The following is a 56,034-nucleotide window of genomic DNA, read 5'->3' on the forward strand; positions in this document are numbered from 1 at the left end:
CGTTCATGCGTGATGGCGTGCCTTTTGTAGAATGAACCGGCGAGTGACGATGGCGTGCGAGGTTAAGCCGAAGAGGCGGAGCCGCAGCGAAAGCGAGTCTGAACAGGGCGAAAAGTACGTCGTCGTCGACCCGAAACCAGGTGATCTACCCATGTCCAGGGTGAAGGCCGGGTAACACCGGCTGGAGGCCCGAACCCACGCACGTTGAAAAGTGCGGGGATGAGGTGTGGGTAGGGGTGAAATGCCAATCGAACTTGGAGATAGCTGGTTCTCCCCGAAATAGCTTTAGGGCTAGCCTCGGGATGGAGAGTGTTGGAGGTAGAGCACTGATTGGGCTAGGGGCCCTCATCGGGTTACCGAACCCAGTCAAACTCCGAATGCCAACGACTTATGCCCGGGAGTCAGACTGCGAGTGATAAGATCCGTGGTCGAGAGGGAAACAGCCCAGATCGCCAGCTAAGGCCCCAAAGTGCACGTTCAGTGGAAAAGGATGTGGAGTTGCAAAGACAACCAGGATGTTGGCTTAGAAGCAGCCACCATTTAAAGAGTGCGTAATAGCTCACTGGTCGAGTGACTCTGCGCCGAAAATGTACCGGGGCTAAACGTGCCGCCGAAGCTGCGGGATGACCGTTGGTCATCGGTAGGGGAGCGTTCTAAGGGCGTTGAAGCCAGACCGGAAGGACTGGTGGAGCGCTTAGAAGTGAGAATGCCGGTATGAGTAGCGAAAACAGAGGTGAGAATCCTCTGCGCCGAAAGCCTAAGGGTTCCTGAGGAAGGTTCGTCCGCTCAGGGTTAGTCGGGACCTAAGCCGAGGCCGAAAGGCGTAGGTGATGGACAACAGGTTGAGATTCCTGTACCACCTCCTTCCCGTTTGAGCGATGGGGGGACGCAGGAGGATAGGGCGAGCAGGCGGCTGGAAGAGCCTGTCCAAGCCGCAAGGCTGATCCGTAGGCAAATCCGCGGATTGTAAGGCCAAGCGGTGATGGCGACGGATTGATCCGGAAGTCCCCGATTTCACACTGCCAAGAAAAGCCTCTAGCGAGGGAAGAGGTGCCCGTACCGCAAACCGACACAGGTAGGCGAGGAGAGAATCCTAAGGCGCGCGGGAGAACTCTCGTTAAGGAACTCGGCAAAATGACCCCGTAACTTCGGGAGAAGGGGTGCTCGTTTGGGTGAAGAGCCCGAACGAGCCGCAGTGAAAAGGCCCAAGCGACTGTTTATCAAAAACACAGGTCTCTGCGAAGCCGAAAGGCGACGTATAGGGGCTGACACCTGCCCGGTGCTGGAAGGTTAAGGGGAGCGCTTAGCGGAAGCGAAGGTGCGAACCGAAGCCCCAGTAAACGGCGGCCGTAACTATAACGGTCCTAAGGTAGCGAAATTCCTTGTCGGGTAAGTTCCGACCCGCACGAAAGGTGTAACGACTTGGGCGCTGTCTCAACGAGAGACCCGGTGAAATTATACTACCTGTGAAGATGCAGGTTACCCGCGACAGGACGGAAAGACCCCGTGGAGCTTTACTGCAGCCTGATATGGAATTTTGGTATCGCTTGTACAGGATAGGTGGGAGCCTGGGAAGCCGGAGCGCCAGCTTCGGTGGAGGCGGCGGTGGGATACCACCCTGGCGGTATTGAAATTCTAACCCGCACCCCTTAGCGGGGTGGGAGACAGTGTCAGGTGGGCAGTTTGACTGGGGCGGTCGCCTCCCAAAAGGTAACGGAGGCGCCCAAAGGTTCCCTCAGAATGGTTGGAAATCATTCGGAGAGTGCAAAGGCACAAGGGAGCTTGACTGCGAGACGGACAGGTCGAGCAGGGACGAAAGTCGGGCTTAGTGATCCGGTGGTTCCGCATGGAAGGGCCATCGCTCAACGGATAAAAGCTACCCCGGGGATAACAGGCTGATCTCCCCCAAGAGTCCACATCGACGGGGAGGTTTGGCACCTCGATGTCGGCTCATCGCATCCTGGGGCTGTAGTCGGTCCCAAGGGTTGGGCTGTTCGCCCATTAAAGCGGTACGCGAGCTGGGTTCAGAACGTCGTGAGACAGTTCGGTCCCTATCCGTCGCGGGCGCAGGAAATTTGAGAGGAGCTGTCCTTAGTACGAGAGGACCGGGATGGACGCACCGCTGGTGTACCAGTTGTCCCGCCAGGGGCACCGCTGGGTAGCTATGTGCGGACGGGATAAGCGCTGAAAGCATCTAAGCGTGAAGCCCCCCTCAAGATGAGATTTCCCACCGCGTCAGGCGGGTAAGATCCCTCGAAGATGACGAGGTCGATAGGTCCGAGGTGGAAGCGTGGCGACACGTGGAGCTGACGGATACTAATCGATCGAGGGCTTAACCAAGAAAAGCGGAGGCGAGCGGTTCGCCGCGACGGGCAAATGTTCTTCACCCGCAGGGGTGCTAGCACCCCGAGGGGGAAGGTTATTTGACCCCGAGCGGCGGCGAGCCGGAGCTAGACAATGAAAAGTGAAAGCGCCGCGGCTTCTTCCCGAAACGGTTATCTAGTTTTCAGGGAACGAATTCCTGACAACCTCATATGGCCTAGTGGTGATAGCGGAGGGGAAACACCCGTTCCCATCCCGAACACGGAAGTTAAGCCCTCCAGCGCCGATGGTAGTTGGGGCCAGCGCCCCTGCAAGAGTAGGTCGCTGCTAGGCTAAGCAGAAAGCACGCCTTTTTCTTCATTAGGAGAAAAAGCGTGCTTTTTCGTTTATCTGACCGAGAAGCGTTTTACTGGGCGAAAAAACGGATATTCTATAGATAGTCTCCCTTGTTTCGGTAACCCTTGCAATTTTTCGTCATACATTGTATAGTAAAAGTAAGGTCAAATATAGTCAAAGTCAACAAGATGGCGGTGATGCTTCCTCCCAAGGAATGCCCGTTTATTATTGGACAGGGAGCAGCTTGACCGCCAAGCAGCTTGGTTGTGAGGAAGGTGGGAGGTAGAGTGCCAAACATTTCCGACATTATCGAGCAATATTTGAAGCAAGTACTCAATATGAGCGACCAAGACATCGTTGAAATTAAACGAAGTGAAATTGCTAATAAATTCCAATGTGTTCCCTCGCAAATCAACTATGTCATCAACACGAGATTCACGCTCGAGCGCGGATATATTGTTGAAAGCAAGCGCGGTGGCGGCGGCTATATCCGCATTATGAAAGTAAAGACGAAAAGCGAGGCGCAGCTGATTGACCAGTTGCTCGAGCTGATCGGCCACCGCATCAGCCAGTCGAGCGCCGAAGATGTGATAAAACGACTTATGGAAGAAAAGGTGATTTCGGAGCGGGAAGCGAAAATGATGTTGAGCGTGATGGATCGCTCCGTTTTATATATCGATTTGCCCGAGCGGGATGAACTGCGGGCGCGCATGTTAAAGGCGATGCTGACGTCGCTAAAGTATAAGTAGGGGAGGGGGAGGCATTGATTTGCCAAGAATGCAAGCAACGCCCGGCGACGATGCATTTTACGAAAATAGTCAACGGGGAAAAAACGGAATTTCACCTTTGCGAGCAATGCGCCAAAGAACATGGTCATACGTTTATGCTCTATGGCCATGACGACTTTCCGCTCAACAATTTGTTAGCGGGGCTTCTCAACTTTCAAGCTCCGATGAAAGAAGTGACGGCCAATGCGTTCCCGAATCCGGATTTGCTTCAATGCGAGACGTGCCAAATGACATACCACCAGTTTACGCAAATTGGGCGGTTCGGTTGCGCCGACTGCTATCGGACGTTTGCCCGTTACCTTCCGCCGATTTTAAAACGGCTTCATAGCGGAAATACTGCTCATTCAGGGAAAATTCCGAAGCGAAAAGGCGGCGTCCTCCATTTGCGGAAGCAGCTGGCCACGTTGAAACAAAAGCTTCAGGAATTAGTTGCCCGCGAGGAATTTGAGCGGGCGGCCGAGGTGCGCGACCAGATTCGTTCGTTAGAGGACGAACTTCGCCGACGTGGAGAGGGGGAGATGTAGCGGTATGTCATTTGGAAAGTTTTTCAACACAGCGGTCAGCGCTTGGATGAGCCAGGAGGGGCCGAATTCGGACATCGTGTTGAGCAGCCGCATCCGGCTGGCGCGCAATATTGTTGATTTTCGTTTCCCAACGCTGTTTAGCAGCGAAGAGGCGAAACAAATCGTTGCCTTGTTTGAGCGCGCGTTCGTCCATCGTCCGTATGGGGAAGCGGGACGGTTTGAACTGTTGAAAATGTCGGAGCTTCAACCGATTGAAAAACGGGTATTGGTGGAAAAGCACTTAATCAGCCCGCATTTGGCTGAAGATTCGCCGTTTGGCGCCTGCCTGCTTTCGGAAAATGAGGAAATCAGCATTATGATCAACGAGGAAGACCATATCCGCATTCAGTGTCTGTTTCCAGGGCTTCAGCTTGCCGAGGCGCTTGAGGCGGCGAGCGAGTTGGATGATTGGATTGAAGGGCATGTCAACTATGCGTTCGATGAACGGCTTGGTTACTTAACGAGCTGTCCGACGAACGTCGGAACAGGGTTGCGGGCGTCGGTGATGATGCATCTTCCGGCGCTGGTGCTGACGCAGCAGATCAACCGCATCATCCCTGCCATCAACCAGTTGGGACTCGTCGTCCGCGGTACGTATGGGGAAGGAAGTGAGGCTTTAGGGAACATTTTCCAAATTTCGAACCAAATTACGCTCGGAAAATCAGAAGAAGATATTGTCGCTGATTTGCATACGATCGTTGAGCAGCTCATCGCCCAAGAAAGGGCGGCTCGCCAGGCATTAGTGAAAACGTTGGGCATACAATTAGAAGACAAGGTATTCCGTTCATACGGCATATTGGCCAACTGCCGCGTCATCGATTCGAAGGAGGCGGCGCAATGCCTGTCGGATGTGCGTTTAGGGATCGATTTAGGATATATCAAAAACATCCCGCGCAACATTTTAAATGAGCTGATGATTTTGACGCAGCCAGGATTTTTGCAACAATATGCCGGAGGGGTGCTTCGCCCTGAGGAACGGGATGTCCGCCGGGCGGCGTTGATTCGGGAACGCTTAAGGATGGAAACACGAAGAAAGATGGAGGGTGATGAACGATGATGTTTGGCAGATTTACGGAACGGGCGCAAAAAGTGCTGGCGTTGGCGCAAGAGGAAGCCATCCGCCTCGGCCATAACAATATCGGAACCGAACATATTTTGCTTGGGCTGATCCGTGAGGGGGAAGGAATCGCTGCTAAAGCGCTCATGGCGCTTGGACTTGGCCCGGATAAAATCCAAAAAGAAGTTGAATCGCTCATCGGCCGCGGCAATGAAGTGTCCCATACGCTCCATTACACGCCGCGGGCGAAAAAAGTGATCGAGCTGTCAATGGACGAAGCGAGGAAACTTGGCCATTCGTATGTCGGCACGGAGCATATTTTGCTTGGCTTGATCCGCGAGGGGGAAGGCGTGGCCGCTCGCGTGCTGAACAACCTCGGGGTGAGCTTGAACAAGGCGCGCCAACAAGTGTTGCAACTGCTCGGCAGCAATGAATCGGTATCGGGCCACGGCGGTGGGGGAGCTTCGCATGTAAGCACGCCGACGCTTGACAGCCTTGCCCGCGATTTGACGGCGATTGCCCGCGAAGGGCGGCTTGATCCGGTCATCGGCCGCAGCAAAGAAATTCAGCGTGTCATTGAAGTGTTGAGCCGACGGACAAAAAACAACCCGGTGCTCATCGGTGAACCGGGGGTTGGAAAAACAGCGATCGCGGAAGGATTGGCCCAGCAAATCGTCAACAACGAAGTGCCGGAAACGCTGCGCGACAAACGGGTCATGACGCTCGATATGGGGACGGTCGTCGCCGGGACGAAATACCGCGGCGAATTTGAAGACCGGCTGAAAAAAGTGATGGACGAAATTCGCCAGGCGGGCAATATCATTTTGTTCATCGATGAACTCCATACGTTAATCGGCGCTGGCGGAGCCGAAGGGGCCATCGACGCGTCGAACATTTTAAAGCCGGCCTTGGCGCGTGGAGAATTGCAATGTATCGGTGCGACAACGCTTGATGAATACCGCAAATACATTGAGAAAGATGCTGCGCTCGAGCGCCGCTTCCAGCCGATTCACGTCGATGAGCCGACAGTTGAAGAGTCGATTCAAATTTTAAAAGGGCTGCGCGACCGGTATGAAGCGCATCATCGCGTCTCGATTTCCGATGAGGCGATCATTCAGGCAGTCAAACTTTCCGACCGGTATATTACCGACCGGTTCCTGCCGGATAAAGCGATCGACTTGATTGATGAAGCTTGCTCGAAAGTGCGTCTCCGTTCGTTCACGGCGCCGCCGAAACTGAAAGAACTGGAGCAAAAGCTTGAAGAAGTGCGAAAAGAGAAAGATGCGGCCGTGCAAAGCCAAGAATTTGAAAAAGCGGCGTCGCTGCGTGATATGGAGCAGCGGCTGCGTGAAGAGCTTGAAGAAACGAAACGTGCGTGGAAAGAAAAACAAGGCCAAGAAAATTTGGAAGTGACGGTCGAAGACATTGCCGCGGTCGTCTCGAGTTGGACCGGGATTCCGGTATCGAAGCTGGCCGAGACGGAAACCGAGCGGCTGTTGAAACTGGAAGAAATTTTGCATTCGCGCGTCGTCGGCCAAGACGAGGCGGTCAAAGCGGTGGCCAAAGCGGTGCGCCGCGCCCGGGCTGGCCTCAAAGACCCGAAACGCCCGATCGGTTCGTTCATTTTCCTCGGCCCGACCGGCGTCGGGAAAACGGAATTGGCCCGTGCATTGGCCGAGGCAATGTTTGGAGATGAAGATGCCCTCATTCGCATCGATATGTCCGAGTATATGGAAAAACACTCGACATCGCGGCTCATCGGTTCGCCGCCGGGGTATGTCGGCTACGAAGAAGGCGGCCAGCTGACCGAAAAAGTGCGCCGCAAGCCATACTCGGTCGTTCTGTTGGATGAGATGGAAAAAGCGCATCCGGACGTGTTTAACATCTTGCTGCAGGTGCTCGAAGACGGGCGGTTGACTGACTCGAAAGGGCGGACGGTTGACTTCCGCAACACGATCATCATTATGACATCGAACGTCGGCGCGGATGCTTTGAAGCGGAACAAGTATGTCGGCTTTAACATCCAGGATGGAAACCAGCAATACAAAGACATGAAAAGCAAGGTCATGGATGAGCTGAAAAAAGCGTTCCGTCCGGAGTTTTTGAACCGGATCGATGAAATTATCGTCTTCCATTCGCTTGAAAAAGACCATCTAAAACAAATTGTCCGTCTGATGGCTGATACGCTGGTGAAACGGCTGAAAGAGCAAGATATTGACCTTGAATTGACGGAGGCGGCGATTGAGAAAATCGCTGCTGAAGGTTTCGATCCGGAATACGGGGCTCGCCCGTTGCGCCGCGCTTTGCAAAAACATATTGAAGACCGTTTGTCCGAAGAACTGTTAAAAGGCACGATCGCCAAAGGACAAAAAGTCGTCGTTGATGTGAAAGATGGGGAATTTGTCGTATTGGCAAAACAGGCCGTGATGTGATGAAAAAAGGTATGCGGCACGATGCTGCCCATACCTTTTTTCCATATGGAACACAAGAGAGAAAGGGTTAGTTCAATGGCGAAAAAGAAGACGAAATTTGTTTGCCAAGAGTGCGGATACGAATCGGCGAAGTGGCTCGGCCGCTGCCCGGGATGTCAAACGTGGAACTCATTCGTCGAGGAAATCGAGCCGGTCAGAACCGCTGTGCGTGGGGCGTTTCTCCATTCGGAGCCGTCCGGGTCCGCTAAACCGGTTCCGATTACCGCCGTTGCCGCGGTGCAAGAGCCGCGCATCGAAACGAACAGTGCAGAGTTCAATCGCGTGCTCGGTGGGGGGATCGTCAAAGGGTCGCTCGTCTTAATCGGCGGCGACCCCGGCATCGGCAAGTCGACGCTGTTGCTGCAGGCCTCAGCGCAACTGGCGGCGGCTAGGCATACAGTGTTGTATGTATCGGGCGAGGAATCCGTCAAACAGGTAAAACTGCGCGCTGGGCGCCTTCGCGCCGAGTCCGATCATCTGTATGTGTTAGCGGAGGCGAATTTGGAATATATTGTATCAGCGATTGAAACGATTCAGCCCGCCTGTGTCGTGATTGATTCAATCCAGACGGTGTACCGGACGGATATTACGTCAGCGCCGGGCAGTGTCGCCCAAGTGCGCGAGTGCACCGCTGAGTTGATGAAAATCGCCAAAACAAAAGGCGTCGCCATTTTTATCGTCGGCCATGTGACGAAAGAAGGGGCGATCGCCGGGCCGCGCATTCTCGAGCATATGGTCGATACCGTCCTTTATTTTGAGGGGGAGCGGCATCATACGTACCGCATTTTGCGGGCGGTGAAAAACCGCTTCGGTTCGACGAATGAAATCGGTATTTTTGAAATGCGCGACATCGGGCTGCGGGAAGTGGAAAATCCGTCCGAAGTGTTTTTGGAAGAGCGATCGCACGGGGCGGCGGGTTCGACGGTGGTGGCGGCCATGGAAGGGACGCGCCCGGTTCTGGTGGAAATTCAAGCGCTCGTTTCGCCGACAAGCTTCGGCAACCCGAGGCGGATGGCGACCGGCCTCGATCATAACCGTGTGTCGTTGCTTATGGCCGTATTGGAAAAGCGGGTCGGGCTGCTGTTGCAAAACCAAGATGCCTATTTGAAGGTGGCGGGCGGAGTGAAGCTTGATGAGCCGGCCATTGACCTAGCCATCGCCGTCAGCATCGCCTCAAGCTTTCGCGATCGGCCGACCAATCCGACCGACGTCATTATCGGTGAAGTCGGGTTGACCGGGGAAGTGCGGCGTGTCTCCCGCATTGAACAGCGTGTGCAAGAGGCTGTCAAACTAGGTTTTTCCCGTGTCATTGTACCGAAAAACAATTTGGCAGGTTGGCAGCCGCCGGCAAGCGTTCAGGTGATCGGCGTTTCCCATGTGGCCGAGGCGCTCGAGCACACGATGATTTGAATGCTTTCTTCGGGGGAACGGGCAAATAGGAAACGGCTGGGGGCGCTCGCTAAAGCATCCTCTTGCTCCGCCCCGATCATGTTTTGCATGAAATGACCGAACTTTTTGTTTCGAACAACGTAAATATATATAGGGGGGCAACGTCCTTCCGCTGTGCACGGGCGTCCAGCGCGAATTGTTACAAGCGGATGTCGAATGTTCAAAAATGGTTAAAAATTGGGTTTCGGTTGGTTTCAAACATTGGAAACTGTTTATAATGTTAGATAGGGAGGTGAAGATGAGCCGATGGTCAAACGTGTCGTACAACTATTTTTTTTCGCCGTAGGCGGAACGCTGGGCGCCATGTTTTTGCCTGATTTGCTTGCGCTGTTGAATGTAAGCGACATGCCGCTCATCCATAATTCCTATACGTTGGCGGTGTTGGGCGCTGTTCTTTTCTTTTTGTTGACGTTTTGGCTTGTGGATTATGTTGTGGACATGGTGCGCTGGGTCGAGGAAACATTGGTAAGGGCGCCTGCTGCTGACGTGCTGTTTGGCAGCCTCGGGCTGATTTTTGGTCTTATTATTGCGTTTTTGGTCGTCATGCCGCTGCAATCGTTTCGAATTCAAGTGTTGAACACGGTGCTGCCGATTTTTTTGACGATCTTGCTTGGCTATTTAGGGTTTCGTGTCGGCTTAAAGAAACGGAATGAGCTGATGAACTTATTTTCTCTTTCCAATCGAATGACAAAGAAAAAAGGCGGAGAAACCGAGAACGAGGCGCCGAAAGGTGCAGCGGTGAAAATTTTGGACACAAGCGTCATCATCGATGGGCGGATTGCGGACATTTGCCAAACCGGGTTTTTGGAAGGCCCGCTTGTCATTCCCCGTTTTGTGTTAGAGGAGCTCCAGCATATCGCCGACTCCTCCGATGTGCTGAAGCGAAACCGCGGCCGCCGCGGCTTGGATATTTTAAACCGCATTCAAAAAGAGATGGCGATGAAGGTGGAAATTCATGAGGCCGACTTCAGCGATGTGCAAGAAGTCGACAGCAAGCTCGTCAAACTAGCCAAACAGCTTCAAGGCGTCGTCGTCACAAACGATTTCAACTTGAACAAAGTGTGTGAGCTGCAAAACGTGCGCGTCCTTAATATCAACGATTTGGCTAATGCCGTCAAGCCGATCGTCCTGCCGGGCGAGGAGCTGAATGTGCATGTCATTAAGGACGGAAAGGAACATAACCAGGGCGTTGCTTACTTGGATGACGGAACGATGATTGTTGTCGAAGACGGCAAAGAATATATCGGCAAACGGGTTGACGTCCTAGTCACCAGCGTGTTACAAACATCTGCGGGGAGAATGATTTTTGCCAAGCTGAAGTTGTTGCAAAAAGCGCTGTAAACAGAACAGGGGAAACGTCCAATGAACTACGAAGCGATTGTCTTGGCGGCCGGACAAGGAAAGCGGATGAACGCCGGTATGAATAAGCAGTTTATTGAACTAGGCGGCGAACCGCTCATCGTCCGGACGCTGAAGGTGTTCGACCGCGATGAACGGTGCGCCCGCGTCGTGCTTGTCGTGAATCCGGCGGAGCGAAGCCGCTTTGAGCAACTTGTCGTTCGTTTTCGTATCAAAAAAGTGGCAGCGTTCGCTGAGGGCGGCGAGGAGCGGCAACATAGCGTCTATAACGGGCTGCAGGCGTTAGAGGGACGGGGCATTGTCCTGATCCACGACGGCGCCCGCCCGTTTATTCACGTCCGCCATTTGCATGAGCTGGCGGATGCAGCCGCCCGATACGGGGCAGCGGTCCCGGCTGTGCGGGTGAAAGACACGATCAAAAAAGTGGACGGTTTGTTTGTCGAACAGACGATTGATCGTTCCAGCTTGTGGGCGGTGCAGACGCCACAAGCTTTTCGTCTGTCTTTGATCGCCGAGGCGCATGAGGCTGCGAAACGGGAAGGCTATCTTGGCACGGACGACGCCAGCCTCGTCGAGCGGCTCGGCAAGCCGGTGAAAATTGTAGAAGGGGACTACCGCAACATTAAACTGACGACTCCGGAAGACATTTTGTTTGCCGAGGCGATTTTAGCGAGCCGCGTCGCGGAGTAAACGGAGGTGAAGACATGTTTCGCATCGGACAAGGGTTTGACGTTCACCAGCTCGTTGAAGGGCGTCCGCTTATCATTGGCGGCGTACATATTCCGCATGAGAAAGGGCTGCTCGGCCATTCGGATGCCGATGTGCTGCTCCACGCGGTGGCGGACGCGTGCCTTGGAGCGATTGGCGCCGGCGATATCGGACGGCATTTTCCTGATGATGACCTGCGCTATAAAGACGCGGACTCAACCGAATTGTTGGCGCACGTATGGACGCTCGTCCGGAAGGAAGGGTATGCATTGGTGAACGCCGACTGTACGATTATCGCCCAAAAGCCGAAAATGGCTCCGTACATTGAGGAGATGAAAGCCGTGATCGCCCGCTTGCTTGAAGCCGAGCGCACACAAGTGAACGTCAAGGCGACGACAACGGAAAAACTCGGGTTCACCGGGCGCGGGGAAGGCATTGCCGCCCAAGCGGTCGTGTTGCTTAAAAAGAGCGGGGAGTAAGGCGCAGCCGTTAGGCGCCGAATGGGGCGAGCCGTCCGTTTTGAACTTTGCTGCGATAAACGGTACAATAAGGGTACAAGTTTGGGTGAAAGTGGAGGGTTGGACGATGGCAAAAGATGTGCGCGTGCGTTATGCGCCGAGCCCGACCGGCCATTTGCATATCGGAGGGGCGCGGACCGCGCTGTTTAACTATTTGTTTGCTCGCCATCACGGCGGAAAAATGATCGTCCGCATCGAGGATACGGATATCGAACGGAACGTAGAAGGCGGCGAACAGTCGCAGCTCGAAAACTTACAATGGCTCGGCATCGATTATGACGAGTCCGTTGATAAAGATGGCGGCTATGGGCCGTACCGCCAGACGGAGCGGCTTGATATATACCGGAAGTATGTGGACGAACTGCTCGAGCAAGGACATGCGTACAAATGTTTTTGCACGCCGGAAGAGCTTGAGCGGGAGCGGGAGGAGCAACGTGCGGCCGGCATCGCCGCTCCGCAATACAGCGGCAAGTGCCGCCGTTTGACGCCGGAGCAGGTCGCGGAACTTGAGGCGCAAGGCAAGCCATATACGATCCGCCTCAAGGTGCCGGAAGGGAAAACATACGAAGTCGACGATCTGGTGCGCGGAAAAGTGACGTTTGAATCGAAAGATATCGGCGATTGGGTCATTGTGAAGGCGAACGGTATTCCGACGTACAACTTTGCCGTCGTCATCGACGACCACCTTATGGAGATCAGCCATGTGTTCCGCGGTGAGGAGCATTTGTCCAATACGCCGAAGCAGCTGATGGTGTATGAATATTTTGGCTGGGAGCCGCCGCAGTTTGCCCATTTGACGTTGATTGTCAACGAACAGCGGAAAAAGTTGTCCAAGCGCGATGAGTCAATCATTCAGTTCGTGTCGCAATACAAAGAGCTCGGCTATTTGCCGGAAGCGATGTTCAACTTTTTCGCCCTCTTAGGCTGGTCGCCGGAAGGGGAGGAAGAAATTTTTTCGAAAGACGAGCTCATCCGCATCTTCGACGTTTCGCGGCTGTCAAAGTCGCCGTCGATGTTTGACACGAAAAAGCTGACATGGATGAACAATCAATACATCAAAAAACTCGATTTGGACCGGCTCGTCGAATTGGCTTTGCCGCATTTGGTGAAAGCCGGGCGCTTGCCGGCGGACATGAGCGACGAACAGCGGCAGTGGGCGCGCGATTTAATCGCACTGTATCAAGAGCAAATGAGCTACGGGGCGGAGATTGTTCCGTTGTCCGAGCTGTTCTTTAAGGAAGAAGTCGAATACGAAGATGAGGCGCGCCAAGTGCTCGCCGAAGAACAAGTGCCCGACGTGCTTTCGGCCTTTTTGGCCCATGTGCGGGACCTCGACCCGTTTACAGCCGACGAAATTAAAGCGGCGATTAAGGCGGTGCAAAAGGCGACCGGACAAAAAGGGAAAAAGCTGTTTATGCCAATTCGCGCCGCGGTGACCGGGCAAACGCACGGGCCGGAGCTGCCGTTTGCCATTCAGCTGCTCGGCAAACAAAAAGTAATCGAGCGGCTCGAGCGGGCGCTGCAAGAAAAATTTTAGCGGAATAGGTATGCACGTTTTCGTAGTGCGTGTGGTATAATAGTTGAACAAGCGCATAGTGAAAAAGCGTTGACGAGGAGAAGTAGGAAACGCCGTCATCCCAGAGAGAGTCGCCTTGGCTGGAAGCGGCTTATGCCCGGCGTTATCCGAAATGCGCCTCGGAGTCTCCTTTCGAACCGGAACAGGGACGTTCTGCAGTAGAGAGGAGCGGAGCCTCTCCGTTATCGGACTCGAGCGAGTGAAACGGCGTTTTCCCGTTTCGCTAAACAGAGTGGAACCGCGCCAAAAGCGTCTCTGTGTCTTCGGCACAGGGACGCTTTTTTATTCAAAACAACTTAGAGGGATGGAGGGAGGACATGATGTTTAAAACGTTAAAAGAGGATATTGAGGTCATTTTTGAACAAGACCCGGCGGCAAGAAGCTACCTGGAAGTCATTTTAACGTACTCCGGCCTGCATGCCATTTGGGCGCATCGGATCGCTCATGCGCTTTACAAACGGAAATTTTACTTTCTTGCCCGGTTGATTTCGCAAATCAGCCGCTTTTTCACCGGCATTGAAATTCATCCGGGCGCCAAAATCGGCCGCCGCTTTTTCATCGACCACGGCATGGGTGTGGTGATCGGCGAAACGTGCGAAATCGGCGACAATGTCACGGTCTATCAAGGGGTCACATTAGGAGGGACGGGGAAAGAAAAAGGGAAGCGGCACCCGACGATCAAAGACAACTGTTTGATCGCTGCCGGCGCGAAAGTGCTCGGGTCGATTACGATCGGCGAAAACTCGAAAATTGGCGCCGGGTCGGTCGTGTTAAAAGACGTGCCGCCCAACTCAACCGTCGTTGGCATTCCGGGCCGCGTGGTTGTGCGTGATGGAGTGAAAGTGAAAAAAGATTTGAACCACACCGACCTGCCAGATCCGATCGCCGACCGGTTCCGGGAGCTTGAAGAGGAGATCGTCCGGCTGAAAAGCGAGTTGGAGGCATTGAAACAGCAAGAAAGATTGAAACAGCAAGAAAGGAAGAGCGAGTATGAGCAGCATCCGGCTTTATAATACGTTGACGCGAAAAAAGGAACCGTTTGAGCCGCTTGAGCCCAACAAGGTCAAAATGTATGTATGCGGTCCGACCGTTTACAACTATATCCATATCGGGAACGCCCGGGCCGCCATCGTCTTTGACACGATCCGCCGCTATTTGGAGTTCCGCGGCTACGACGTGACGTACGTATCCAATTTTACCGATGTCGACGACAAACTGATTAAGGCGGCCCGCGAGCTTGGCGAAAGCGTTCCGGCGATTGCCGAGCGGTTTATCGAGGCGTATTTTGAAGACATTCAGGCGCTTGGCTGCAAAAAGGCGGACATCCACCCGCGCGTGACAGAAAATATCGGGACGATTATCGAATTCATCCAAGCGCTCATCGACAAGGGGTATGCGTACGAGGTGGATGGCGACGTCTACTACCGGACGCGCAAGTTTCCCGGTTACGGCAAGCTGTCGCACCAATCGATCGATGAATTGCAGGCTGGAGCGCGCATCGAAGTCGGCGAGAAAAAAGACGACCCGCTCGATTTCGCCCTTTGGAAAGCGGCGAAAGAAGGAGAGATTTGTTGGGACAGTCCATGGGGGAAAGGGCGGCCGGGTTGGCATATCGAATGCTCGGCGATGGCGCGCAAATATTTAGGCGATACGATCGATATCCACGCCGGCGGCCAAGATTTGACGTTCCCGCACCATGAAAACGAAATCGCCCAGTCAGAGGCTTTGACCGGCAAACCGTTTGCGAAATATTGGCTGCACAACGGGTATTTAAATATTAACAACGAAAAAATGTCGAAGTCGCTCGGCAACTTCGTGCTCGTCCACGATATCATCCGGCAGATTGACCCGCAAGTGCTGCGCTTCTTTATGTTGTCGGTGCACTATCGCCATCCGATCAACTACAGCGAAGAGCTGCTCGAGAGCGCCCGGCGCGGGCTCGAACGCTTAAGGACGGCATATGGCAACTTGCAGCACCGGCTCGGAGCGAGCACGAATTTAACCGACGACGATGACAAATGGCTGTCGCGCATCGCTGCGGTCCGCGAATCGTTCATCCGCGAAATGGACGACGATTTCAACACGGCGAACGGCATTGCGGTTCTATTTGAGCTGGCGAAACAAGCGAACTTGTATTTGCAGGAAAAGACGACATCGGAAACCGTTATTGGCGCCTTTTTGCGTGAATTTGAACAGTTGATGGACGTGCTTGGCCTCGATCCAAAGCCAAAGCAAGAAGAGCTGCTTGATGAGGAAATCGAGGCGCTGATCCAACAGCGCAACGAAGCGCGGAAAAACCGCGATTTCGCGCTGGCTGACCGCATTCGCGACGAGTTGAAGGCCAAAAACATTATTTTGGAAGATACGCCGCAAGGGACAAGATGGAAACGGGGATCATAAGCAATGGCGCAGTTTGAGACCGTTCATGATGTCAAACAATTAAATGGCTTGGCGCTCGCCTATATTGGCGATGCGGTTTATGAAGTGTACGTGCGCCGCCACTTGCTGGCGATGGGCAGCGTACGGCCGCACGAGCTGCATCGGCGGGCGATCCGCTACGTGTCGGCCCGGGCGCAAGCAAGAGTCATTTTAACCTTGCTTGATGAAGGCGCGTTGACGGAAGAGGAGCAAGCCATCGTCCGCCGCGGCCGCAACGCGAAATCAGGCACGATTCCGAAAAATACGGATGTGCAGACATACCGGCACAGCACCGCGTTCGAAGCGTTGATCGGCTATCATTTTTTACAGGACAACGGACGGCGGGTCGATGAGTTAATCGGCCGTTCATTTGCGATTATTGAAAGGGAAGAAAGGGCGTTGGAATGATGGATTACATTATCGGCAGAAACCCGGTCATCGAGGCGCTCAAATCCGGGCGCGACATCAATAAAATCTGGATCGCGGAAGGAGCGCAGCGCCACGCCGTCGAGCCTGTCCTCGAATGGGCGAAGCGGCGGGGCGTGCTCGTCCAATATGTTCCGAAGCGCAAGCTTGACCAAATGGTTGACGGGGTGCACCAAGGGGTGATCGCCCAGGCGGCCGCATACCGCTATTACGAGGTCGACGATTTGTTTGCCCGCGCCGCCCGACGGGAAGAAGCGCCGTTTTTCCTCATTTTGGACGAAATCGAAGACCCGCATAACTTGGGCGCCATTATGCGCACCGCAGATGCGGTCGGAGCGCACGGGCTCATCATCCCGAAACGGCGGTCGGTGGGGTTGACGCCGACCGTAGCGAAGGCGTCAACCGGAGCGATCGAGCACGTTCCGGTCGCGCGCGTGACGAACTTGGCGCGGACGATCGACGAGCTGAAAGAGCGGGGCGTTTGGGTGGCTGGCACCGATGCAGACGCCAAAGATGACTACCGCTTCCTTGACGGCACGATGCCGTTGGCGCTGGTCATCGGCAGCGAGGGAAAAGGCATCAGCCGGTTAGTGCGGGAAAAGTGTGATTTCTTGTTTCGGCTGCCGATGCGGGGGCACGTCACTTCGCTCAACGCTTCTGTCGCCGCCAGTTTGCTCATGTACGAGGTGTACCGAAAGCGGTATCCGCTAGGGGAATAGCCGATGAACGTTTTAATTGTCGACGGTTACAACATCATCGGGGCATGGCCGGCGCTGCGCCGGCTGAAAGAGGAAGGCGATCTGGCAGCGGCAAGGGATTTGTTGATTGACAAACTGGCCGATTACAAAGGGTTCACCGGGGATCACGTCGTGGTCGTGTTTGACGCCCATCTCGTGCAGGGAAACGAGAAAAAGTATAAAAACTACGATATCGATGTCATTTTTACAAAGGAAAATGAGACGGCGGACGAACGGATTGAGCGGTTGGCGAAAACACTCATCAACGCGCGCACCAAAGTGTATGTCGCGACATCGGATTATACGGAACAATGGACGGTGTTCGGTCAAGGCGCCTTGCGCAAATCGGCGCGCGAACTTCTGCACGAAATCGAAGAGGTGGAGCGGGATATTTCAAAGAAGTTGCAGTCAATGAAGCAGCATACCCCGACCTTGAAAGTGCCGCTCAATGACCAAGTTGCCGAAATTTTTGAAAAATGGCGGAGAGGGCAAAAATGAGCGGTTGACGCTGTAAAAATTTGTACTGTATAATAAATGTTAGCGATTGATGCGGTCGGGGGGATCAGCGTGGGGGAATGCTTAAAAGTAGACAAGCCAAAGGATTATAAACATTTAGAGGATGAACAGCTTGTTACACTTGTTCACGAAGGGGATGGAGAAGCGCTTGATTTTTTGATCCACAAATACCAAAACTTTGTGCGCGCCAAAGCCCGCTCATACTTTTTAGTCGGGGCTGACCGCGAGGACATCGTGCAGGAAGGGATGATCGGGCTGTACAAGGCAGTCCGCGATTTTAAGGGGGACAAGCTTTCTTCATTTAAAGCGTTCGCAGAACTATGCATCACGAGGCAAATGATTACCGCGATTAAAACCGCGACCCGCCAAAAGCACATTCCGCTCAACTCTTACGTTTCCTTGGACAAGCCGATTTACGACGACGAGTCGGACCGGACGCTGATGGACGTGTTGTCCGGCACGCAGGTGACCGACCCGGAAGAGCTGATTGTCAACCGCGAGGAAGTTGACGATATTGAGCTGAAAATGGCGGAATTGCTCAGCGATTTGGAGCGAAAAGTGCTCGCGTTGTATTTGGACGGGCGCTCGTACCAAGAAATTTCCGAAGAGTTAAACCGCCATGTCAAATCGATCGACAACGCCTTGCAGCGCGTCAAACGGAAGTTGGAGAAATATTTGGAATATCGAGAAATCAGTTTGTAGGCGGCGCATCGGCCGATGGCCGAACGGAGGCCAAAAGATGGCATTGACAGCGGAAATGCTGATATGATAAATTTTTATGGACATCTCGCGGGAACGGTCAAACGTTTATGTTAACGAGCAACGTTGGCTCGCGCGCAATGCGGGAGCCGAAACTGCACGGCTGCAAAACAGGCCGGTTGCCTTGGTGCAGGCGCTTGGCGGCCAACAAGTTTTGCCCGATGAGCAACAATCATACCGTCCATCGCGAGACGAAGCAGGCGGTGGGGACAGTTTTGAGCAATCGTGGAGGTACGAGGGATGCAGCGAGTAACCAACTTTTTCAAAGAAGTCGTGCGGGAGTTGAAAAAAGTAAGCTGGCCGAGCCGGAAAGAACTAGTGAACTATACGGGAATCGTATTGGCTACGGTGGCGTTTTTCACCATCTTTTTCGCCGTTGTCGACCTCGGCATTTCGCAGTTGATTCGCCTTGTATTTGAATAAGCGGGCGGATGATATGCTATAATGAAATATAATCGTGCGAACATGGAACCCGGAAACGGGTTTTTGTTTTGCGCAGAAAACAAAATGAAAACCGCCCTAGGGAGGCTCGCTGATGGAGAAAAACTGGTATGTCGTCCATACATATTCGGGATACGAAAATAAGGTGAAAGCCAATTTGGAGAAACGCGTTGAATCAATGGGAATGCAAGACAAGATTTTCCGTGTTGTCGTCCCGGAAGAAACGGAAACGGACATCAAAAACGGCAAACGGAAAACGACGAAAAAGAAAGTGTTCCCCGGTTATGTGCTTGTCGAAATGATCATGACCGACGATTCGTGGTACGTCGTGCGCAACACGCCGGGCGTGACCGGATTTGTCGGTTCGAGCGGGGCTGGTTCGAAACCGACGCCGCTCATGGAGGAAGAAGTCAAAATGATTTTGAAGCGGATGGGCATGCCGCTTACTGAGATTGATGTCGACTACGAGGTGAATGAAACGGTCCGGATTAAAGAAGGGCCGTTTGCCAACTTCACTGGAAAAATTGAGGCGATTGACCTCGACAAACATAAGGTGAAGCTGCTTGTCGATATGTTTGGCCGCGAAACACGGGTGGAATTGGAGTTTTCGCAAATAGAAAAAATCTAATGGAAAAGAACTTGCAATCGTTATTGAAAAGTGATACTATTTTAAAGTCAGTATGTCTTGAATCTTAGACAAGGCATGCAGCGATGAACTTATACGTGCTGTATAAGGGAGCGAACGTGCTTGATGCGCTAATCCTCCCGGCCGAAACGGGAGATATGAAAGCGGCTCGTCAGATTGGAGCCGGATGGAGTGGGAGGGGCAATCCCTAATACCACATCACGGACTTAAGGAGGTGTGTCTCGTGGCGAAAAAAGTAATCAAGATCGTCAAACTGCAAATTCCTGCAGGGAAAGCAAATCCGGCGCCGCCAGTAGGTCCTGCGTTAGGTCAAGCCGGTGTTAATATTATGGCGTTTTGCAAAGAGTTTAATGCCCGTACCGCTGACCAGGCAGGCTTGATCATTCCGGTTGAAATTACGGTTTTTGAAGACCGTTCGTTTACATTCATCACGAAAACGCCGCCGGCCGCTGTACTGTTGAAAAAAGCGGCGGGCATCGAATCGGGCTCCGGCGAACCGAACCGCAACAAAGTAGCGACGATCAAACGTGACAAAGTGCGCGAGATTGCTGAATTGAAAATGCCGGATTTGAATGCAGCGAGCATTGAAGCAGCCATGCGTATGGTTGAAGGCACGGCTCGCAGCATGGGCATCGTGATCGAAGACTAAGGCTGGTGTGTTGTCCGGGGGGTTGCGTATTCCGCAACCTCTCTCTCCATGGGCAAAAAAGTCTTTTATGAATGAAGGACAGTCCTTTTCAGAAGGTCGCTGTCTGCTGAATGGTTCGCCTTCGAAAGAAGCGAAGGTTGTTTGATCGTGGGAGGTTTTTTCCGCTAAAACCACAATTGAGGAGGATTTTACATGCCGAAAAGAGGAAAAAAATACTTAGAAGCGTTGAAGCTCGTTGATCGCTTCAAGGCTTATCCGGTTGCAGAAGCGATCGAGCTCGTGAAAAAAACGAACGTCGCGAAATTTGATGCGACGGTGGAAGTTGCGTTCCGGTTGGGCGTTGACCCGAAAAAAGCGGACCAACAAATTCGCGGCGCTGTCGTCCTGCCGCACGGCACGGGGAAAGTAGCGCGCGTGTTAGTGTTCGCAAAAGGGGAAAAAGCGAAAGAAGCAGAAGCAGCTGGCGCTGACTATGTCGGCGATACAGAATACATCAATAAAATCCAGCAAGGCTGGTTTGACTTTGACGTCGTTGTTGCCACGCCGGATATGATGGGCGAGGTCGGGAAACTCGGTCGTATTTTGGGTCCGAAAGGGTTAATGCCAAACCCGAAAACCGGCACGGTCACGTTTGACGTTGCGAAAGCTGTGCAGGAGATCAAAGCTGGTAAAGTGGAATACCGCGTTGATAAAGCCGGCAACATTCATGTGCCGATCGGCAAAGTATCGTTCGACAACGAGAAACTGGTCGAAAACTTCGCCGCCGTCTACGAGGCGATTTTGAAAGCCAAACCGGCGGCAGCGAAAGGGACATACGTCAAAAACGTGACGATTACGTCAACGATGGGTCCTGGCATTAAAGTGGACCCGACGACGGTGGCTGTTGCACAATAACGGTTGACTTTCTGCGTCGAGTCTGATAAAATGCCATTTGGCTGAACAAACGAATATCATTTATACCGTAGACAGTAGGTGCCGTTCCCGGCTTAATTTCCTACCGAGGTATGTGGACGATAAGCAGCGCGCCATAGGCCGGCAGCAGCCGGCGGTCGTGCGTTGAACGCTACCTCCATGTCTACGCGGCATGGAGGTTTTTTATTGAGCCGCCAAACGGTATAACTGGTATTCCACCATTTTCTTTGCAGGAGGTGCAGGACGTGTCGAGCGCGATTGAACTGAAAAAACAAGTGGTTGCCGAGATTGCGGACAAATTCCGCGCCAGCAAGGCAACCGTCATCGTCGATTACCGCGGCCTGAACGTGGCGGAAATGACCGAGCTGCGCAAACAGTTGCGCGAAGCAGGCATTGAGTTCAAAGTGTATAAAAACACGATGACCCGTCGGGCGCTCGCGGAAGTCGGCCTGGAAGGATTGGATGAGATGTTTACCGGCCCGAACGCCATCGCGTTCAGCAATGAAGATGTTGTGGCGCCGGCAAAAATTTTAAGCGAGTTTGCGAAAACGCATGAGGCGTTGGAGATCAAAGGCGGCGTCATCGAAGGGAACATCGTCAGCAAAGAAGAAATCGATGCGTTGGCGAAGCTCCCGTCCCGCGAAGGGTTGCTTTCGATGCTGCTTAGCGTTCTCCAAGCCCCGATCCGCAACTTTGCGCTTGCGGTTAAAGCGGTGGCTGACAAGCAAGAAGAACAAGGCGCGTAATCGTGCATACCGATGTGCATAACACACCATCAACCAAACAAGGAGGAAATGATGATGACGAAAGAACAAATCATTGAAGCTGTGAAAAATATGACGGTATTGGAATTAAACGAACTGGTAAAAGCAATCGAGGAAGAATTCGGCGTAACGGCGGCAGCTCCGGTTGTTGTCGCTGGCGGTGCGGCAGCCGGCGCTGAAGCAGCAGCTGAGAAAACAGAATTTGATGTCATTCTCGCTGATGCTGGCGCGCAAAAAATCAAAGTTATTAAAGTTGTCCGCGAACTCACTGGTCTCGGCTTGAAAGAAGCGAAAGACTTGGTTGACAACACGCCGAAACCGATCAAAGAAGCCGTTTCGAAGGAAGAAGCAGAAGAAATTAAAGCCAAACTTGAAGAAGTTGGCGCAAAAGTTGAAGTGAAGTAATGGCGTCATTGCAAAAAAAGAGGCTGACCCAAGCAAGGGAAAGCCTCTTTTTTGTTACACTATATATCGGGAGCCGAAGCGGCTTGCCGACAGAGGAGGGATGATGGTGAGCGAACATTATTATTCAGCTGCTCCCACGTCGGAGCGAAACCCGCAAACGTGGACGTTTACGCTCCGGGGGCATGAATTTCGCTTTACAACCGACAGCGGAGTGTTTTCCAAACGCGGTGTCGATTTTGGCACGCAGCTGCTGATCGAAACGTTTGAGGAGCCGGAAGTGGCCGGCGACCTATTGGATGTCGGCTGCGGATATGGGCCGATCGGGCTTGCCTTGGCTCGATCGTTTCCAAACCGGCATGTTCACATGATTGATATCAACGAGCGGGCGCTGGAGCTGGCGCGGGAAAACAAGCAGGCAAACGGGATTGACAATGCGGTGATTTACAAAAGCGATCTTTTTTCAGAAGTCGGAGAACGGCGATTTGCAGCCGTTGTCACCAATCCGCCGATCCGGGCCGGCAAGCGGGTTGTCCACGCGATTTTTGAACAAAGCCGGGACCACTTGCTTGACGGCGGGGAGCTATGGGTCGTCATTCAAAAAAAACAAGGGGCGCCATCAGCGCTTGAAAAGCTGAAAGAACTGTTTCCGTTTGTTGAGGTGGCTTCCAAGAAAAAAGGATATTATATCATAAAGGCAAAAAAATGTTGACACTCTTTTTTGGTTGTGGTAACATTATAAAATGCTAAATATGCACATTTCCCACATAAGGGGATGACGTATATTTTTGGACATGATGGAAAAAATGATAAAATCAATATACAGCTAAACATATGGTTTTCTACTGGATAGAAACCATTTTCTTTTTTTCTCCATCCAACGCCTGGTTTCCTCGCACCGGGAGCGTGTGAAATCCCCTTACCGAAACGGCGGCGTCATAGCTGAACCGTTTCCGTCCGGATGGCGGGGGCCAGCCGCATGCATGCCTAGCGCTTTGCCCCGGAATGGCGGAGCGGCCGACGGCCTTGGCGGCATATGCCGCCAAGGCGGCTGGATCAATGCGATGTTCCGCTTCCGGTTTTCACTAATGTCTACATTTGAGGGGTGAATCACTCTTGACAGGCCGACTAGTTCAATACGGGCGACACCGCCAACGCAGAAGCTATGCACGCATCAGCGAAGTGCTGGAATTGCCGAACTTGATCGAAATTCAAACGTCCTCCTACCAATGGTTTCTCGATGAAGGGCTGCGGGAAATGTTTAGGGAAATTTCCCCGATTGAAGACTTTTCCGGCAATCTCTCGCTTGAATTTATCGACTATAGTTTAGGAGAACCGAAATATACGGTCGAAGAGGCGAAAGAACGCGACGTTACATATGCGGCGCCGCTTCGCGTCAAAGTTCGCTTGATTAATAAAGAAACGGGCGAAGTGAAAGAACAAGACGTGTTTATGGGCGATTTTCCGCTCATGACGGAAACCGGAACGTTTATTATCAATGGGGCGGAACGCGTCATTGTTTCCCAGCTCGTCCGTTCGCCAAGCGTCTATTACAGCGACAAAGTTGATAAAAACGGCAAACGCGGCTATTCGGCAACCGTGATTCCGAACCGCGGCGCATGGCTTGAATATGAAACGGACGCGAAAGATGTCGTTTACGTCCGCATCGACCGCACCCGCAAGCTGCCGGTGACGGTGCTTCTTCGTGCGCTCGGATTCAGCTCCGATCAAGAAATCATCGACCTGCTCGGCGATAACGAATATTTGCGCAATACGCTCGAAAAAGATAATACCGACAGCACGGAAAAGGCATTGATTGAAATATATGAGCGCCTCCGTCCGGGCGAGCCGCCGACGCTTGAGAACGCGAAAAGCTTGCTTGCGTCCCGCTTTTTTGACCCGAAACGCTACGATTTGGCGAGCGTCGGGCGCTATAAAATCAACAAAAAGCTTCATATTAAAAACCGTTTGTTCAACCAGCGGCTGGCGGAAACGATCGTCGATCCGGAAACGGGAGAAGTTATCGCTGAAGCTGGAGCGATGATCGACCGCCGGACGCTGAACCGCCTGCTGCCGTATTTGGAAAAAGGAGTCGGGCTGCGGACGTACCGTCCGGCTGAGGGAGTGGCGGATGGTCCGATTGAGGTGCAGACCGTGAAAATTTATGCACCGAATGATCCGGACAACGAAAAGGTAATCAACATCATCGGCAACGGCTTTATTGCGGAAGATGTCAAACATATTACGCCGGCGGACATCATTGCATCGATCAGCTATTTCTTCAACTTGCTCCACGGCGTCGGCGATACGGATGACATCGACCATTTGGGCAACCGCCGTCTCCGTTCGGTCGGCGAATTGCTGCAAAACCAATTCCGCATCGGCTTGTCGCGCATGGAACGTGTCGTGCGCGAGCGCATGTCGATTCAAGATACAAACACGATCACGCCGCAGCAGCTGATCAACATCCGCCCGGTGATCGCAGCGATTAAAGAGTTTTTCGGCAGCTCGCAGCTGTCGCAGTTTATGGATCAGACGAACCCGCTCGCTGAACTGACGCATAAGCGCCGCCTTTCTGCGCTTGGCCCCGGTGGATTGACGCGCGAGCGCGCCGGGTTTGAAGTGCGCGACGTTCACTATTCGCACTATGGGCGGATGTGTCCGATTGAAACGCCGGAAGGTCCGAACATCGGGCTCATCAACTCGCTGTCCACTTACGCGAAAGTGAACAAGTTTGGTTTTATTGAAACGCCATACCGGCGCGTCGATCCGGAAACAGGGCGGGTAACGGACCAAATCGATTATTTGACAGCCGATGAAGAGGACAATTACGTTGTAGCGCAGGCGAACGTGCCGCTTGCGGAAGACGGGACGTTCCTTGAGGAAAACGTCATCGCCCGTTTCCGCGGCGAGAACATCGTCGTCAAGCGCGACCGCGTCGACTATATGGACGTGTCGCCGAAGCAAGTCGTCTCGGCGGCGACGGCGTGCATCCCGTTTTTGGAAAATGACGACTCGAACCGCGCCTTGATGGGGGCGAACATGCAGCGGCAAGCGGTGCCGCTGTTGGAACCCGAAGCACCGATCGTCGGCACAGGCATGGAGTATGTTTCGGCGAAAGACTCGGGCGCGGCGGTGATTTGCAAGCATCGCGGCATCGTCGAACGCGTAGAAGCAAAAGAAATTTGGGTGCGCCGGCTCATTGAAGTCGACGGCAAAGAAGTCAAGGGTGATCTAGATAAATATCGGTTGCTGAAATTCGTCCGGTCGAACCAAGGCACGTGCTACAACCAGCGGCCGATCGTGAAAAAAGGCGATATCGTGGAGCAGGGCGAAATTTTGGCCGATGGCCCGTCGATGGATAAAGGCGAATTGGCGCTTGGCCGCAACGTGCTTGTTGCCTTTATGACATGGGACGGCTACAACTACGAAGATGCGATCATCATGAGCGAACGGCTCGTCAAAGAAGACGTGTATACGTCAATCCATATTGAAGAGTATGAAGCCGAATCGCGCGACACGAAGCTCGGTCCGGAAGAAATTACACGCGACATCCCGAACGTCGGTGAAGATGCGTTGAAAAACTTGGATGAGCGCGGCATCGTCCGCATCGGCGCAGAAGTGAAAGACGGCGATTTGCTCGTCGGCAAAGTGACACCGAAAGGAATGACCGAGCTGACGGCTGAGGAGCGGCTGTTGCATGCGATCTTCGGCGAAAAAGCGCGCGAGGTGCGCGATACGTCGCTGCGCGTCCCGCACGGCGGCGGCGGCATTGTCCTTGACGTCAAAGTGTTCAACCGCGAAGACGGCGACGAACTCCCGCCGGGCGTGAACCAGTTGGTGCGCGTCTATATCGTGCAAAAGCGGAAAATTTCCGAAGGCGATAAAATGGCAGGCCGCCACGGAAACAAAGGGGTTATCTCCCGCATTCTTCCGGAAGAAGATATGCCGTTCTTGCCGGATGGCACGCCGATTGACATCATGTTGAACCCGCTCGGCGTTCCGTCGCGGATGAACATCGGGCAAGTGTTTGAGTTGCATCTTGGCATGGCGGCGAAAAAACTTGGCTTGCATATCGCTTCCCCAGTCTTTGACGGAGCGACGGAGGAAGATGTTTGGAACATTCTTGAAGAAGCCGGCATGGCGCGCGATGCCAAAACGGTGCTGTATGACGGGCGGACGGGCGAACCGTTTGACAACCGCGTGTCGGTCGGGATCATGTACATGATCAAGCTTGCCCACATGGTCGACGACAAACTCCACGCTCGCTCGACCGGCCCGTACTCGCTTGTCACCCAGCAGCCGCTCGGCGGTAAGGCGCAGTTCGGCGGCCAGCGCTTTGGCGAGATGGAAGTATGGGCGCTTGAAGCGTACGGTGCGGCGTATACGCTGCAGGAAATTTTGACCGTCAAGTCTGACGATGTGGTTGGCCGCGTCAAAACGTACGAAGCGATCGTCAAAGGGGAAAACATTCCGGAACCGGGCGTGCCGGAGTCGTTTAAAGTGTTGATCAAAGAGCTGCAAAGTCTAGGGATGGACGTCACGATTTTGACGAGCGACGAACAGGAAATCAACATGGAAAACTTTGACGACGATGATGATCATGCGCCGGATGCGATCATGGTCGATGTGAAACCGGCTGAACCGGAAGAAGCCAGCGAAGAAAAAGATGCGGTAACGAAAGAGTAACCGGCAATGGCGAAAAGGCGGGGAGCGTTTCCCCGCCCGCGGCCATTGAGGCGAACGGATGACGAACAAGCCATGGAGCAAAACCGACGGATCAAAGAGGGAGGTATACCCCTTGCTAGATGTCAATAAATTCGAGTACATGAAAATCGGGCTCGCTTCCCCGGAGAAAATTCGTTCTTGGTCGTACGGTGAAGTCAAAAAGCCGGAAACGATCAACTACCGGACGCTAAAGCCGGAAAAAGACGGCTTGTTTTGCGAACGCATTTTCGGCCCGACAAAAGACTGGGAATGCCATTGCGGCAAGTATAAGCGCGTCCGCTACAAAGGGGTTGTCTGCGACCGCTGCGGCGTTGAAGTGACGCGGTCAAAAGTCCGCCGCGAACGGATGGGTCATATTGAGCTCGCTGCTCCGGTTTCCCACATCTGGTATTTCAAAGGCATCCCGAGCCGGATGGGGCTTGTGCTTGATATGTCGCCGCGGGCGCTCGAAGAAGTGATTTATTTTGCCTCTTACGTCGTCACCGATCCCGGCGATACGCCGCTGGAGAAAAAACAACTGCTGTCGGAAAAGGAATACCGCGCCTATCGCGAGAAATACGGCCAGTCGTTCCAAGCGTCGATGGGGGCGGAAGCGATCAAAAAGCTGCTTCAGGACATTGATTTGGATAAAGAAGTGGCGGCGTTGAAAGAAGAACTGAAGACGGCGCAAGGACAGCGGCGCGCCCGTATCATTAAACGGCTTGAAGTGCTTGAGGCGTTCCGCAGCTCCGGAAACGACCCAGCGTGGATGGTGCTAGATGTATTGCCGGTCATTCCGCCGGAATTGCGCCCGATGGTCCAGCTCGATGGGGGCCGGTTTGCGACATCGGACTTAAACGATTTGTACCGCCGCGTCATTAACCGCAACAACCGGCTGAAGCGCCTGCTTGACCTTGGCGCGCCGAATATTATCGTCCAAAACGAGAAACGGATGCTCCAGGAAGCGGTCGACGCCCTGATTGACAACGGCCGCCGCGGCCGTCCGGTGACCGGGCCGGGGAACCGCCCGTTAAAATCGCTTTCCCACATGCTGAAAGGGAAGCAAGGGCGCTTCCGGCAAAACCTGCTCGGCAAACGCGTTGACTACTCCGGCCGTTCCGTCATTGTCGTCGGTCCGAACTTGAAAATGTATCAATGCGGCCTGCCGAAAGAAATGGCGCTCGAGCTGTTTAAGCCGTTCGTCATGAAGGAGCTTGTGGAGCGGGGGCTGGCGCACAACATTAAAAGCGCGAAACGGAAAATTGAGCGCGTCCACCCTGAGGTATGGGATGTGCTTGAAGACGTCATTAAAGAGCATCCGGTGCTGCTCAACCGCGCCCCGACGCTTCACCGTCTCGGCATTCAAGCCTTTGAGCCGACGCTCGTCGAAGGCCGGGCCATCCGCCTTCATCCGCTCGTTTGTACGGCATACAACGCCGACTTCGACGGCGACCAAATGGCGGTGCACGTGCCGCTGTCGGCCGAGGCACAAGCGGAAGCGCGCCTGTTGATGCTGGCGGCGCAAAACATTTTGAACCCGAAAGACGGAAAGCCGGTCGTGACCCCTTCCCAAGACATGGTGTTAGGAAACTATTACTTGACGATGGAACGCGAAGGGGCGATCGGCGAAGGCATGGTGTTCAAAGATACGGACGAAGCGCTGCTCGCTTACCATAACGGTTATGTCCATCTCCACTCGCGCATCGCCGTCCATGCCGGCTCGCTGAAAAATGAAACGTTTACCGAGGAGCAAAACAACAAACTGCTCTTAACGACGGTCGGCAAACTGATTTTCAACGAAATTTTGCCCAACTCGTTCCCGTACATTAACGAGCCGACGACGGAAAACATCGAAGGGCGGACGCCGGACAAGTATTTCCTTGACAAAGGGGTCGACGTGCGCGAGGAGATTCGCAAGCGCGAGCCTGTGCCGCCGTTTAAGAAAAAAGTGCTCGGGCAAATTATTGCTGAAGTGTTCAAGCGGTTCAAAATCACCGAGACGTCAAAAATGCTGGACCGCATGAAAGACCTCGGTTTCCAATATTCGACGAAAGCCGGGATTACGATCGGCGTCGCTGACATTGTCGTCTTGCCGGAAAAACAAGAAATTTTGGATGAGGCGCAAGCGAAGGTCGATACCGTCTTAAAGCAGTTCCGCCGCGGGTTGATCACCGACGAAGAGCGGTATGAGCGTGTCATCTCCATCTGGAGCGCGGCGAAAGATAAAATCCAAGACCGCTTGATGAAATCGCTCGATAAGCGCAACCCGATCTTTATGATGAGCGATTCCGGAGCGCGGGGGAACGCGTCGAACTTTACGCAGCTCGCCGGGATGCGCGGCTTAATGGCCAACCCGGCCGGCCGGATCATCGAACTGCCGATCAAATCGTCGTTCCGCGAAGGGCTGACGGTATTGGAGTACTTTATCTCGACGCACGGCGCCCGAAAAGGGTTGGCGGATACGGCGCTCAAAACGGCCGACTCGGGATATTTGACGAGACGTCTCGTCGATGTGGCGCAGGATGTCATCGTCCGCGAAGAGGATTGCGGCACCGACCGCGGCATTTTGGCACGCGCGCTGACGGATGGCACGGAAGTTGTCGTCAAGCTTGAAGAGCGGCTTGTCGGCCGCTATGCGCACAAAACGGTGCGCCATCCGGAAACCGGTGAAGTGATCGTCCGTAAAGATGAAATGATCACTGAAGACATTGCAAACGAAATTATTAAGGCGGGCATTACGGAAGTGTGGATCCGCTCCGTCTTTGCCTGCAACACGCGCCATGGCGTATGCAAAAAATGCTACGGCCGCAATATGGCGACGGGCATGGATGTGGAAGTTGGCGAGGCGGTCGGCATTATCGCCGCTCAATCGATCGGTGAGCCGGGCACGCAGCTGACGATGCGGACGTTCCATACGGGCGGCGTCGCCGGGGACGACATTACCCAAGGTTTGCCGCGGGTGCAGGAGCTGTTTGAGGCGCGCAATCCGAAAGGGCAAGCGGTCATTTCCGAAATCGACGGCACGGTCATTTCCGTGAACGAAACGCGCGACAACCAATATGAGATCGTTGTTCAAGGCGAGGTCGAAACGCGCACGTACGTTGCTCCATACAACGCGCGGATCAAAGTGGAAGAAGGACAGCGCGTCGAGCGCGGTCAGGAGCTGACAGAAGGCTCGGTCGACCCGAAACAGCTGTTGCGCGTGCGCGACATTACTTCTGTGCAAGAATACTTGCTCCGCGAAGTGCAAAAAGTATACCGGATGCAAGGGGTTGAAATCAGCGATAAGCATATTGAAGTGATGGTGCGGCAAATGCTGCGCAAAGTGCGCGTTGTCGATGCCGGCGATACGGATGTGCTGCCGGGCACGCTTTTGGACGTCCACCAGTTTACCGATGTCAACGCCCAAGCCATCCGCGAAGGAAAGCGACCGGCGACAGCCCGCCCGGTGCTGCTGGGTATTACGAAAGCGTCGCTTGAAACGGATTCGTTCTTGTCCGCGGCTTCGTTCCAAGAAACGACGCGCGTCCTGACCGACGCCGCCATCAAAGGGAAGCGGGATGAGCTGCTCGGCTTGAAAGAAAACGTCATTATCGGCAAACTTGTCCCAGCCGGAACGGGCATGGCCCGCTATCGAAAAGTAAAACCTGCCGTCAAGAAGGAAACGGCTGGCGATACGGTTCCATCGAAGTAAAAAGCAGAGATCGGCCGGTTCAAGGCAACCTTTGACCGGCCGGTCCTTGATGAAAAAAATCCAGTTGACAATGAACAAAGAAAATGGTAGTCTAATAAAGGTGTTCCAACAACCTGGTACTTTGGAGGATATGTTACATGTCTTATGAAAAAGTATTGCAGGCTGGGAAAATCGTCATTGGAACCAAACAAACGATAAGGGCTTTAAAGGAAGGGAAAGCAACGGAAGTGATCGTAGCGGAAGATGCCGATTTGCCGATTATCGAAAAAGTGACCGCTGCTGCCAATGAAGCGAACGTGCCGGTCACGAAAGTCGACTCGATGAAAAAGCTCGGCAAAGCATGCAAAATCCAAGTCGGCGCGGCTGCGGTGGCGATTCTCCGTTGACCAGTTTGCCTTTAAACCTTTGTTTGCATACATGATGAACCACCTGGATATGTGGGCTTAAACGATACATGTGAAAGGAGGAACTTTTTCATGCCTACAATCAACCAATTAGTCCGCAAAGGACGCGAGAAAAAAGTATTTAAATCGAAATCCCCTGCGTTGAACAAAGGGTACAACAGCTTCAAAAAAGAACAAACAAACGTGGCGTCTCCGCAAAAACGCGGCGTCTGCACGCGTGTCGGCACGATGACGCCGAAAAAACCGAACTCGGCGCTTCGGAAATATGCCCGTGTCCGTCTGACGAACGGGATCGAGGTAACGGCTTACATCCCGGGGATCGGCCATAACTTGCAAGAACACAGCGTTGTGCTGATCCGCGGCGGACGTGTTAAAGACTTGCCAGGGGTGCGCTACCATATCATCCGCGGTGCGCTTGATACGGCTGGCGTTGCCAACCGGATGCAAGGTCGTTCGAAATACGGCGCGAAAAAACCAAAAGCAGCGAAAAAATAATGAAGTGAAGAAAAAATAATGAAGTGAAGAGAATGTTTTCCTGAAGGGAGGAAAAACTATGCCACGTAGAGGCCCTGTTGCTAAACGTGACGTATTGCCAGACCCAATTTATAATTCAAAACTTGTTACCCGTTTGATCAATAAAATTATGATCGACGGAAAAAAATCAAAAGCGCAAAAAATTCTTTACACTGCCTTTGATATTATTCGTGAACGAACGGGTAAAGATCCAATGGAAGTGTTTGAGCAAGCGCTGAAAAACGTGATGCCGGTGTTGGAAGTGCGCGCTCGCCGCGTCGGCGGAGCGAACTACCAAGTTCCGGTCGAAGTCCGTCCGGATCGCCGCGTCTCCCTCGGATTGCGCTGGCTTGTGCAATACGCCCGCCTTCGCGGAGAGAAAACGATGGAAGAACGCTTGGCGAACGAAATTATGGATGCTGCCAACAACACGGGCGCAGCGGTGAAAAAACGCGAAGATACGCACAAAATGGCCGAAGCGAACAAAGCGTTTGCCCACTACCGCTGGTAAGAATAGCTGCTTGAAAGGAATAGGTGAAAAGGCGCAATCGACGGCCTGTTCACCTATCTTCCTACATATTTCGGCTTTTTGGCCGCGTGCGCGATCATTTCTCTGCAGAACAAGAGGATGGAGGCGCCATCTATCTATTTTATTTTGAAGGAAGGAGAAAATAACCACTATGGCAAGACAGTTCTCCTTGGAAAATACTCGCAACATCGGGATCATGGCGCACATTGACGCCGGGAAGACGACGACGACCGAACGGATCTTGTTCTATACCGGCCGTGTTCATAAAATCGGGGAAGTGCATGAAGGCGCAGCCACGATGGACTGGATGGAGCAAGAGCAAGAGCGCGGGATCACGATCACGTCGGCGGCGACAACGGCACAATGGAAAGGCCACCGCATCAACATCATCGATACGCCGGGGCACGTCGACTTCACGGTTGAGGTTGAACGTTCGTTGCGCGTATTGGATGGAGCTATCACGGTTTTAGACGCGCAGTCAGGCGTAGAGCCGCAAACGGAAACGGTTTGGCGCCAAGCGACGACGTATGGCGTTCCGCGGATCGTGTTCGTCAACAAAATGGACAAGATTGGTGCGGACTTCTTGTATGCGGTGAAAACGCTCCATGACCGCTTGCAAGCAAACGCTCACCCGGTGCAGCTGCCGATCGGCGCTGAAGACCAGTTCTCTGGCATTATCGACTTGGTTGAAATGTGCGCATACCATTACCACGATGAGCTCGGCAAAAACATTGAGCGCATTGAAATTCCGGAAGAATATCGCGATATGGCAGAAGAGTACCATAACAAGTTGGTTGAGGCGGTCGCTGAGCTGGACGAAGAATTAATGATGAAATATTTGGAAGGCGAAGAGATCACGAAAGAAGAGCTGAAAGCCGCCATCCGCAAGGCGACGATCAGCGTTGAATTCTTCCCGGTCTTCTGCGGCTCGGCGTTTAAAAACAAAGGTGTTCAGCTGCTTCTTGACGGTGTTGTCGACTACTTGCCGTCTCCGGTAGACATTCCGCCCATCCGCGGGGTGATTCCGGATACGGAAGAAGAAGTAACGCGTGAAGCGCGCGACGACGCTCCGTTTGCGGCGCTGGCATTCAAAATTATGACCGACCCGTATGTCGGGAAATTGACGTTCTTCCGCGTATACTCGGGAACGCTCGATTCCGGTTCGTACGTCATGAACTCGACGAAACGCAAACGCGAACGGATCGGCCGCTTGCTGCAAATGCACGCCAACCATCGGGAGGAAATCTCGAAAGTATACGCCGGCGACATTGCGGCAGCAGTAGGTTTAAAAGATACGACAACCGGCGATACTCTATGTGATGAGAAAAACCTCGTCATCCTAGAATCGATGCAGTTCCCAGAGCCGGTTATTTCGGTCGCGATCGAACCGAAATCGAAAGCGGACCAAGACAAAATGGGTCAAGCGCTGCAAAAATTGCAAGAAGAAGACCCGACGTTCCGCGCTCACACCGACCCGGAAACAGGGCAAACGATCATTTCCGGGATGGGCGAGCTGCATCTTGACATCATCGTTGACCGGATGCGCCGTGAGTTCAAAGTTGAGGCGAACGTCGGCGCGCCGCAAGTTGCTTACCGCGAAACGTTCCGCAAATCGGCCCAAGTCGAAGGCAAATTCGTTCGCCAGTCCGGCGGTCGCGGTCAATACGGTCACGTTTGGATCGAATTCTCGCCGAACGAACGCGGCAAAGGCTTCGAATTCGAAAACGCCATTGTCGGCGGTGTCGTTCCGAAAGAGTATGTGCCGGCCGTTCAAGCTGGTTTGGAAGAAGCGATGCAAAATGGCGTCTTAGCTGGCTATCCGATCGTCGACATTAAAGCGAAACTGTTCGACGGATCGTACCACGACGTCGACTCGAGTGAAATGGCGTTCAAAATCGCCGCTTCATTGGCGCTGAAAAACGCCGCGACGAAGTGTGAGCCGGTTCTCCTTGAGCCGATCATGAAAGTCGAAGTTGTCATCCCTGAGGAATACCTCGGCGACATTATGGGTGACATCACGTCTCGCCGCGGTCGCGTTGAAGGGATGGAAGCGCGCGGGAATGCCCAAGTCGTGCGCGCGATGGTACCGCTGGCCGAAATGTTCGGTTATGCGACATCGCTCCGTTCGAACACGCAAGGGCGCGGAACATTCTCGATGGTATTTGATCACTACGAAGAAGTTCCGAAAAACATCGCCGATGAAATTATCAAAAAAAATAAAGGCGAATAATTGATTTCTCTTGCTAGTTCCGCTATAAATACTTATGTAAGTAAGACTTGGGAACATTTTGTTCCCAAGCATCCTATACTTACCTAACTATACAAATTCATATTTTACTTTTAAGGAGGATCTTTCTCATGGCTAAAGCGAAATTTGAGCGCACGAAACCGCACGTCAACATTGGCACGATCGGCCACGTTGACCATGGGAAAACGACGCTGACAGCTGCGATCACGACGGTTCTTGCGAAACAAGGGAAAGCCGAAGCAAAAGCGTACGACCAAATCGACGCAGCTCCGGAAGAGCGTGAACGCGGGATCACGATTTCGACGGCCCACGTCGAGTATGAAACGAGATGCTCGTCACTACGCGCACGTTGACTGCCCGGGCCACGCTGACTACGTCAAAAACATGATCACGGGCGCAGCGCAAATGGACGGTGCAATCCTTGTTGTATCGGCAGCTGACGGTCCGATGCCGCAAACGCGCGAACACATTCTTCTCTCCCGCCAAGTCGGCGTTCCGTACATCGTTGTTTTCTTGAACAAATGCGACATGGTGGACGACGAAGAATTGCTTGAACTCGTTGAAATGGAAGTTCGCGACCTTCTCTCTGAATACGACTTCCCGGGCGATGAAGTGCCGGTTATCAAAGGTTCGGCATTAAAAGCGCTCGAAGGCGATCCGAAATGGGAAGAAAAAATCATTGAATTGATGAACGCGGTTGATGAGTACATCCCGACTCCGCAACGTGAAGTTGACAAACCGTTCATGATGCCGATTGAGGACGTTTTCTCGATCACAGGCCGTGGTACGGTTGCGACGGGCCGTGTTGAGCGCGGTACGCTCAAAGTCGGTGACCCGGTTGAAATCATCGGTCTTTCTGACGAGCCGAAAGCCACGACGGTTACGGGTGTTGAAATGTTCCGTAAACTTCTTGACCAAGCAGAAGCTGGAGACAACATCGGTGCGCTTCTCCGCGGTGTATCGCGCGACGAAGTTGAGCGTGGTCAAGTATTGGCAAAACCGGGCTCAATCACGCCGCATACGAAATTTAAAGCACAAGTTTACGTTCTGACGAAAGAGGAAGGCGGACGCCATACTCCGTTCTTCTCGAACTATCGTCCGCAATTCTACTTCCGCACAACGGACGTAACAGGCATCATCACGCTTCCGGAAGGCGTTGAAATGGTTATGCCTGGCGACAACGTTGAGATGACGGTTGAGCTGATCGCGCCGATCGCGATCGAGGAAGGAACGAAATTCTCGATCCGTGAAGGCGGCCGTACAGTTGGCGCTGGTTCCGTATCGGAAATCATCGAGTAATCAAGAAAAAAGGATGTCCAATCGTTGGACATCCTTTTTTCTTTATCCTGGCTGCCAGAGAATTCTATTCATCACCGTTCTTTCAATCTTTGACGCGGCTTTGCCAAACTTCACCGTTTGGGTGTCTTGTTGAAAATGAGGCGGCCGCTATGTATAATGAGGAAGTGTGGGAAAAGCGAAGAAATCACTTGCAATCTCGCTTACATACGAGTATAATATCAAATGTTGGTCTTTGACTGCGATGAAGTGGAAGGTTGCTGACACACCCGGCCGCTTTGCCACGGCGGTGTGCAGGAAATTTCCATGGAGAAGTCTATTTTCAAAATAGGCGAAGAAGGAGGGAAACCAAAATGGCAAAAGAAAAAATCCGTATTCGTTTAAAGGCTTATGATCATCGAATTTTAGATCAATCGGCAGAGAAAATCGTCGAAACGGCAAAACGTTCTGGGGCGAAAGTGTCGGGGCCGATCCCGCTGCCGACGGAAAGAACGGTCTATACGATTTTGCGTGCCGTTCACAAGTACAAAGACTCTCGTGAACAATTCGAAATGCGGACACACAAACGTTTGATTGACATTATCAATCCGACTCCGCAAACGGTTGATTCGTTGATGCGGCTGGATTTGCCGTCGGGCGTTGATATTGAAATTAAACTTTAATCGATTAGGAGGTGTGACGAATGACGAAGGGAATCTTAGGCAGAAAAATCGGTATGACGCAAATATTTGCGGAAAATGGCGATTTGATTCCGGTTACTGTCATCCATGCAACGCCAAACGTCGTGTTGCAAAAGAAAACGATCGAAAACGACGGTTATGAAGCGATCCAATTAGGGTTTGAAGATATTAGCGAAAAACGCGCCAACAAACCGCAAATTGGCCATGCTGCCAAAGCAAACACGGCACCTAAGCGCTTCATTCGTGAAATTCGCGGCGCCAACATCAATGAGTATGAAGTTGGCCAAGAAGTAAAAGTGGACATTTTCAGCGAAGGCGACATCGTCGATGTCACAGGCATTTCCAAAGGGAAAGGGTTCCAAGGGGCCATTAAGCGCCACGGCCAGTCGCGCGGGCCAATGGCTCACGGTTCTCGCTATCATCGTCGCCCGGGTTCGATGGGTGCCATCGCGCCAAACCGCGTATTCAAAACGAAAAACTTGCCGGGACGCATGGGCGGCGAGCGTGTGACGATTCAAAACTTGAAAATTGTCAAGGTCGATCCGGAACGCAACTTGTTGCTCATCAAAGGGAACGTACCGGGCCCGAGAAAAGGATTAGTGATCGTAAAAAGCGCCGTTAAAGCGAAAGCGAAGGCGAAATAACATTTGGCCGAGAAAGGAGGAACTACGTAATGCCAAAAGTAGCATTATATAACCAAAACGGGCAGACAGTCGGAGAAATCGAGCTGAACGATGCCGTTTTTGGGATTGAACCGAATAAACACGTATTGTTCGAAGCTGTCATTATGCAGCGCGCCTCGATGCGCCAAGGAACGCACAAAACGAAAAACCGCGCGGAAGTGAGCGGCGGCGGCCGCAAACCGTGGCGTCAAAAAGGGACAGGACGCGCCCGCCAAGGTTCGATTCGCGCTCCGCAATGGCGCGGCGGCGGCACGGTCTTTGGTCCGGTTCCGCGCAGCTACAGCTACAAATTGCCGAAAAAAGTCCGCCGTTTAGCGATCAAATCGGCATTGTCTTCAAAAGTGCTCGAAAACGACATCGTGGTACTGGACCAATTGTCGCTTGAAGCACCGAAGACGAAGGAAATGGTCAAAATTTTAAACAATCTCTCGGTGGATCGGAAAGCACTCATTGTGACCGACGAACTCAATGAGAATGTATATTTGTCGGCGCGCAACATCCCGGGCGTCAAAGTCGTTCCAGCCAACGGCATCAACGTGCTTGACGTGTTAAACCACGATAAGCTCGTCATTACGAAGGCGGCCGTGGAGAAAGTAGAGGAGGTGCTTGCATAATGAAAGACCCTCGCGACATTATTAAGCGCCCCATCATCACGGAAAACACAATGAATTTGATCGGGCAAAAGAAATATACGTTTGAGGTCGACGTCAAAGCGAACAAAACGGAAGTGAAAGACGCGGTCGAGAAAATTTTTGGCGTCAAAGTCGAGAAAGTCAACATCATGAACTATAAAGGGAAATTTAAACGCGTCGGCCGCTACAGCGGCTATACGAACCGCCGCCGCAAAGCGATCGTTACGCTGACGCCAGACAGCAAAGAAATCGAACTGTTTGAAGTGTAAGACTAAAAGCGAAGGAGGGACATTCCGATGGCGATTAAAAAATACAAACCGACATCGAACGGCCGTCGCGGCATGACGGTGCTTGATTTCTCGGAGATCACGACAGACCAGCCGGAAAAATCGCTGCTTGCTCCATTAAAGAAAAAAGCAGGCCGCAACAACCAAGGGAAAATTACCGTTCGCCATCAAGGCGGGGGTCATAAGCGTCAATACCGGATCATCGACTTTAAGCGTGACAAAGATGGAATTCCAGGACGCGTTGCTACGATTGAGTACGATCCGAACCGCTCGGCGAACATCGCGCTCATCAACTATGCAGACGGTGAAAAACGGTACATCATCGCGCCGAAAAACTTAAAAGTCGGCATGGAAATCATGTCGGGTCCGGATGCGGACATTAAAATCGGGAATGCATTGCCGCTTGAAAACATCCCGGTCGGTACGCTTGTCCACAACATCGAATTGAAGCCGGGCCGCGGCGGGCAATTGGTGCGCGCAGCCGGAACGTCGGCGCAAGTGCTCGGGAAAGAAGGCAAATATGTCATCGTTCGCCTCGCTTCGGGCGAAGTGCGCATGATTTTGGGCAAATGCCGCGCTACTGTCGGTGAAGTCGGCAACGAGCAGCACGAACTTGTCAACATCGGGAAAGCAGGGCGCGCTCGCTGGTTAGGCATCCGTCCGACTGTTCGCGGTTCGGTTATGAACCCAGTTGATCATCCGCACGGCGGTGGTGAAGGGAAAGCACCGATCGGACGCAAGTCGCCGATGACGCCGTGGGGCAAACCGACGCTCGGATACAAAACGCGCAAAAAGAAAAACAAATCGGATAAATTCATCATTCGCCGCCGTAAGAAATAATGAACGAGCGCAATTCAGAAGGGAGGTTCACTTATGGGTCGCAGCTTGAAAAAAGGTCCGTTTTGCGATGAACATTTGATGAAAAAAATCGAAAAGCTCAATGAAACTGGGCAAAAACAAGTGATCAAAACATGGTCTCGCCGTTCGACGATCTTCCCGCAGTTTGTCGGCCATACGATCGCCGTATATGACGGCCGCAAACATGTACCGGTATACATCACAGAAGACATGGTCGGGCACAAATTGGGTGAATTTGCGCCGACGCGCACGTTCCGCGGCCATGCTGGCGATGACAAGAAAACAAAACGGTAATGAGAGGAGGTTCTGGATATGCAAGCTAAAGCTGTTGCGAGAACCGTTCGCATCGCTCCTCGTAAAGCGCGCTTAGTCATTGACTTGATCCGTGGGAAGGAAGTGGGCGAAGCATTCGCGATTTTGCGCCACACGCCAAAAGCGGCTTCCCCGATCATTGAAAAAGTGTTGAAATCGGCTGTTGCCAACGCTGAACACAACTATGACATGGACGTCAACAACTTGGTCATTTCCCAAGCGTACGTTGATGAAGGTCCAACGTTGAAACGTTTCCGTCCGCGTGCGATGGGCCGGGCAAGCGCCATTAATAAACGCACAAGCCATATTACAATCGTCGTGTCAGAAAAGAAGGAGGGATAATCCGTGGGTCAAAAGGTCAATCCGATCGGTCTGCGCATCGGCATCATTCGTGACTGGGAATCGAGATGGTATGCGGAAAAAGACTATGCAGACCTCGTGCATGAGGACTTAAAAATCCGTGAATACATCAACAAACGTTTGCAGGACGCAGCCGTTTCCCGCGTAGAGATTGAACGCGCCGCCAACCGCGTCAACGTGACGATCCATACGGCGAAACCGGGCATGGTCATCGGGAAAGGCGGTTCGGAAGTGGAAGCGCTCCGCAAAGCGCTCACGCAATTGACCGGCAAACGCGTTCACATCAACATCGTTGAAATCAAAAAACCGGATTTGGATGCGAAACTTGTTGCGGAAAATATTGCCCGCCAGCTTGAAAACCGCGTATCGTTCCGCCGGGCGCAAAAACAAGCGATTCAACGGGCGATGCGCGCCGGGGCGAAAGGGATCAAAACGATGGTGTCCGGCCGCTTAGGCGGTGCAGAGATTGCACGTTCGGAACATTACAGCGAAGGGACGGTTCCACTCCATACGCTGCGCGCTGACATTGACTATGCGACGGCAGAAGCCGATACGACGTACGGAAAAATCGGCGTGAAAGTATGGATTTACCGTGGGGAAGTCCTTCCGACAAAGAAAAAAGCTGAGGAAGGAGGAAAATAATCATGTTAATGCCAAAACGCGTCAAATATCGCCGTGAACATCGCGGACGGATGAAAGGCCGCGCCAAAGGCGGTACGGAAGTTCATTTTGGTGAATTCGGCCTGCAAGCGCTGGAATCGGCTTGGATTACGAACCGGCAAATTGAGGCCGCCCGTCGGGCAATGACCCGCTACATGAGACGGGGCGGAAAAGTATGGATTCGCATTTTCCCTTCGAAACCGTACACAGCGAAACCGCTTGAAGTGCGGATGGGTTCCGGTAAAGGGGCTCCGGAAGGCTGGGTTGCCGTTGTCAAACCAGGCAAAGTGATGTTTGAAGTGGGCGGTGTTTCCGAGGAAGTGGCACGTGAAGCGTTGCGTTTGGCTTCTCACAAACTTCCGATCAAATGCAAATTCGTAAAACGTGAAGAAACTGGTGGTGAAGCGTAATGAAAGCGAAAGAAATCCGTGAGTTAACCACTGCCGAAATCGAACAAAAAATTAAAGCGTTGAAGGAAGAGTTGTTCAACCTTCGCTTCCAGCTGGCGACGGGCCAACTGGAAAACACGGCGCGCATCCGCCAAGTGCGCAAAGACATCGCCCGTATGAAAACGATCATTCGCGAACGTGAGCTCGCTGCCAATAAATAATGTTTGAGAGGAGGTTTGCGGAATGAGCGAACGCAATCAACGAAAAGTGTACGTCGGACGGGTCGTATCAGACAAAATGGACAAAACGATTACCGTTTTGGTTGAAACGTACAAAAAACATCCGTTATACGGCAAGCGCGTGAAATATTCAAAAAAATATAAAGCGCATGACGAACATAACGAAGCGAAAGTGGGCGACATCGTCAAAATCATGGAAACCCGCCCGCTGTCGGCAACGAAACGGTTCCGCCTCGTCGAGATCGTTGAAAAAGCAGTTGTTCTGTAATCATTTCATTCCAGTTCGGGGAGATAAGTCCGAAAGGAGGTTTCGTCGATGATTCAACAAGAATCTCGCTTAAAAGTAGCTGATAACTCTGGCGCACGCGAAGTGCTTGTCATTAAAGTGCTCGGAGGCTCGGGCCGCCGCTATGCGAACATCGGCGATGTTGTTGTCGCTACGGTTAAAGATGCGACGCCAGGTGGCGTTGTTAAAAAAGGTCAAGTTGTAAAAGCGGTGGTCGTCCGCACAAAACGCGGGGTGCGCCGTCCGGACGGTTCATATATCCGTTTTGACGAGAACGCCTGTGTCATCATCCGCGATGACAAAAGCCCGCGCGGCACGCGTATTTTTGGGCCGGTTGCCCGCGAACTGCGCGACAAAGATTTCATGAAAATCATTTCGTTAGCCCCGGAAGTTATCTAATGGGACGGAAGCACGTTTCAAGGAGGTGCGAATGCGATGCATGTAAAAAAAGGTGACAAAGTGCAAGTAATCTCCGGCAAAGACAAAGGCAAACAAGGCGTCATCCTGGCGGCGTTTCCGAAGAAAAACCGCGTCATCGTTGAGGGCGTCAACATTGTGAAAAAGCATGCGAAACCGTCGCAAGCGAATCCGCAAGGCGGCATCATCGAAAAAGAGGCGCCGATCCACGTGTCGAAAGTGATGCCGTTAGATCCGAAAACAGGCGAACCGACGCGCATCGGCTACAAAATTGTCGACGGTAAAAAAGTGCGCTACGCGAAAAAATCCGGAGAGATTTTAGATAAATAATCGTGACGCAGGAAAGGAGGTACCTTTATGAACCGCCTAAAAGAGAAGTATGTAAAAGAAGTCGTTCCTGCTCTGATGAGCAAGTTCAACTATAAATCGATCATGCAAGTGCCGAAAATCGAAAAAATCGTCATCAACATGGGTGTCGGCGACGCGGTGCAAAACCCGAAAGCATTAGACAGCGCCGTCGAAGAGCTGACGTTGATCGCCGGCCAGCGTCCGGTTGTGACGCGCGCGAAAAAATCGATTGCGGGCTTCCGTCTCCGCCAAGGGATGCCGATCGGTGCAAAAGTAACGTTGCGCGGTGAACGGATGTATGAATTTCTTGATAAGTTGATCTCGGTCTCGCTCCCGCGCGTGCGCGACTTCCGCGGGGTATCGAAAAAAGCGTTCGATGGCCGCGGCAACTATACGCTCGGCATTAAAGAGCAGCTCATTTTCCCGGAAATTGACTACGATAAAGTGAACAAAGTGCGCGGCATGGATATCGTGATCGTCACAACGGCCAACACGGACGAAGAAGCGCGTGAACTGCTGGCGTTGCTGGGCATGCCATTCCAAAAATAATGATCCCATAAGGCAAGGGAGGCGAAATCGTGGCTAAAAAATCGATGATCGCGAAACAAAAACGGACGCCGAAGTTTAAAGTAAGAGCGTATACCCGCTGCGAGCGCTGCGGCCGCCCGCATTCGGTTTACCGCAAGTTTAAACTTTGCCGTATTTGTTTCCGTGAACTCGCATATAAAGGTCAACTTCCTGGCATCAAAAAAGCCAGCTGGTAATCAACCCATTGATTGGGAAGGAGGTAAAACAAAATGGTGATGACAGATCCAATTGCTGATATGCTGACCCGCATTCGGAATGCGAATATGGTTCGTCACGAAAAGCTCGAAGTCCCGGCTTCGAAAATCAAGCGGGAAATCGCCGAAATTTTAAAGCGCGAAGGGTTTATTCGTGATTATGAATATATCGAAGACAACAAACAAGGCATTCTCCGCATCTTCTTGAAGTATGGCCCGAACAATGAACGCGTCATTACAGGGCTGAAACGCATCAGCAAACCCGGTTTGCGCGTATACGTCAAGGCTCATGAAGTGCCGCGCGTCTTAAACGGCTTAGGCATCGCGATTCTTTCGACATCGCAAGGCGTCTTAACGGACAAAGAAGCACGGCAAAAAGGCACGGGCGGCGAAGTAATCGCCTACGTTTGGTAATTTATTTGCTCAAGAATGGAGGTGTGTTTGACATGTCACGTGTCGGCAAAAAACCAATTGAAATTCCTGCCGGTGTCACCGTTACTGTGAACGGCAATACCGTTACGGTCAAAGGGCCAAAAGGGGAATTAACCCGCACGTTCCATCCGGATATGACGATCACCGTTGAGGGCAATGTGATCACCGTTACGCGCCCAAGCGATGAAAAACATCACCGCGCGCTCCACGGCACGACGCGCAGCTTGCTCGCCAACATGGTCGAAGGCGTTTCGAAAGGGTATGAAAAAGCGCTCGAACTCGTTGGTGTCGGGTACCGGGCGTCCAAACAAGGGAAAAAGCTTGTGTTGAGCGTCGGTTACTCCCATCCGGTAGAAATTGAGCCAGAGGAAGGGCTCGAAATCGAAGTGCCGTCCCAAACGAAAATTATCGTCAAAGGGGCAGACAAACAACGCGTCGGCGAATTGGCAGCCAACATTCGTGCTGTACGTCCGCCGGAGCCGTATAAAGGCAAAGGCATTCGCTACGAAGGCGAATTGGTGCGCCTGAAGGAAGGCAAAACTGGTAAATAACGCGGCATAGCGAAGCGAAAGGAGTGACACTCGATGATCACAAAAGTTGACCGAAACGCGGTCCGCAAAAAAAGACACGCGCGCATCCGGAAAAAAATCTTCGGCACGACTGAACGTCCGCGGTTGAGCGTGTTCCGTTCGAACAAACATATTTATGCACAAATTATTGATGATACAAAATCAGCAACGATTGTCAGCGCGTCGACATTGGATAAAGAGTTCGGCTTAGATTCGACGAACAACATTGAGGCGGCGAAAAAAGTCGGCGAACTTGTCGCCAAACGGGCGTTGGAAAAAGGCATCAAACAAGTCGTTTTCGATCGCGGCGGATATTTGTACCATGGCCGGGTGAAAGCACTAGCGGATGCCGCCCGCGAAGCCGGTCTGGAATTCTAATCACAAAGGAGGGACAACGATGCGTCGTATCGATCCAAATAAACTCGAACTCGAAGAGCGTGTAGTCGCGGTCAACCGTGTAGCAAAAGTCGTGAAAGGCGGACGTCGCCTGCGCTTTTCAGCTCTCGTCGTCGTCGGCGATAAAAACGGCCACGTCGGATTTGGCACCGGGAAAGCGCAAGAAGTTCCGGAAGCGATCCGCAAAGCCATTGAAGATGCGAAGAAAAACTTAATTGAAGTGCCGATCGTCGGCACAACGATTCCACATGAAGTCATCGGCCACTTCGGCGCTGGGGAAATCATTTTAAAACCGGCCTCTGAAGGTACCGGGGTTATCGCCGGCGGTCCGGCCCGTGCCGTATTAGAGCTGGCGGGCATCAGCGACATTTTGTCAAAATCGATCGGCTCGAACACGCCAATCAACATGGTGCGCGCCACGTTCGATGGGTTGAAACAATTAAAACGCGCCGAAGACGTAGCAAAATTGCGCGGCAAAACAGTCGAGGAACTGTTAGGATAAGGAGGGAACGATCATGGCAAAAAAACTGGCGATTACCCTCACGCGCAGCGTGATTGGCCGTCCGGAAGATCAGCGCATTACCGTCAGAACGCTCGGCTTGCGGAAAATGCATCAAACGGTCGTCCATAACGACAATCCTGCCATCCGCGGGATGATCAACAAAGTCGCTCATCTGGTCAAAGTGAAAGAAATTGAGGAATAATCGTAAGGAGGTGCTTCGCCATGAAACTTCATGAATTGCAACCAGCGCCGGGTTCCCGGAAGAAAGCGGTTCGTGTCGGCCGCGGGATCGGGTCAGGCAACGGCAAAACGTCCGGACGTGGTCAAAAAGGTCAAAATGCCCGCTCGGGTGGGGGGGTTCGCCTCGGTTTTGAGGGCGGTCAAACACCGTTGTTCCGCCGTTTGCCGAAGCGCGGCTTCACGAACATCAACCGGAAAGAATATGCAGTCGTGAACTTGGAAAAACTGAACCGTTTTGAAGACGGAACGGAAGTAACGCCGGAATTGCTCCTTGAAACGGGCGTTATTAGCAAGTTGAAATCGGGTGTGAAAATTTTAGGCAAAGGCCAAATCGAGAAAAAACTGACGGTCAAAGCACATAAATTCTCAGCATCGGCGAAAGAGGCCATTGAAGCGGCTGGCGGTAAAACTGAGGTGATTTAATGTTTCGGACAATCTCCAACTTTATGCGCGTCAGTGATATTCGAAACAAAATCATTTTCACTCTTCTTATGCTGATCGTGTTCCGCATCGGAACGTTCATCCCGGTTCCGAGCGTGAACACTGATGTGCTCAAGCTGCAAGATGAATTAAATGCGTTCGGCGTCCTGAACATTTTTGGCGGCGGGGCGCTGCAAAACTTTTCAATTTTTGCCATGGGGGTTATGCCCTACATCACCGCGTCGATTATCGTCCAGCTGCTGCAAATGGACGTCGTTCCGAAATTTACAGAATGGTCGAAGCAAGGCGAGGTTGGCCGGCGTAAATTAGCTCAGTTTACCCGCTATTTCACGGTCGTGCTCGGGTTTATCCAAGCGCTTGGCATGTCGTACGGCTTCAACAATTTAGCCGGCGGGATGCTCATTCGAAATCCGGGCATCGGCACGTATTTGTTGATCGCGGTTGTCTTGACGGCCGGCACCGCATTTTTAATGTGGCTCGGCGAACAGATCACCGCGAAAGGCGTGGGCAATGGCATTTCGATCATTATTTTCGCCGGAATTGTCTCAGGCATTCCGACGGTCTTGAACCAAATTTACGCCCAACAGTTTGAAAATGTCGGGGAAGATTTGTTTTTGCGCATCGTCCGGCTCCTGCTCGTGGCGTTGGCGGTCATCGCCGTCATCGTTGGGGTCATTTACATCCAGCAGGCGTTCCGGAAAATTCCGATCCAATATGCCAAACGGCTTGAAGGCCGGAGTCCGGTTGGCGGCCATTCCACCCACTTGCCGTTAAAAGTGAACCCGGCCGGGGTTATTCCAGTGATTTTTGCGATCTCATTTTTAATTGCACCACCGACGATCGCATCGTTTTTTGGCACGAATGATGTAACATTGTGGATTCGCCGAACGTTTGATTATACCCATCCGATTGGCATGACGATTTACGTCGTGCTTATTATCGCGTTTACGTACTTTTATGCGTTCGTCCAAGTCAACCCGGAGCAAATGGCGGAGAATTTGAAGAAGCAAGGCGGCTACATTCCAGGCATCCGTCCTGGAAAGAATACACAAGAGTATGTAACGAGAATTTTGTACCGGCTGACGCTCGTCGGCTCTGTCTTTTTAGCGGTCATTGCCGTGCTGCCGGTGTTCTTCGTGAACGTTGCGAACTTGCCACCTTCTGCGCAAATTGGCGGTACGAGCTTGCTCATTGTCGTCGGCGTGGCGCTGGAGACAATGAAACAGCTTGAGAGCCAGCTGGTGAAACGCCATTACCGTGGATTCATCAAATAAAGAAGGCAAGAGCGGGCATCCCTTGCCGATAGGGGGAGTTAGGATGAATTTAGTGCTGATGGGGCTTCCGGGTGCCGGCAAAGGCACGCAGGCCGAGAAAATCGTAGCGGCTTACGGTATTCCGCACATTTCAACGGGCGATATGTTTCGGGCGGCGATGAAGGAAGGAACGCCGCTAGGGCTTCAAGCGAAGCAATATATGGACCGCGGCGACCTTGTTCCGGATGAAGTGACGATCGGCATTGTCCGTGAACGGCTGAGCAAAGACGATTGCCAAAACGGTTTTTTGCTCGATGGATTCCCGCGCACGGTCGCTCAAGCGGAGGCGCTGGAAACGATGTTGGCCGACATCGGCCGCAAACTTGACTATGTCATCCATATCGATGTCCGCCAAGACGTTTTAATGGAGCGCTTGACCGGCAGACGGATTTGCCGCAACTGCGGAGCGACGTACCATCTTGTTTTTCATCCGCCGGCGAAACCGGGTGTTTGCGATAAGTGCGGGGGGGAATTGTACCAGCGCGCCGATGATAACGAAGCGACAGTGGCGAACCGGCTCGAAGTGAATATGAAACAAATGAAGCCGCTCCTTGACTTTTACGAACAAAAAGGTTATTTGCGCCACATTAACGGCGAACAGGACATGGAAAAGGTGTTTGCCGATATTCGTGAATTGCTCGGGGGACTTGCTCGATGATCATTTGCAAAACCGCGCACGAAATCACCCTCATGCGCGAGGCTGGAAAAATTGTTTCCGCTACGTTGGAAGAGTTGAAAAACCATATTCGCCCCGGGGTCACGACAAAGGAACTGGATGCCATCGCGGAGGAAGTGATTCGTTCCCATGGCGCCGTTCCATCGTTTAAAGGATACCAAGGGTTCCCGGGAAGCATTTGCGCTTCAGTCAATGAGGAGCTTGTGCACGGCATTCCCGGCGACCGTGTGTTATGCGAGGGCGACATTATTACGATCGATGTGGGTGCCCAGTATGAAGGGTATCACGCCGACTCCGCCTGGACGTATCCCGTTGGGGAGATCGATGCGGAGACGAAGCGGCTGCTCGACGTAACAGAACAATCGTTGTATGTCGGACTCGCCGAGGCGAAGCCAGGCGCTCGTTTGACGAACATTTCTCATGCGATTCAAACGTATGTTGAAGCGCACCATTTTTCCGTCGTTCGCGAGTATGTGGGGCATGGAATTGGTCAACACTTACATGAAGACCCGCAAGTCCCACATTATGGGCCGCCGAATAAAGGGCCGATTTTGCGTCCGGGGATGACGCTATGCATCGAACCGATGGTCAATGCGGGCAGCCGCCATGTCAAAACGTTGGCTGATGACTGGACCGTCGTGACGGCGGACGGAAAACGGTGTGCCCATTTTGAACATACGATTGTGATTACGGAAAATGGCTATGAAATTTTAACGTGAACGGATCGAGGCAGAGCCGCCTCGAGGCGCTCGGGCAGATCGGCGAACCGTTTTCAACGTTTGCAGTTGTCTAAAGCTGTTTTGTCGATTCCGCGATCAAGGCGGCCGCTTACCGACCTTCCCGTTCACCGTGGACAATTGCGCCGCCTTATGTCCGTCCGGTTTTGCGTAACACAATGTTACTCATTCGAAGGAGGGGGAGCCGCTCGATGGCAAAAGACGATGTCATTGAAGTAGAAGGCACCGTCATTGAAACATTGCCAAATGCGATGTTTCGTGTAGAATTAGAAAATGGGCATACGGTATTGGCCCATGTGTCCGGCAAAATCCGCATGCACTTCATCCGCATTTTGCCCGGCGACCGAGTGACGGTGGAATTGTCGCCCTATGATTTGACGCGTGGACGAATCACGTATCGGTATAAATAAAAGATTGCACTCCGTTTAATAAGGAGGTAAACAACATGAAAGTGAGACCATCTGTCAAACCGATTTGCGAAAAATGCAAAGTTATTCGCAGACGCGGCAAAGTCATGGTCATTTGTGAAAATCCAAAACACAAACAACGTCAAGGGTAATTTCCAAGGAGGTGTACTACGATGGCACGTATTGCAGGTGTTGACATTCCGCGCGACAAGCGCGTAGTCATTTCGTTAACATACATTTACGGGATCGGCAAACCAACGGCGCAAAAAATCTTAAAAGAAGCAGGGGTATCGGAAGACACGCGCGTCCGTGACTTAACGGAAGAAGAGCTTGGCCGCATTCGCGAAATCGTCGGCCGCTTAAAAGTGGAAGGGGATTTGCGCCGCGAAGTATCGTTAAACATTAAACGGCTGATGGAAATCGGTTGCTATCGCGGACTCCGCCATCGCCGCGGATTGCCGGTTCGCGGCCAAAACACGAAAAACAATGCCCGCACGCGCAAAGGTCCGCGCCGTACGGTAGCGAATAAGAAAAAATAATCACGCAAAGGAGGTCATTTGACGAATGGCACGCAGAACAAACACTCGCAAACGCCGGGTGAGAAAAAATATTGACACTGGCATCGCTCATATCCGTTCGACTTTCAACAACACGATCGTGACGATTACGGACGTTCATGGCAACGCCATCGCCTGGGCGAGCGCCGGTTCGCTCGGATTCAAAGGCTCGCGTAAATCGACGCCGTTTGCGGCGCAAATGGCAGCCGAAGCGGCAGCGAAAGCGTCGATGGAACACGGCATGAAAACGGTCGAAGTGAACGTCAAAGGTCCGGGGGCTGGCCGTGAGGCAGCGATCCGTGCGTTGCAGGCAGCCGGGTTGGAAATTACGGCGATCAAAGACGTCACTCCAATCCCGCACAATGGATGCCGTCCGCCAAAACGTCGCCGCGTGTAACGCCCCTGTATAGAATTTGAACCATTGTCAATAATGGGATATGATAAAGACCGTGACAGGGAAGCCGGCTTTGGCCGCCGGCAAGCTGAAAGAGAGAGATTCATGGGGGAATGTTGTTAGGCGTGTACCGTTTGGTCGGGGTCTCGACGTTTTGAAGGAGGGTATAATAATCGATGATTGAAATTGAAAAGCCGAAAATTGAAACGGTCGAACTGAGCGAAGATGCCAAATACGGCAAATTCGTCGTCGAACCGCTTGAGCGTGGATATGGTACAACTTTAGGGAACTCCTTACGTCGTATCCTATTGTCTTCACTCCCTGGTGCGGCTGTGACATCGGTGCAAATCGACGGTGTACTGCACGAGTTTTCAACGATTGACGGCGTCGTCGAGGATGTGACAGCCATCATCTTGAATATCAAAAAATTGGCGTTGAAGATTTATTCAGATGAAGAGAAAACGTTGGAAATTGATGTGCAGGGTGAAGGAGTTGTCACGGCTGCCGATATTACTCACGACAGCGATGTAGAAATTTTAAACCCGGACCTTCATATTGCTACGCTGGCGGAAGGCGGTCGCCTGCGCATGCGCATGACCGCCAGACGGGGACGTGGGTATGTCCCGGCCGAGGCGAACAAGCGCGAGGACCAGCCCATCGGCGTGATTCCGATCGACTCCATCTATACGCCGGTCTCCCGTGTTTCCTATCAGGTCGAAAATACACGGGTCGGCCAAGTGACCGACTATGACAAATTGACGATCGACGTTTGGACCGATGGGAGCATCGGGCCGAAAGAAGCCATTTCCCTTGGGGCGAAAATTTTAACCGAGCACTTGAACATTTTTGTCGGCTTGACGGATGAAGCGCAAAATGCTGAAATCATGGTAGAGAAAGAGGACGATCAAAAAGAAAAAGTGCTGGAAATGACGATCGAGGAGCTCGATCTGTCTGTCCGTTCCTACAACTGCTTGAAGCGTGCCGGCATTAACACCGTTCAGGAGCTGACGCAAAAAACGGAAGAGGATATGATGAAAGTGCGCAACCTCGGCCGCAAATCGCTCGAAGAAGTGAAAGCGAAGTTAGCGGAGCTGGGGCTTAGCCTCCGTAAAGACGATTAAGCGCCAGCCCCGCCCGGTGGGGCGGACATGCGCGTTGGCCATAGATTTGGCGTTAAGCGCCGATCGACTACGACAGCAATGAGGAACACATCATTTTAAAAGGGAGGGACATTTGATGTCGTACAGAAAACTAGGACGCACGACTTCTCAACGGAAAGCATTGCTTCGCGATTTAGCGACAGATTTAATCATCAATGAACGCATCGAAACGACGGAAGCGCGAGCAAAAGAATTGCGCGCGGTTATCGAAAAAATGATCACGCTCGGCAAACGCGGCGATTTGCATGCCCGTCGTCAAGCAGCGGCATTTATCCGCAAGGAAGTCGCCAACAGTGAAACCGGCCAAGATGCACTGCAAAAGCTGTTCAGTGACATTGCGCCGCGCTACCAAGACCGCCAAGGCGGCTATACACGCATTATGAAACTTGGTCCTCGCCGCGGAGACGGGGCGCCGATGGTCATTATTGAGCTCGTGTAACGGTTTCATTTCAACAAGGGCGAGACAGTTTCGTTTGAACTGGATCTATGCCCTTTTTTTGTTTACCATCATTTAGCAAGGCACGGCCGGAAACGTGCCAAGGCGAGGAGAAACAATCATGGCCGAACCGATCCTTTCGATCGAAGGAGTGTATTTCCGTTATCCGAATCAATCGGAGTATGCAGTGCAAAACGTGAGCTTCCAGGCCGGACGCGGGGAGTGGCTGGCGATTGTCGGCCATAACGGATCCGGCAAGTCGACCGTTGCCCGGCTGTTAATCGGTTTGCTTCGGCCGGAGCGGGGCGTCATTCGCCTGTTTGGGCGCCCTCTCGATGAAACGACCGTCTGGGAGGTGCGCCGGCGCGTCGGCATGGTGTTTCAAAATCCAGATAACCAATTTGTCGGGACAACTGTCGAGGATGATATCGCCTTTGCCCTTGAAAATAATGGTGTTCCGCGCGATGAAATGATTGAGCGCATCCGTGAAGCCATCCGCCTGGTGCATATGGAGGCGTTTCTCGAACACGAGCCGCACCGGCTTTCCGGCGGGCAAAAGCAGCGTGTCGCTATCGCCGGCATTTTGGCGCTTCACCCTGATATGATCATTTTGGATGAAGCGACATCGATGCTCGACCCGCGGGGAAGGGAAGAGGTGCTCGAGACGGTTCGCCGCTTGAACCGGCAACAGCGCATTACAGTATTGTCGATCACGCACGATTTGGAGGAAGCGGCGAAAGCCGACCGCATCATCGTGATGAACAAAGGTGAGGTCATGGCGGAAGGGACGCCGGAGCAAATCTTTCGGCTTGGGGGCAAGCTCGAGCGCATCGGCCTTGATTTGCCGTTTGCCGTGAAAATGGGCAGCCGTTTGCGGGAACAAGGCATTCCGCTTCGTTCCGCACACTTGACGACGGAGGAGTTGGTCGAAGAGCTATGGACATTGTATTCGAAAAAGTAGAACATGTATACAATGCCCGTTCGCCGCTCGCCCGCCGGGCGCTGTATAATGTGAATGTGTCGATTCCCAGCGGGGCATACGTCGCCATCGTTGGCCACACCGGTTCGGGCAAATCGACGCTCCTTCAACACTTAAACGGCTTGCTGCAACCGACAAGCGGCACGATAAAAATCGGCGATGAGATCATCACCGGCGACAAGCGGCCGAAGCAGCTCAAACCGCTGCGCAAAAAGGTTGGGATTGTGTTCCAATTTCCGGAACACCAGTTGTTTGAGGAAACGGTCGAGAAGGATATTTGTTTTGGCCCGCTTAATTTCGGCGTTTCCGAAGAAGAGGCGAAACGGAAAGCGCGAGAGCTTATCAAACTAGTCGGGCTCAGCGAGGATGTGTTGGCCAAATCGCCGTTCGATTTAAGCGGCGGGCAAATGCGGCGCGTCGCCATTGCCGGCGTGCTGGCGCTTGAACCGGAAGTGCTGGTGCTTGATGAACCGACCGCTGGGCTGGACCCACGCGGGCGGAAAGAGATTATGGAGATGTTTTACCGTCTTCATTGCGAAAAACGGTTAACAACGGTGCTCGTGACTCATAGTATGGAAGATGCCGCCCGCTATGCCGACCAAATCATCGTCATGCATGAAGGGACGGTGTGGGGGCAGGGAGCGCCGGAAGAGGTGTTCCGCGATGCCGATCGGCTTGCCGCCATTGGCCTTAGCGTACCGGAGACGGTCAAGTTGAAGCGGGAGCTGGAAGCGCGGTTTGGGGTCGCCATTCCCTCTCCGTGTTTGACGATCGAACAGACGGTGGAGGCCATCCAGCAACTGTTTTCTAGGGTGAGCATTCATGACTAATCATTTCATTATCGGCCAATACGTGCCTGGCCATTCGCTCATTCACCGTTTAGATCCGCGGGCGAAGCTGCTGATCGTATTCGCCTATGTTTTCATCGTTTTTTTGGCGAATAATGCAGTGACGTATGCGGTGCTGTCGTTGTTTACGTTTGCTTTTGCAGCCCTGTCGCGCATCCCGCTTTCTTTCATTTTGCGCGGCTTAAAGCCGATTTTATGGGTCGTGTTGTTTACGTTGTTATTGCATGTATTGATGACGAAAGAAGGGGATGTCCTCTACCGGATTGGCGCGCTGTCCGTTTACGAAGGCGGCATTCGGCAAGGAATTTTTATTTCCATGCGATTTTTGCTCCTTGTGCTCATGACGACGATGCTGACGCTGACGACAACGCCGATTGAAGTGACCGATGGCGTCGAAAGCTTGCTTAGTCCATTGAAAAAATGGCGCGTGCCGGTTCATGAGCTCGCCTTAATGATGGCGATTTCGCTCCGCTTCATTCCAACTTTAATGGAAGAAACAGAAAAAATTATGAAAGCGCAAGCCGCCCGCGGCGTCGACTTTTCCGGCGGCCGGTTCTCTGAGCGGATGAAGGCGATCGTCTCGCTTCTTGTGCCGCTGTTTATCAGTTCGTTCAAGCGGGCGGATGAGCTGGCGACGGCGATGGAAGCGCGCGGCTACCGCGGCGGCGAAGGGCGGACGAAACTCCGCCAGCTTGCTTGGAAGCCGGCAGACACCGTGTTGTTAGCCGCTACGGCCCTGCTGGCGCTGTTGCTCTTTTTATTACGCTCATAGCGGAGGAAGGCCATGACGAGACGGATCAAATGCGTGGTAGCGTATGACGGCACCCATTTTTCCGGTTATCAAATTCAGCCGGGAAAACGGACGGTGCAAGGCGAGATTGAGGAAGTGCTCAAACGGATGCATAAAGGGAAAGCCGTGCGTGTAACGGCTTCCGGGAGGACGGATGCCGGGGTTCACGCCTATGGGCAAGTCATCCACTTCGATACGGCGCTTGTGCTTTCTCCTGAACAGTGGAAAAGAGCGTTAAACGCCCAGCTTCCGGACGATATCGCCGTTCGTTCGGCAGAGGAGGCAGACAGCACCTTTCATGCCCGCTTTTCGGCCAAGGCAAAAGAGTACCGCTACAAAGTGTGGACTGCCGCCGACCGCGACGTCTTTCGCCGCCATTACTGCGCGTGGCATCCATACCCGCTGCATATCGGCGCCATGGATGAAGCGCTTCGCCAACTGATCGGGACGCATGACTTTACGAGCTTCTGCTCCGCCAAAACGGAAATGGAGGATCGCATACGCACCATTTACCAGGCAGAGGTGGAAACCGACGGTTCGATGATGGAATTCCGGTTCATCGGCAGCGGCTTTTTGTACAACATGGTGCGCATCATCGTCGGCACAGTGCTTGAAATTGGCCAAGGGAGGCGGTCCCCGGCAGACATTGCAGCATTGCTTGCAGCCAAAGACCGGAGACTCGCTGGCCCGACGGCGCCGGCGGAAGGATTGTATTTATGGCGGGTGTACTATGATGATGAGTTTTTCGCCGTCAGTTGACCGGTGGTGAACACCGTGTTCGAAAGTCGTCTCACGCTTTTAGATGACAAAAAACCGGGGCGCCATAAGTGAAGACAACGAGTCCCCGTGTAACATCTTCTTGACATTGGCGTTCCGGCAAGCTATTATATCATATGGCATGTATTTTCCACGATTAGCCCCGGACAGCAATCGTGTTGAAATAAACAACTTTACTTGTTCATTTTTCTTTTTAGGAGGGAACTACATTGCGTACGACTTATATGGCGAAACCGAATGAAGTAGAGCGTAAATGGTACGTTGTCGACGCAGCCGGCAAAACGTTGGGTCGTCTGGCCAGCGAAGTCGCAGCGCTGTTGCGCGGCAAACATAAACCGACGTTCACTCCGCACGTTGACTGCGGGGATCATGTGATCGTCATCAATGCTGACAAAGTGGAACTGACAGGGAAAAAGTTAACGAAAAAATTGTACTATCGCCACAGCTTATATCCAGGCGGTTTGAAAGTGAGAACGGCGCTCGAAATGCGCACGAATTATCCGGAACAAATGATTGAACGGGCGGTGCGCGGCATGCTTCCAAAAGGCAGCCTTGGCCGTCAAATGTTCAAAAAACTGCATGTTTACCGCGGAAGCGAACACCCGCATCAAGCGCAAAAACCGGAAGTATACGAACTTCGCGGATAATTGACAAGGGAGGGTATTTATTTTGGCACAAGTACAATATTACGGTACAGGTCGTCGCAAAAGCTCGGTTGCTCGCGTCCGCCTCGTCCCGGGCGATGGACGCATCATCGTCAACAAACAAGACATTCGTGAATATATTCCGACAGAAGCGCTTATCGAAATGGTAAAGCAACCGCTTGTACTGACAGAAACGCTCGGCAGCTACGACGTGTTGGTGAACGTTCACGGCGGCGGATTTGCCGGCCAAGCGGGCGCCATTCGCCACGGCATCGCCCGCGCGTTGCTTCAAGTCGATCCGGAATTCCGCACCGTATTGAAGCGCGCTGGCTTGCTGACGCGCGATGCCCGCGTCAAAGAGCGGAAAAAATACGGGCTCAAAGGCGCCCGCCGCGCTCCGCAGTTCTCGAAACGTTAACCGTGTTGTCCAACCCAGCCAGTTTGGCTGGGTTTTTTGCTTATTTCTGCCTTTGGCCCGCGCGCATGTTTGCGTTCGATCGTTAAACACTACATCGTAAAGGAGCGTGAAACACGATGACAGTCATCACTTCATTCGCGGAAAAAAGGCAGGAAAAGCAGCTCCGCTATGAGCGGAAAATGCTGCGGGAGTTGTCGCTGGAGAAATTGCGGGCCAAAGTGTTGGAACATTTTGCCTCTTTCTATCAAATGTACCGGATTTTCCCATCTACTGTTGAGGAAGACTGCATTGACCTGGCCATTGAAGCGTATTTGCTCGGCGCCCATTACAGCCGGTTCGGCTATTATGGGGAGTCTGTGGACAGCGTGCGCCGACGTTGCGCGCAAGAGGAGAAATATTTAATTGACACACTTTTTGATTTTCTCTGCTTTTGGGGCAACATCGACGACGATCTGCTCGGCCAGTCGCTCTATTACGCCTGCGAGCAATATATCGTCGGCTGGTGGACCGAAGGGTTTGAACGGGGAAAAAAACGGCGCCGCCTAAAACTTCACTGAATAAGTTCTATTCCCGCCCCTTGTCCCATATAAGATAGAGAAGGGAAACGCGCGGGAGGAGAAACGATGAAAGAAAAATGGAAGTGGCTTGTCGCCTTTACCGCGGCTGCCATTGCGGGAATTTTGTTATTTCCGTCTTTATTTTCTGATCTGACCTCAACAAAACCGTGGAATCTCCCATTGTCCGGGCGAATTATCGTCCTAGACCCCGGCCATGGCGGGCCGGATGGCGGGGCGGTCGGCGGCGAGGTGCTGGAAAAAGAAATCGCGCTCAACGTCGCGAAAAAATTGCGGGACTACTTGCAGCAACAAGGAGCGCTCGTTCTGATGACGCGAGAGACAGACCGCGATTTGGCCAGCCCGTCCACGCGCGGCTACAGCCGGCGGAAAACGGAAGATTTGCACGAACGAACATCATTCATTAACCATTCCGATGCGGATTTGTTTATCAGCATTCACCTCAATGCCATTCCATCCCCGCGCTGGCGGGGGGCACAGACGTTTTATTACGGCTCGCTCATCGAAAATGAGCGGCTCGCCAAATTCATCCAAGCCGAGTTGCGGCGCAACTTGGAAAACACCCACCGGGTAGCGAAAATGATTGATACCGTTTATTTGCT

At 52.7% G+C, this 56,034-nt stretch carries 66 protein-coding genes, 2 rRNA genes, 1 pseudogene and 2 other annotated features (2 of these 71 cut by a window edge); all 69 genes and pseudogenes read left to right on the forward strand.

Annotation, left to right across the window (positions count from 1 at the left end; genetic code table 11):
• Positions 1-2,340 (forward strand): 23S ribosomal RNA (locus tag ACR1UW_RS02350) (it extends 588 nt beyond the left edge of the window).
• Between the two features lie 198 nt (positions 2,341-2,538).
• Positions 2,539-2,655, forward strand: a 5S ribosomal RNA gene (gene rrf / locus ACR1UW_RS02355).
• Positions 2,656-2,945: 290 nt separating this feature from the next.
• Positions 2,946-3,407, forward strand: a complete 462-nt coding sequence (ctsR, locus tag ACR1UW_RS02360; RefSeq protein WP_033008609.1) for a transcriptional regulator CtsR — start codon at positions 2,946-2,948, stop codon at positions 3,405-3,407.
• A 14-nt stretch (positions 3,408-3,421) separates the two neighbouring features.
• The gene (mcsA, locus tag ACR1UW_RS02365) at positions 3,422-3,970 is read left to right on the forward strand and encodes a protein-arginine kinase activator protein McsA (protein WP_033008611.1); all 549 of its coding nucleotides are present in this window, start codon (positions 3,422-3,424) and stop codon (positions 3,968-3,970) included.
• A gap of 4 nt (positions 3,971-3,974) precedes the next feature.
• Positions 3,975-5,066 carry a protein-arginine kinase McsB gene (gene mcsB / locus ACR1UW_RS02370; protein WP_047817637.1) on the forward strand — a complete coding sequence of 364 codons (1,092 nt, stop codon included), beginning with the start codon at positions 3,975-3,977 and terminating at the stop codon, positions 5,064-5,066.
• Positions 5,063-7,498 carry an ATP-dependent protease ATP-binding subunit ClpC gene (clpC, locus tag ACR1UW_RS02375; protein ID WP_033008616.1) on the forward strand — a complete coding sequence of 812 codons (2,436 nt, stop codon included), beginning with the start codon at positions 5,063-5,065 and terminating at the stop codon, positions 7,496-7,498. Before mcsB ends, clpC begins: the two co-directional genes overlap by 4 nt.
• A gap of 75 nt (positions 7,499-7,573) precedes the next feature.
• Positions 7,574-8,947, forward strand: coding sequence for a DNA repair protein RadA (gene radA, locus ACR1UW_RS02380; protein WP_237419684.1), 1,374 nt, complete (start codon positions 7,574-7,576; stop codon positions 8,945-8,947).
• Between the two features lie 285 nt (positions 8,948-9,232).
• Complete coding sequence (locus ACR1UW_RS02385) at positions 9,233-10,327, forward strand: PIN/TRAM domain-containing protein (protein WP_498934449.1); 1,095 nt, start codon at positions 9,233-9,235, stop codon at positions 10,325-10,327.
• Between the two features lie 21 nt (positions 10,328-10,348).
• Positions 10,349-11,035 (forward strand): 2-C-methyl-D-erythritol 4-phosphate cytidylyltransferase, encoded by a 687-nt coding sequence (gene ispD, locus ACR1UW_RS02390; RefSeq protein WP_033008621.1) that lies wholly within the window; start codon positions 10,349-10,351, stop codon positions 11,033-11,035.
• A gap of 14 nt (positions 11,036-11,049) precedes the next feature.
• The gene (gene ispF, locus ACR1UW_RS02395) at positions 11,050-11,532 is read left to right on the forward strand and encodes a 2-C-methyl-D-erythritol 2,4-cyclodiphosphate synthase (RefSeq protein WP_498934452.1); all 483 of its coding nucleotides are present in this window, start codon (positions 11,050-11,052) and stop codon (positions 11,530-11,532) included.
• Between the two features lie 106 nt (positions 11,533-11,638).
• On the forward strand, positions 11,639-13,108 hold the full coding sequence (gene gltX, locus ACR1UW_RS02400; protein ID WP_033008710.1) for a glutamate--tRNA ligase: 1,470 nt from the start codon (positions 11,639-11,641) through the stop codon (positions 13,106-13,108).
• 60 nt (positions 13,109-13,168) lie between these two features.
• Positions 13,169-13,407: a binding site (T-box leader), on the forward strand.
• Positions 13,405-14,160 (forward strand): serine O-acetyltransferase, encoded by a 756-nt coding sequence (cysE, locus tag ACR1UW_RS02405; protein ID WP_081107418.1) that lies wholly within the window; start codon positions 13,405-13,407, stop codon positions 14,158-14,160. (Overlaps the previous feature by 3 nt.)
• Positions 14,138-15,547: a cysteine--tRNA ligase gene (gene cysS / locus ACR1UW_RS02410; RefSeq protein WP_033017262.1), complete on the forward strand. Its 1,410-nt coding sequence runs from the start codon at positions 14,138-14,140 to the stop codon at positions 15,545-15,547. Before cysE ends, cysS begins: the two co-directional genes overlap by 23 nt.
• 3 nt (positions 15,548-15,550) lie before the next feature.
• On the forward strand, positions 15,551-15,973 hold the full coding sequence (locus ACR1UW_RS02415) for a Mini-ribonuclease 3 (protein WP_033008625.1): 423 nt from the start codon (positions 15,551-15,553) through the stop codon (positions 15,971-15,973).
• The gene (gene rlmB / locus ACR1UW_RS02420; protein ID WP_033017258.1) at positions 15,973-16,710 is read left to right on the forward strand and encodes a 23S rRNA (guanosine(2251)-2'-O)-methyltransferase RlmB; all 738 of its coding nucleotides are present in this window, start codon (positions 15,973-15,975) and stop codon (positions 16,708-16,710) included. The genes ACR1UW_RS02415 and rlmB overlap by 1 nt, the downstream gene beginning before the upstream one ends.
• A gap of 3 nt (positions 16,711-16,713) precedes the next feature.
• On the forward strand, positions 16,714-17,226 hold the full coding sequence (locus ACR1UW_RS02425; RefSeq protein ID WP_237419685.1) for an NYN domain-containing protein: 513 nt from the start codon (positions 16,714-16,716) through the stop codon (positions 17,224-17,226).
• A 36-nt stretch (positions 17,227-17,262) separates the two neighbouring features.
• Positions 17,263-17,946 (forward strand): RNA polymerase sporulation sigma factor SigH, encoded by a 684-nt coding sequence (sigH, locus tag ACR1UW_RS02430; protein ID WP_230581421.1) that lies wholly within the window; start codon positions 17,263-17,265, stop codon positions 17,944-17,946.
• A gap of 297 nt (positions 17,947-18,243) precedes the next feature.
• Positions 18,244-18,426 carry a preprotein translocase subunit SecE gene (gene secE / locus ACR1UW_RS02435; RefSeq protein WP_033008632.1) on the forward strand — a complete coding sequence of 61 codons (183 nt, stop codon included), beginning with the start codon at positions 18,244-18,246 and terminating at the stop codon, positions 18,424-18,426.
• Between the two features lie 112 nt (positions 18,427-18,538).
• Positions 18,539-19,072, forward strand: coding sequence for a transcription termination/antitermination protein NusG (gene nusG / locus ACR1UW_RS02440; RefSeq protein WP_033008634.1), 534 nt, complete (start codon positions 18,539-18,541; stop codon positions 19,070-19,072).
• 241 nt (positions 19,073-19,313) lie between these two features.
• Positions 19,314-19,739: a 50S ribosomal protein L11 gene (gene rplK, locus ACR1UW_RS02445; protein ID WP_008882034.1), complete on the forward strand. Its 426-nt coding sequence runs from the start codon at positions 19,314-19,316 to the stop codon at positions 19,737-19,739.
• Positions 19,740-19,931: 192 nt separating this feature from the next.
• Positions 19,932-20,633 carry a 50S ribosomal protein L1 gene (rplA, locus tag ACR1UW_RS02450; RefSeq protein ID WP_050368058.1) on the forward strand — a complete coding sequence of 234 codons (702 nt, stop codon included), beginning with the start codon at positions 19,932-19,934 and terminating at the stop codon, positions 20,631-20,633.
• A 47-nt stretch (positions 20,634-20,680) separates the two neighbouring features.
• Positions 20,681-20,845: a sequence feature (ribosomal protein L10 leader region), on the forward strand.
• A gap of 51 nt (positions 20,846-20,896) precedes the next feature.
• Entirely contained in the window at positions 20,897-21,397 is a 501-nt protein-coding gene (gene rplJ, locus ACR1UW_RS02455) for a 50S ribosomal protein L10 (RefSeq protein ID WP_237419686.1), read from the forward strand.
• Positions 21,398-21,451: 54 nt separating this feature from the next.
• Positions 21,452-21,820, forward strand: a complete 369-nt coding sequence (gene rplL / locus ACR1UW_RS02460) for a 50S ribosomal protein L7/L12 (protein ID WP_033008641.1) — start codon at positions 21,452-21,454, stop codon at positions 21,818-21,820.
• A gap of 106 nt (positions 21,821-21,926) precedes the next feature.
• Positions 21,927-22,529 carry a class I SAM-dependent methyltransferase gene (locus ACR1UW_RS02465; protein ID WP_237419687.1) on the forward strand — a complete coding sequence of 201 codons (603 nt, stop codon included), beginning with the start codon at positions 21,927-21,929 and terminating at the stop codon, positions 22,527-22,529.
• A gap of 404 nt (positions 22,530-22,933) precedes the next feature.
• On the forward strand, positions 22,934-26,506 hold the full coding sequence (gene rpoB, locus ACR1UW_RS02470) for a DNA-directed RNA polymerase subunit beta (protein WP_237419688.1): 3,573 nt from the start codon (positions 22,934-22,936) through the stop codon (positions 26,504-26,506).
• Positions 26,507-26,618: 112 nt separating this feature from the next.
• Positions 26,619-30,218, forward strand: coding sequence for a DNA-directed RNA polymerase subunit beta' (gene rpoC / locus ACR1UW_RS02475; protein WP_033017247.1), 3,600 nt, complete (start codon positions 26,619-26,621; stop codon positions 30,216-30,218).
• A gap of 137 nt (positions 30,219-30,355) precedes the next feature.
• The gene (locus tag ACR1UW_RS02480; RefSeq protein WP_047817642.1) at positions 30,356-30,604 is read left to right on the forward strand and encodes a 50S ribosomal protein L7ae-like protein; all 249 of its coding nucleotides are present in this window, start codon (positions 30,356-30,358) and stop codon (positions 30,602-30,604) included.
• A gap of 90 nt (positions 30,605-30,694) precedes the next feature.
• A complete protein-coding gene (rpsL, locus tag ACR1UW_RS02485; RefSeq protein WP_033008650.1) occupies positions 30,695-31,117 on the forward strand; it encodes a 30S ribosomal protein S12 in 423 nt (140 codons plus the stop codon).
• A gap of 58 nt (positions 31,118-31,175) precedes the next feature.
• Positions 31,176-31,646, forward strand: a complete 471-nt coding sequence (gene rpsG, locus ACR1UW_RS02490) for a 30S ribosomal protein S7 (RefSeq protein ID WP_033008652.1) — start codon at positions 31,176-31,178, stop codon at positions 31,644-31,646.
• Positions 31,647-31,815: 169 nt separating this feature from the next.
• A complete protein-coding gene (fusA, locus tag ACR1UW_RS02495; RefSeq protein WP_055358131.1) occupies positions 31,816-33,894 on the forward strand; it encodes an elongation factor G in 2,079 nt (692 codons plus the stop codon).
• Positions 33,895-34,022: 128 nt separating this feature from the next.
• Positions 34,023-35,211 (forward strand): annotated as a pseudogene (gene tuf, locus ACR1UW_RS02500) (elongation factor Tu).
• Positions 35,212-35,561: 350 nt separating this feature from the next.
• Positions 35,562-35,870: a 30S ribosomal protein S10 gene (gene rpsJ / locus ACR1UW_RS02505; protein ID WP_008881945.1), complete on the forward strand. Its 309-nt coding sequence runs from the start codon at positions 35,562-35,564 to the stop codon at positions 35,868-35,870.
• Between the two features lie 20 nt (positions 35,871-35,890).
• Positions 35,891-36,532, forward strand: a complete 642-nt coding sequence (rplC, locus tag ACR1UW_RS02510; protein ID WP_033008659.1) for a 50S ribosomal protein L3 — start codon at positions 35,891-35,893, stop codon at positions 36,530-36,532.
• Positions 36,533-36,561: 29 nt separating this feature from the next.
• Positions 36,562-37,185: a 50S ribosomal protein L4 gene (gene rplD / locus ACR1UW_RS02515; RefSeq protein WP_033008661.1), complete on the forward strand. Its 624-nt coding sequence runs from the start codon at positions 36,562-36,564 to the stop codon at positions 37,183-37,185.
• Entirely contained in the window at positions 37,185-37,472 is a 288-nt protein-coding gene (gene rplW / locus ACR1UW_RS02520; RefSeq protein WP_033008663.1) for a 50S ribosomal protein L23, read from the forward strand. The genes rplD and rplW overlap by 1 nt, the downstream gene beginning before the upstream one ends.
• 27 nt (positions 37,473-37,499) lie before the next feature.
• On the forward strand, positions 37,500-38,330 hold the full coding sequence (gene rplB / locus ACR1UW_RS02525) for a 50S ribosomal protein L2 (protein ID WP_011229623.1): 831 nt from the start codon (positions 37,500-37,502) through the stop codon (positions 38,328-38,330).
• Positions 38,331-38,363: 33 nt separating this feature from the next.
• The gene (gene rpsS, locus ACR1UW_RS02530) at positions 38,364-38,642 is read left to right on the forward strand and encodes a 30S ribosomal protein S19 (RefSeq protein ID WP_003247570.1); all 279 of its coding nucleotides are present in this window, start codon (positions 38,364-38,366) and stop codon (positions 38,640-38,642) included.
• 18 nt (positions 38,643-38,660) lie between these two features.
• Positions 38,661-39,002, forward strand: coding sequence for a 50S ribosomal protein L22 (gene rplV / locus ACR1UW_RS02535; RefSeq protein WP_033008668.1), 342 nt, complete (start codon positions 38,661-38,663; stop codon positions 39,000-39,002).
• Positions 39,003-39,005: 3 nt separating this feature from the next.
• The gene (gene rpsC, locus ACR1UW_RS02540; RefSeq protein WP_033008670.1) at positions 39,006-39,662 is read left to right on the forward strand and encodes a 30S ribosomal protein S3; all 657 of its coding nucleotides are present in this window, start codon (positions 39,006-39,008) and stop codon (positions 39,660-39,662) included.
• Between the two features lie 2 nt (positions 39,663-39,664).
• Complete coding sequence (gene rplP / locus ACR1UW_RS02545; RefSeq protein WP_011229627.1) at positions 39,665-40,090, forward strand: 50S ribosomal protein L16; 426 nt, start codon at positions 39,665-39,667, stop codon at positions 40,088-40,090.
• Positions 40,090-40,290: a 50S ribosomal protein L29 gene (gene rpmC, locus ACR1UW_RS02550; protein ID WP_011229628.1), complete on the forward strand. Its 201-nt coding sequence runs from the start codon at positions 40,090-40,092 to the stop codon at positions 40,288-40,290. The genes rplP and rpmC overlap by 1 nt, the downstream gene beginning before the upstream one ends.
• Positions 40,291-40,312: 22 nt before the next feature.
• Positions 40,313-40,576, forward strand: a complete 264-nt coding sequence (gene rpsQ / locus ACR1UW_RS02555) for a 30S ribosomal protein S17 (RefSeq protein ID WP_033008672.1) — start codon at positions 40,313-40,315, stop codon at positions 40,574-40,576.
• Between the two features lie 48 nt (positions 40,577-40,624).
• On the forward strand, positions 40,625-40,993 hold the full coding sequence (rplN, locus tag ACR1UW_RS02560) for a 50S ribosomal protein L14 (RefSeq protein WP_011229630.1): 369 nt from the start codon (positions 40,625-40,627) through the stop codon (positions 40,991-40,993).
• A 36-nt stretch (positions 40,994-41,029) separates the two neighbouring features.
• Positions 41,030-41,341, forward strand: coding sequence for a 50S ribosomal protein L24 (gene rplX / locus ACR1UW_RS02565; protein ID WP_011229631.1), 312 nt, complete (start codon positions 41,030-41,032; stop codon positions 41,339-41,341).
• Positions 41,342-41,368: 27 nt separating this feature from the next.
• Positions 41,369-41,908, forward strand: coding sequence for a 50S ribosomal protein L5 (rplE, locus tag ACR1UW_RS02570; RefSeq protein ID WP_033008675.1), 540 nt, complete (start codon positions 41,369-41,371; stop codon positions 41,906-41,908).
• Positions 41,909-41,937: 29 nt separating this feature from the next.
• On the forward strand, positions 41,938-42,123 hold the full coding sequence (locus ACR1UW_RS02575; protein ID WP_003247599.1) for a type Z 30S ribosomal protein S14: 186 nt from the start codon (positions 41,938-41,940) through the stop codon (positions 42,121-42,123).
• 33 nt (positions 42,124-42,156) lie between these two features.
• Positions 42,157-42,555: a 30S ribosomal protein S8 gene (gene rpsH, locus ACR1UW_RS02580; protein ID WP_033008676.1), complete on the forward strand. Its 399-nt coding sequence runs from the start codon at positions 42,157-42,159 to the stop codon at positions 42,553-42,555.
• Between the two features lie 32 nt (positions 42,556-42,587).
• Positions 42,588-43,124 carry a 50S ribosomal protein L6 gene (gene rplF / locus ACR1UW_RS02585; RefSeq protein ID WP_011229634.1) on the forward strand — a complete coding sequence of 179 codons (537 nt, stop codon included), beginning with the start codon at positions 42,588-42,590 and terminating at the stop codon, positions 43,122-43,124.
• Positions 43,125-43,157: 33 nt separating this feature from the next.
• Complete coding sequence (rplR, locus tag ACR1UW_RS02590; protein WP_033008681.1) at positions 43,158-43,520, forward strand: 50S ribosomal protein L18; 363 nt, start codon at positions 43,158-43,160, stop codon at positions 43,518-43,520.
• Positions 43,521-43,539: 19 nt separating this feature from the next.
• Positions 43,540-44,040 (forward strand): 30S ribosomal protein S5, encoded by a 501-nt coding sequence (gene rpsE, locus ACR1UW_RS02595; RefSeq protein WP_033008682.1) that lies wholly within the window; start codon positions 43,540-43,542, stop codon positions 44,038-44,040.
• A 13-nt stretch (positions 44,041-44,053) separates the two neighbouring features.
• Entirely contained in the window at positions 44,054-44,242 is a 189-nt protein-coding gene (gene rpmD, locus ACR1UW_RS02600) for a 50S ribosomal protein L30 (protein ID WP_033008683.1), read from the forward strand.
• Positions 44,243-44,262: 20 nt separating this feature from the next.
• On the forward strand, positions 44,263-44,703 hold the full coding sequence (gene rplO / locus ACR1UW_RS02605; protein ID WP_011229638.1) for a 50S ribosomal protein L15: 441 nt from the start codon (positions 44,263-44,265) through the stop codon (positions 44,701-44,703).
• The gene (gene secY, locus ACR1UW_RS02610; RefSeq protein ID WP_063210959.1) at positions 44,703-45,995 is read left to right on the forward strand and encodes a preprotein translocase subunit SecY; all 1,293 of its coding nucleotides are present in this window, start codon (positions 44,703-44,705) and stop codon (positions 45,993-45,995) included. Before rplO ends, secY begins: the two co-directional genes overlap by 1 nt.
• A gap of 43 nt (positions 45,996-46,038) precedes the next feature.
• Positions 46,039-46,692 carry an adenylate kinase gene (locus ACR1UW_RS02615; RefSeq protein ID WP_033008686.1) on the forward strand — a complete coding sequence of 218 codons (654 nt, stop codon included), beginning with the start codon at positions 46,039-46,041 and terminating at the stop codon, positions 46,690-46,692.
• A complete protein-coding gene (gene map / locus ACR1UW_RS02620) occupies positions 46,689-47,429 on the forward strand; it encodes a type I methionyl aminopeptidase (protein WP_033008687.1) in 741 nt (246 codons plus the stop codon). The genes ACR1UW_RS02615 and map overlap by 4 nt, the downstream gene beginning before the upstream one ends.
• Before the next feature lie 209 nt (positions 47,430-47,638).
• Positions 47,639-47,857 carry a translation initiation factor IF-1 gene (infA, locus tag ACR1UW_RS02625; RefSeq protein ID WP_011229642.1) on the forward strand — a complete coding sequence of 73 codons (219 nt, stop codon included), beginning with the start codon at positions 47,639-47,641 and terminating at the stop codon, positions 47,855-47,857.
• Between the two features lie 35 nt (positions 47,858-47,892).
• Positions 47,893-48,006 (forward strand): 50S ribosomal protein L36, encoded by a 114-nt coding sequence (gene rpmJ / locus ACR1UW_RS02630; RefSeq protein ID WP_003247619.1) that lies wholly within the window; start codon positions 47,893-47,895, stop codon positions 48,004-48,006.
• A gap of 21 nt (positions 48,007-48,027) precedes the next feature.
• The gene (gene rpsM / locus ACR1UW_RS02635; RefSeq protein ID WP_008881920.1) at positions 48,028-48,393 is read left to right on the forward strand and encodes a 30S ribosomal protein S13; all 366 of its coding nucleotides are present in this window, start codon (positions 48,028-48,030) and stop codon (positions 48,391-48,393) included.
• A 25-nt stretch (positions 48,394-48,418) separates the two neighbouring features.
• Positions 48,419-48,808, forward strand: a complete 390-nt coding sequence (rpsK, locus tag ACR1UW_RS02640) for a 30S ribosomal protein S11 (RefSeq protein WP_011229644.1) — start codon at positions 48,419-48,421, stop codon at positions 48,806-48,808.
• A 173-nt stretch (positions 48,809-48,981) separates the two neighbouring features.
• Positions 48,982-49,926, forward strand: coding sequence for a DNA-directed RNA polymerase subunit alpha (locus ACR1UW_RS02645; protein WP_033008688.1), 945 nt, complete (start codon positions 48,982-48,984; stop codon positions 49,924-49,926).
• Positions 49,927-50,041: 115 nt separating this feature from the next.
• Entirely contained in the window at positions 50,042-50,404 is a 363-nt protein-coding gene (gene rplQ / locus ACR1UW_RS02650) for a 50S ribosomal protein L17 (protein ID WP_033017237.1), read from the forward strand.
• A 118-nt stretch (positions 50,405-50,522) separates the two neighbouring features.
• Entirely contained in the window at positions 50,523-51,362 is an 840-nt protein-coding gene (locus ACR1UW_RS02655; protein WP_033008690.1) for an energy-coupling factor ABC transporter ATP-binding protein, read from the forward strand.
• Positions 51,338-52,210 carry an energy-coupling factor ABC transporter ATP-binding protein gene (locus ACR1UW_RS02660; protein WP_033008692.1) on the forward strand — a complete coding sequence of 291 codons (873 nt, stop codon included), beginning with the start codon at positions 51,338-51,340 and terminating at the stop codon, positions 52,208-52,210. The genes ACR1UW_RS02655 and ACR1UW_RS02660 overlap by 25 nt, the downstream gene beginning before the upstream one ends.
• On the forward strand, positions 52,203-53,000 hold the full coding sequence (locus ACR1UW_RS02665; protein ID WP_033008694.1) for an energy-coupling factor transporter transmembrane component T family protein: 798 nt from the start codon (positions 52,203-52,205) through the stop codon (positions 52,998-53,000). The genes ACR1UW_RS02660 and ACR1UW_RS02665 overlap by 8 nt, the downstream gene beginning before the upstream one ends.
• 12 nt (positions 53,001-53,012) lie before the next feature.
• The gene (truA, locus tag ACR1UW_RS02670; protein WP_033008695.1) at positions 53,013-53,777 is read left to right on the forward strand and encodes a tRNA pseudouridine(38-40) synthase TruA; all 765 of its coding nucleotides are present in this window, start codon (positions 53,013-53,015) and stop codon (positions 53,775-53,777) included.
• A 227-nt stretch (positions 53,778-54,004) separates the two neighbouring features.
• A complete protein-coding gene (gene rplM / locus ACR1UW_RS02675) occupies positions 54,005-54,442 on the forward strand; it encodes a 50S ribosomal protein L13 (protein WP_011229651.1) in 438 nt (145 codons plus the stop codon).
• 22 nt (positions 54,443-54,464) lie between these two features.
• Positions 54,465-54,857 (forward strand): 30S ribosomal protein S9, encoded by a 393-nt coding sequence (rpsI, locus tag ACR1UW_RS02680; protein ID WP_033008697.1) that lies wholly within the window; start codon positions 54,465-54,467, stop codon positions 54,855-54,857.
• Positions 54,858-54,973: 116 nt separating this feature from the next.
• A complete protein-coding gene (locus ACR1UW_RS02685) occupies positions 54,974-55,414 on the forward strand; it encodes a YbaK family protein (RefSeq protein WP_237419689.1) in 441 nt (146 codons plus the stop codon).
• 66 nt (positions 55,415-55,480) lie between these two features.
• A protein-coding gene (cwlD, locus tag ACR1UW_RS02690) for an N-acetylmuramoyl-L-alanine amidase CwlD (protein WP_429882191.1) crosses the window boundary here: on the forward strand, positions 55,481-56,034 show its 5' portion. 163 nt of this gene lie beyond the right edge of the window; only the first 554 of its 717 coding nucleotides appear in the window; it begins with the start codon at positions 55,481-55,483; its stop codon lies off the right edge, out of view.

The organism is Geobacillus lituanicus (assembly GCF_050994965.1).
GTDB classification, from domain to species: Bacteria; Bacillota; Bacilli; order Bacillales; family Anoxybacillaceae; genus Geobacillus; species Geobacillus stearothermophilus.

Coding starts and splice junctions, on each gene's coding strand:
- rpmC (WP_011229628.1), top strand. CDS start 40,090: ATGAAAGCGAAAGAAATCCGTGAGTTAACCACTGCCGAAATCGAACAA.
- rpmJ (WP_003247619.1), top strand. CDS start 47,893: ATGAAAGTGAGACCATCTGTCAAACCGATTTGCGAAAAATGCAAAGTT.
- ispF (WP_498934452.1), top strand. CDS start 11,050: ATGTTTCGCATCGGACAAGGGTTTGACGTTCACCAGCTCGTTGAAGGG.
- rplE (WP_033008675.1), top strand. CDS start 41,369: ATGAACCGCCTAAAAGAGAAGTATGTAAAAGAAGTCGTTCCTGCTCTG.
- rpmD (WP_033008683.1), top strand. CDS start 44,054: ATGGCAAAAAAACTGGCGATTACCCTCACGCGCAGCGTGATTGGCCGT.
- ACR1UW_RS02615 (WP_033008686.1), top strand. CDS start 46,039: ATGAATTTAGTGCTGATGGGGCTTCCGGGTGCCGGCAAAGGCACGCAG.
- gltX (WP_033008710.1), top strand. CDS start 11,639: ATGGCAAAAGATGTGCGCGTGCGTTATGCGCCGAGCCCGACCGGCCAT.
- rplP (WP_011229627.1), top strand. CDS start 39,665: ATGTTAATGCCAAAACGCGTCAAATATCGCCGTGAACATCGCGGACGG.
- infA (WP_011229642.1), top strand. CDS start 47,639: ATGGCAAAAGACGATGTCATTGAAGTAGAAGGCACCGTCATTGAAACA.
- ACR1UW_RS02685 (WP_237419689.1), top strand. CDS start 54,974: ATGACAGTCATCACTTCATTCGCGGAAAAAAGGCAGGAAAAGCAGCTC.
- map (WP_033008687.1), top strand. CDS start 46,689: ATGATCATTTGCAAAACCGCGCACGAAATCACCCTCATGCGCGAGGCT.
- rpsH (WP_033008676.1), top strand. CDS start 42,157: ATGGTGATGACAGATCCAATTGCTGATATGCTGACCCGCATTCGGAAT.
- rplF (WP_011229634.1), top strand. CDS start 42,588: ATGTCACGTGTCGGCAAAAAACCAATTGAAATTCCTGCCGGTGTCACC.
- rpsM (WP_008881920.1), top strand. CDS start 48,028: ATGGCACGTATTGCAGGTGTTGACATTCCGCGCGACAAGCGCGTAGTC.
- sigH (WP_230581421.1), top strand. CDS start 17,263: ATGTTAGCGATTGATGCGGTCGGGGGGATCAGCGTGGGGGAATGCTTA.
- rplO (WP_011229638.1), top strand. CDS start 44,263: ATGAAACTTCATGAATTGCAACCAGCGCCGGGTTCCCGGAAGAAAGCG.
- rpsL (WP_033008650.1), top strand. CDS start 30,695: ATGCCTACAATCAACCAATTAGTCCGCAAAGGACGCGAGAAAAAAGTA.
- rplW (WP_033008663.1), top strand. CDS start 37,185: ATGAAAGACCCTCGCGACATTATTAAGCGCCCCATCATCACGGAAAAC.
- secY (WP_063210959.1), top strand. CDS start 44,703: ATGTTTCGGACAATCTCCAACTTTATGCGCGTCAGTGATATTCGAAAC.
- rplA (WP_050368058.1), top strand. CDS start 19,932: ATGCCGAAAAGAGGAAAAAAATACTTAGAAGCGTTGAAGCTCGTTGAT.
- rlmB (WP_033017258.1), top strand. CDS start 15,973: ATGGATTACATTATCGGCAGAAACCCGGTCATCGAGGCGCTCAAATCC.
- nusG (WP_033008634.1), top strand. CDS start 18,539: ATGGAGAAAAACTGGTATGTCGTCCATACATATTCGGGATACGAAAAT.
- rpsQ (WP_033008672.1), top strand. CDS start 40,313: ATGAGCGAACGCAATCAACGAAAAGTGTACGTCGGACGGGTCGTATCA.
- cysS (WP_033017262.1), top strand. CDS start 14,138: ATGAGCAGCATCCGGCTTTATAATACGTTGACGCGAAAAAAGGAACCG.
- rpsS (WP_003247570.1), top strand. CDS start 38,364: ATGGGTCGCAGCTTGAAAAAAGGTCCGTTTTGCGATGAACATTTGATG.
- rpsJ (WP_008881945.1), top strand. CDS start 35,562: ATGGCAAAAGAAAAAATCCGTATTCGTTTAAAGGCTTATGATCATCGA.
- fusA (WP_055358131.1), top strand. CDS start 31,816: ATGGCAAGACAGTTCTCCTTGGAAAATACTCGCAACATCGGGATCATG.
- ACR1UW_RS02425 (WP_237419685.1), top strand. CDS start 16,714: ATGAACGTTTTAATTGTCGACGGTTACAACATCATCGGGGCATGGCCG.
- ACR1UW_RS02480 (WP_047817642.1), top strand. CDS start 30,356: ATGTCTTATGAAAAAGTATTGCAGGCTGGGAAAATCGTCATTGGAACC.
- rplV (WP_033008668.1), top strand. CDS start 38,661: ATGCAAGCTAAAGCTGTTGCGAGAACCGTTCGCATCGCTCCTCGTAAA.
- rpsE (WP_033008682.1), top strand. CDS start 43,540: ATGCGTCGTATCGATCCAAATAAACTCGAACTCGAAGAGCGTGTAGTC.
- ACR1UW_RS02665 (WP_033008694.1), top strand. CDS start 52,203: ATGACTAATCATTTCATTATCGGCCAATACGTGCCTGGCCATTCGCTC.
- ispD (WP_033008621.1), top strand. CDS start 10,349: ATGAACTACGAAGCGATTGTCTTGGCGGCCGGACAAGGAAAGCGGATG.
- rplC (WP_033008659.1), top strand. CDS start 35,891: ATGACGAAGGGAATCTTAGGCAGAAAAATCGGTATGACGCAAATATTT.
- mcsB (WP_047817637.1), top strand. CDS start 3,975: ATGTCATTTGGAAAGTTTTTCAACACAGCGGTCAGCGCTTGGATGAGC.
- ACR1UW_RS02415 (WP_033008625.1), top strand. CDS start 15,551: ATGGCGCAGTTTGAGACCGTTCATGATGTCAAACAATTAAATGGCTTG.
- rplN (WP_011229630.1), top strand. CDS start 40,625: ATGATTCAACAAGAATCTCGCTTAAAAGTAGCTGATAACTCTGGCGCA.
- rplR (WP_033008681.1), top strand. CDS start 43,158: ATGATCACAAAAGTTGACCGAAACGCGGTCCGCAAAAAAAGACACGCG.
- ACR1UW_RS02660 (WP_033008692.1), top strand. CDS start 51,338: ATGGACATTGTATTCGAAAAAGTAGAACATGTATACAATGCCCGTTCG.
- rplB (WP_011229623.1), top strand. CDS start 37,500: ATGGCGATTAAAAAATACAAACCGACATCGAACGGCCGTCGCGGCATG.
- ACR1UW_RS02645 (WP_033008688.1), top strand. CDS start 48,982: ATGATTGAAATTGAAAAGCCGAAAATTGAAACGGTCGAACTGAGCGAA.
- rplQ (WP_033017237.1), top strand. CDS start 50,042: ATGTCGTACAGAAAACTAGGACGCACGACTTCTCAACGGAAAGCATTG.
- radA (WP_237419684.1), top strand. CDS start 7,574: ATGGCGAAAAAGAAGACGAAATTTGTTTGCCAAGAGTGCGGATACGAA.
- truA (WP_033008695.1), top strand. CDS start 53,013: ATGACGAGACGGATCAAATGCGTGGTAGCGTATGACGGCACCCATTTT.
- rplL (WP_033008641.1), top strand. CDS start 21,452: ATGACGAAAGAACAAATCATTGAAGCTGTGAAAAATATGACGGTATTG.
- rplX (WP_011229631.1), top strand. CDS start 41,030: ATGCATGTAAAAAAAGGTGACAAAGTGCAAGTAATCTCCGGCAAAGAC.
- rpsK (WP_011229644.1), top strand. CDS start 48,419: ATGGCACGCAGAACAAACACTCGCAAACGCCGGGTGAGAAAAAATATT.
- clpC (WP_033008616.1), top strand. CDS start 5,063: ATGATGTTTGGCAGATTTACGGAACGGGCGCAAAAAGTGCTGGCGTTG.
- secE (WP_033008632.1), top strand. CDS start 18,244: ATGCAGCGAGTAACCAACTTTTTCAAAGAAGTCGTGCGGGAGTTGAAA.
- rplD (WP_033008661.1), top strand. CDS start 36,562: ATGCCAAAAGTAGCATTATATAACCAAAACGGGCAGACAGTCGGAGAA.
- rpsG (WP_033008652.1), top strand. CDS start 31,176: ATGCCACGTAGAGGCCCTGTTGCTAAACGTGACGTATTGCCAGACCCA.
- ACR1UW_RS02655 (WP_033008690.1), top strand. CDS start 50,523: ATGGCCGAACCGATCCTTTCGATCGAAGGAGTGTATTTCCGTTATCCG.
- ACR1UW_RS02385 (WP_498934449.1), top strand. CDS start 9,233: ATGGTCAAACGTGTCGTACAACTATTTTTTTTCGCCGTAGGCGGAACG.